Below are 56,227 nucleotides of genomic sequence, written 5' to 3' on the forward strand. Positions count from 1 at the left end.
CGGGAACAACAGAGCAGGAAACAGCTTGTGGCGCTCGCAACCTTGCGCAAGGCAAGCGTGTGTTAACTACGCCACTGCTTGAGGAAAAGTAAGGATTGATTAAGCGCGTCCTTTAAGCCGATTGCAACAGCTTCAGGTTAGTTTCCACTCATCCGATCGACACAGCAGAAACGTTGACGGACTTGCTGTAACCGCGTTGAGTAGGAGCTCAAAACATGTCCAAGCTTTTTGCACGTTTTGCCAAGAATGAATCCGGCGCTACCGCTATCGAGTACGGCCTGATCGCCGCTTTGATCGCCCTCGCTATCGTTGCCGGCGCTACCACGCTGGGTGAAGGCCTGAGCGAGCAGTTCAACTTCGTTGCCAGCGAACTGGCAAACTCCCAGTAAGCCAGACCAGCGGCTTCATCAAAAGGCCGTCTCCCCGGAGGCGGCCTTTTCTTTTTCCTGAACTATCGAAATAGATCTTAAAGGCCGCTCTCGACCGTAAGTGGCGGTCACACCCGACGGAGTCTCGCCATGCTCAGCGCAGCCATCTTCGTGATCTTTCCGTTCTGCATGGTGTATGCCGCTGTGTCCGACATGGTCACGATGACGATTGCCAATCGTGTGTCGATCCTTCTCGTTGTGACATTTGCTGCTCTTGCACCGCTCACTGGCATGGACTGGCAAACCTACGGCATGCACTTCGCAGCAGGCGGGCTTGTTCTTGCCGTGACCTTCGGACTGTTTGCGATCGGTGCGATGGGTGGTGGCGATGCCAAACTGCTCGCTGCCACCTCCGTGTGGATGGGGCTGGGTCTTCCGCTGGCGCAATATGTCGTCTGGAGCGGGATGGTTGGCGGATTGCTGACGATCGGCATCCTTGCTTTCCGCTATTCCCCATTTGCCATTTACGCGAGCAACAACCTGTTTTTGCGCCACCTGGCTGATAGCAAAGCCGGCATCCCCTATGGAATCGCCCTCGGCATCGCAGGTCTTCTGGCGTTCCCAAACTCTGCACTGGCGCTTTGGGTACTAGGTACAAGGTGAACAGCTCGACCCCAGAGATCGGGCCTAATTGACTAAAGATTAAATTAAGCACGTTTCTAAGCTGCCCGTTAACCGTAATTTGACCATTCGACGGGCAGTATCCGGACCAGCGCAGAGATTGCGTCCTGTTTGAAGGTCCGTAAGATGAACGCATCCCGTGTCATTATTCTTGGGGTCGCCGTGGCTGCCGCGGCGGGCGCAGGCTATGTGGCCAAACGCATGGCAGCCCAGCCGCCGCAGGTGGTCGCGGTCCAGCAGCAGCCCGATGCGCCGCAGATCCAACTCGAAGATGTGCTGGTGCTGAACGCCAACCTGCCGATGGGTGCGGCCATCGAGGACCAGCTGAAATGGCAGCCCTGGCCGGCGGACGCCGTGAGCGAGGGGTTCATCACCCGCTCGGCAGAACCGGATGCGATGGAAACCTTGAAAGGGTCGATCGCACGCGATGCCATTTACACGGGTGAGCCACTGCGCCGGTCCAAGCTGATCGGCCAAGGGCAAAGCTTCATGTCGTCGATCCTGCCTAGCGGAAAGCGCGCGGTTGCAACTCAAATCGCTGCCGATACCTCCGCAGGCGGCTTCATCCTTCCGAACGACACCGTCGACGTGATCATGACGCGCCGCGCCACGGAGCAGGGTGCGGGCGCCGGTGAAGGTTTCGTTACGGAAACGATCCTGCAGAATATCCGCGTGCTGGCGATCGACCAGGCAATTCAGGAAGACGAGGAAGGCAAGCGCGTGCGGGTGGGCCAGACGGCCACCCTGGAGCTGACGCCGCAGCAGGCGGAAATCATAACGGTCGCCCAGCAGATGGCAGACCGGCTCACTTTATCGCTGCGCTCCATCACAGATACGCAGGATCAGGATCTCGCCGAAGCAGACTACCTCGTCAACGGGCAAGGCAAGCGCGGCACGATCCGCCTGATCAAGTCGGGCGAATTTTCGGAACAGGGGGCGCGCTGATGCCGGCGTCGAAGGCGAAGATCATGAATCGCAAGAGTGCCATGCGTCGTTTCGGCTTGAACACCACCGTGGCGCTCCTCGCCGCGACGATGGCGATGCCGGTGGGACCGGGTGCCGCGCTCGCACAATCCGGTAAATTCGTCGGCACCGGCTATGCAAGTCGCGGGGACGTGATCAAGCTTGGGCTGAACAAGTCCTTTGTGCTTGAACTCCCTTCAGATGCCTATGATATCTTGGTCGCGAACCCGGCCGTTGCCGATGCCGTGACCCGCACCGCACGACGCATCTACCTGTTCGGCAAGTCGGTCGGCCAAACCAACGTGATCGTGTTCGGCCCGAATGGCGAGCAGATCGGCAATTACGACATTGCGGTGGAGCGCGACGTTGCCGGCCTCGAGGGCTATCTCGAGCGCTTCATTCCGGGCTCGGACATCACGGTCGAACTTCTCAACGACAACGTGGTGCTGACCGGCACTGTGGATACGCCGCTGGATGCCGCACGGGCAGCGCAATTGGCGCAGATCTTCGTCACGGGCGGTGAAGCCACCACCGGCCAATACGCGCAAACCGCAGCGGCTGCGAGCGACGGTGGTGGGGTGGATATCAACAATCCGGACTCGGAGCGCCAGCAGAGCCGGATCGTCAACCTGATCCAGATTGTCGGCGAAGATCAGGTTACGCTGAAGGTGACGGTGGCTGAGGTCAGCCGGTCAGTCATGAAGCAGCTTGGTGTGAACCTGCTGGCTGGAGATAACTCAAACGGCTTCACCTGGGGCGCACTTTCGGAGTCCAGCTATGGACTGGGTAAACAGCTTTCGCCCAGCGGCGTGGGCTTCGGAACCTCTCTGATCGATGGCTATATACAGGCCATGGAACAAGCGGGCGTTATGAAGACGCTGGCGGAGCCCACGCTTACGGCTGTTTCCGGTGAGCAGGCGACGTTCCGCGTGGGTGGCGAGTTCAACATCGTCAATGGTCGCGACAGCACGGTCTCCCTCGACAACCAAACAGGTCAAACGACATACGAAATAGAAAAGATCGAGTATGGAATCGGGTTAGAGTTCAAGCCGACCGTCCTTTCTCCAGGTCGCATCAGCTTGAAGGTGCGCACGTCGGTTTCCGAGCCGACAAGCGAAGGATCGGTCAATCTCGAGGCGGGGCCTTCCCGGCGCCCCGGCAGGTTCGAGTCCTACCTCGATCCGCGGGTGAATATGATGGGGACAAACATGATCTCCATTCGCAAGCGTCTCGCAGACACGACGATCGAGTTGCCGTCTGGCGGTTCCATGATGATCGCAGGACTCGTTCGCGATGATGTCCGGCAGGTTGCCGCTGGGTTGCCGGGCCTCTCCAAGATCCCGGTTCTCGGCGCTCTGTTCCGAAGCAAGGACTTTGTGCGCAACGAAACCGAGCTCGTGATTATCGTCACGCCTTATCTGTCCCGCCCGGTTGCGCGCAACGAACTCGCAAAGCCGGACGACAACTTCAACCCGGCGTCTGACGGCGGAAGCTTCATTTTGAACAAGGTCAACCGTGTCTACGGCACGATGAAGACCGATCTCCCGAACGGCCGTTATCACGGCGTCGTCGGCTACATCTACAAGTGAGCGGGGGCGCCACCATGCAGAACAAGATCTCCCGAATGCCCGGCAAGCTTCTGGCGGCGGTTGCTCTTGCAACCATTGCTTTTGCTGCAGGCTGCTCAACCAACAAGCCCGACTCGGTGATCGTCGGTTCGGTGCCGGATGACTACCGCACGAACCATCCAATCATGATCGGCGAAAAGGAACGCAAGATCGACCTGCCGGTCGGCATGGCAGATCGCGGCATGACGCCGACTCAGAAGATTGCGCTTGAAGGCTTCCTCGCAGACTACGACACAGCCGCGCAGCCGCCGGTGACCATCATTGTTCCAGTCGGTTCGGCCAACGAACTCGCCGCCTCCAATGCTGCCCACGAGTTGATGACCGTGATGACCCGCAATGGTGTGCCACCGCACCGCATCGCCACGGCGGCTTACCGTGCCCGCCCTGGCGAAACAGCGGCGCCGATCCGCGTGTCTACGATGGCGATGAAGGCCTATACCAAGCCTTGCGGCCGCTGGCCGGAAGACATCGGCGACACCACCGACAACAAGCATTGGGCGAATTTCGGCTGTTCCTACCAAAACAACCTTGCAGCCCAGATCGCCAACCCTGCGGACCTTCTCGGACCCCGCAAGCAAGGGCCGATCGATGCAGAAAATCGCGGCGTAGCGATCGGTGACTACAAGGCCAAGGACATCGGCTTCGAACCCACCATCGACTACGACGCGAACTGATCAGCGTCCACGGGATACGTCACCAATGACAAATCTTGCTTACGAGAGCAGCCAAGGCGATCTGGATCACGAACTCGTGGCGCTCCAGAACCTGCGGCCGATCCCGCGCATTTCCATCCAAGCTTTCTGCGAAACGGACTCCGTCGCTGGCCCAATCGACCGGGCGGCAGACGATCGCCGGATGGCTCGGGCCCACGTCAAAGTCCACATGGGCGGGATCGCCAGCGCGCTCGACCTTTACCAGAGCGCGCCGACGCCGAACCTGATCATCCTGGAGTCGCGCCACGAGCCCAAAGAACTGCTCGCATCCCTGCATCAGCTTTCCGAGGTTTGCGACCCGAGCACCAAAGTTATCGTCGTCGGCCACTACAACGACGTCTGGCTATACCGCGAACTGATCCGCTCCGGCATCTCCGAATATGTCGTGGCGCCGATCTCCATGGCCGACATTCTGGCCGTGATCGCCTCGATCTTTGTGGATCCGGAAGCCGAGCCGCTCGGCAAATCCATCGCCTTCCTTGGCGCCAAGGGTGGCGTCGGGTCGTCGACGCTGGCGCACAATTTTGCCTGGACGCAATCCAAGCTGTTCGGCTCCGAGACCGTGATTGCCGACATGGACCTGGCATTCGGCACGGCGAACATCAATTTCGACCAGGACCCGGCCCAAGGCATTGCCGAAGCGGTGTTTGCGCCGGAGCGGATCGACGAGGTTTATCTTGATCGCCTGCTGGCACAATGCGCCGAAAAGCTGTCGCTCCTCGCAGCACCCTCGACCCTCGATCGCACCTATGACTTCGAGCCCGACGCCTTCCAGCAGATCATCGAAACGGCGCAGCGCAGCGCACCCATGCTGGTGCTCGACCTGCCGCATGTTTGGAACGGCTGGACAAAAACCACGCTGATGCAGGCGGATGACGTGGTGATCACGGCGACTCCGGAGCTCGCCAATCTCCGCAACACCAAGAACATTGTGGACACGCTGAAGAAGCTGCGCCCCAACGACGCGCCGCCCAAGCTGATCATCAACCAGGCAGGCATGCCCAAGCGCCCGGAAATCAGCGCGGCCGATTTCGCCGATCCGCTCGGTTTGACGCCGATGGCGGTGATCCCGTTCGATCCGCACTTCTTCGGAACGGCCGCCAACAACGGTCGCATGCTGGGCGAAATGGATCCCAAGCACGTGATTGTGCAGACGATCAACGAGATCGCCCATGTTCTGACGGGGCGCAGCGAAGTGAAAGCGCGGAAGCGCTCCGGCCTCGGCGACCTGTTCGGGCGCCTGAAATCGTCCAAGAGTTCCAAGAAATAGGCGTGCAGGAGTAGCAGCCGATGTTCGGTAGAAGAGGCAGCGACAGCGGAACGAAAGAGCTCCCAGCTTTTCGGCCACCCGCAAGCACGCCGGTTCCGGCAGCCCCGCGCGAGCCGGAAGGGGACGGCGCTGCCGCCACCGCTGCGCCAGCCGCGCCGGCCGCCGCCGCCGCGCCACGACGGGTGGTGGAAGCCCCGCCGATGGTGCCGGAAGCGCCGCGCCGCGGCAATCGCGAACGTTCGGAAAGCTACTACGACACCAAGAGCCAGGTGTTTTCTGCGCTGATCGACACCATCGATCTGTCGCAACTCGCCAAGCTCGACCCGGATTCGGCCCGCGAAGAAATCCGCGACATCGTCAACGACATTATCGCGATCAAGAACTTCGCGATGTCGATCGCCGAGCAGGAAGAACTGCTCGAAGACATTTGCAACGACGTGCTTGGTTACGGCCCGCTCGAGCCGCTTCTGGCGCGCGACGACATCGCCGACATCATGGTCAACGGCGCCAAGCAGGTCTTCATCGAAGTCAACGGCAAGGTCGAGCAGACCGGCATCCGCTTCCGCGACAACCAGCAGCTGCTCAACATCTGCCAGCGCATCGTGAGCCAAGTCGGCCGCCGCGTGGACGAAAGCTCCCCGATCTGCGATGCGCGCCTGCCGGACGGCTCGCGTGTTAACGTGATTGCTCCGCCGCTTGCCATCGACGGCACTGCGCTCACCATCCGCAAGTTCAAGAAGGACAAGCTGACACTCGACCAGCTCGTCCGCTTCGGCGCCATTTCGCCGGAAGGCGCGGAGGTCCTGAAGATCATCGGCCGCGTCCGCTGCAATGTGGTGATTTCCGGCGGTACCGGTTCAGGCAAGACGACGCTGCTCAACTGCCTCACCAACTACATCGACCGCGACGAGCGCATCATCACCTGCGAAGACTCCGCCGAATTGCAGCTGCAACAGCCGCATACGGTGCGTCTCGAAACCCGTCCGCCGAACCTGGAAGGCGAGGGCGAGATCACCATGCGCGACCTCGTGAAGAACTGCCTGCGCATGCGGCCTGAACGCATCATCGTCGGCGAAGTGCGCGGACCGGAGGTATTCGACCTCCTGCAGGCGATGAACACGGGCCATGACGGCTCCATGGGCACAATCCACTCCAACTCGCCGCGCGAATGCCTGAACCGTATCGAGTCCATGATCGCGATGGGCGGTTACTCGCTGCCGCAAAAGACGGTGCGCGAAATCGTGGTCGGCTCGGTGGACGTGATCATCCAGGCCGCGCGCCTGCGCGACGGGTCCCGCCGCATCACCCATGTCACCGAGGTGGTGGGCATGGAAGGCGACGTCGTGATCACCCAGGATCTGATCCTCTACAACATCAAGGGCGAAGACCAGAACGGCCGCTTGATCGGCGAGCACGTGTCGACGGGCATCGGGCGTCCCGCCTTCTGGGATCGTGCGCGATATTACGGCGAGGAAGCGCGGCTTGCCGCTGCGCTGGAAGCCATGGAGAAGCGGGCCGCTTGAGGCCGCAGATAGGCCGCGACGATGGATGCTCCAATCCTGCTCTTCATTTTGCTGGCTGGCCTGAGCGCCGGCCTGCTGGCGTATGTTTTCCTGTTCAACCGCATCGCGGATGAACGAAACGCAGGCAAGCGACTGGAAACGGTCAAGGCGGCCGAAACCACGCGTGCCGCGATCAAGGCGACGCGCGACCGCCAGCAGGAGGTCGCCAAGCGGCGTAAGTCCGTGCAGGACTCGCTGAAGGACCTCGACGAGAAGCAGAAAATCCGCGACGCCAACACCAAGAAGCCGCCGCTGAAGATCCAGATCCGTCAGGCGGGCATGACGGTTTCCATGCAGCAGTTCTATCTGTATTCCGCGCTGACCGGTGTCGTTCTCGCCGTCGCCGCCTTTGTGCTCGGTGCGCCGCTTTATGTTGTCCCAGGCGCGCTTCTTGTGGGCGGGCTTGGCATCCCGCGCTGGTACGTGTCCTTCAAGCGCAAGCGCCGCGTGAAGGCCTTCCTCAACGAGTTCCCCAATGCCCTCGACGTGATCGTGCGCGCGGTGAAATCCGGCTTGCCGCTCAACGACGGCATTCGCCTGATTGCCCATGAAGCGCGCGAGCCGGTGAAAGGCGAGTTCCGCCGGATTGTGGAAGCGCAGCAGCTCGGCATGTCGATCCCGGAAGCCTCCATGCGCATGGGCGAAACCATGCCGTGCCCGGAAGCCAACTTCTTCGGCATCGTGATCCAGATCCAAAGCCAGGCGGGCGGCAACCTGTCGGAAGCGCTCGGCAACCTGTCCCGCGTCATTCGTGACCGCAAGCGCATGAAAGCCAAGGTGCAGGCTTTGTCGATGGAAGCAAAGGCATCAGCGGCCATCATCGGCGCGCTGCCCTTTATCGTTGCCTTTCTCGTTTATATCTCGAGCCCGGCCTACATCATGCCGCTCTTTACAACGAGCACAGGCAATCTCATCCTGCTTGTTTCCGGGGTCTGGATGTCCATCGGGCTTCTGGTGATGCGCAACATGATCAACTTCGAAGTGTGAGGCGTACGCCATGCTGGATGCGATCTATTCCATTGTCGAAGATCCCGCGGTTGCCATTGCGCTGCTCGTATCGCTGGCGGTTTTCGCCACCATTTACACAGCCCTGCCGGCGTTCAGCGGCTCCCCGCTGAAGCAGCGCATGAAGTCGGTTGCCCTGGAGCGTGACGAGTTGCGCGCCCGGCAGCGTGCCCGCCTTGCCGCAGAATCGGATCGTCGCCGCCGCACAGGCGCGGCCGCCGGGTCGCTGCGCGAAGAACAATCGGTCGGCATGCGCGCGGTGGTGGACCGGCTCGACCTGCGCCGCGCCTTGGCCGACGAAGGCACCATGAACTCGCTGCGCATGGCGGGTTTTCGCGGTCAGAACCCGATGACGCGGTTCCTGTTTTTCCGCCTTGTGCTGCCGTTTGTCGGACTTGCCTTGGCGCTGTTCTACATCTTCGTCATGGGCGGGCTCGCCGAAAAGCCCTTCTTCATCAAGCTGTTTGTTTGCATCCTGTCCGCCTATGCCGGCTTTTACCTGCCGGTGCTTTACGTCACCAACCGCGCGTCCAAGCGCAAGACGTCGATCCAGACAGCGTGGCCGGACGCGCTCGACCTGATGCTGATCTGTGTGGAATCCGGCATGTCGATCGAAGCCGCGTTCCGCAAGGTCGCCGACGAGATCGGCGTGCAGTCGCACGAGCTCGCGGAAGAATTCGTGCTGACCAACGCCGAGTTGTCCTTCCTGCAGGAACGGCGCCAGGCCTATGAAAACCTGGCGAACCGCACGGGATTGGAGTCGGTGAAGAGCGTCAGCCAGGCGTTGATCCAGGCGGAACGCTACGGAACGCCCGTGTCACACGCGCTGCGCGTGCTGGCGCAGGAAAGCCGCGAGTTGCGCATGAACGCGGCCGAAAAAAAGGCCGCCGCGCTGCCGCCGAAGCTTACCGTTCCGATGATCCTGTTCTTCCTGCCGGTTCTGTTCGGCGTGATCCTTGGGCCTGCCGGGATCCAGGTATCCGAGCGGTTCGGCTCAGGCGAAGCAGCGCGCCCGGCTAACTAAAGGATTGGGGAAGCTGTGTGCGCGGCTAGCCAGGCCGCCGGAATGCAGTCGGCGCACCGTAAAGGTAGCCGATACGCTGTACCGCACCAGCGAGGGATTCGCGGGTCACGCACATTGTGTGCCCGCTTGCATGCACAATCTCGTCCGGACCGGCAACGATCGCCACATGGCCTTTCCAGAACACGAGGTCTCCGCGCTTGAGGAGCGAGTAGTCGGGTCCGGGTCCAATCGGCTCCCCGATCGTGCTGGCCTGCATGTCGGTGTCGCGCAATGCAAACATGCCGGCCATCCGCATGGCGAGCTGGACGAGGCCTGAGCAGTCGATGCCGAACGCCGATGCGCCGCCCCAGAGATAAGGAGTGTTCAGAAGGCTTTCGGCCACATCCACATAATCGAGCACGGCGTAGGGAAGCGGTTGCAAGTGCTTTGTGATGAGAGCTTCGCCGGTTTCAAGCAGCGAATATTCCGTTCCGCGGGTTTCGGCTTCCTCCGTCACCTGGACGACGCTGCCGAGCGACAAGGCGCGCCGGCGGGGAAACCGCAAGTCCGGTCCCGCATAAACGAAGGTGCGCGGTGCAGCGACGACATGGGTGGGCGTTCCCAGCACCGGCGCCAGTGCCTCCGCCTCTAGGTAGCCGACATAGCCGTCCTGCGCCTGCACCCAGGCAAAGCCGTCGCGCTGTTCAAATACCCGCACGTCTTCGCCATGCAGGACCTGCGTGTCCAGCCCTGCTTCCAACTGGGGTTCGCGCAAAAGATCGGCAACGGGAACAACGATGCGCGCCGGCTGCCCTTCCACGAAAGCGTCGGCCTCCACCTGCCCCTGCAGGCGGGTATCCGCCAGATCGGGTCGAAAAGCGTGGAGGCGGCGGTCCAAGGCGGTCATGTCGGCAATTCCCGTGCTTTGGCGATGATGGTGTCGCCAATCTTTTCAACGAACAGTGAACCCTCAACGGTACGACGCACGAGAACGTTGCGCTTGTCGGCTTCGTCGCGGTGGCGTGCCACGAGCTTCATGGCGCCCATCGTATCCAGCGCCCGGGTGATCACCGGTTTTGTGACCTGCAGCCGCGCGGCCAGACCGCGGATCGTGTGCGGCGGCGGCTCAAGGTAGACGGTGAGCAGGATCGCCAACTGCCGGATGGTCAGATCCGGTGCATCGTCCACGACCTGCGCCAGCGTGACTTCACGCCAAAGGCCGAGCGCCTGACCTGGACGGAGCGTGACCGGCATGCAGAACAATCTCGGTCGTTACGGTTCCGTATCAAGTAGCGAAGGTGAGCGGTGTCGGCAAGCGGTCACGCGGAGCCGAAGCGACGTGTCAGGTAATGTTCCAGGGCGCGGATGCCCTGCGCTTCACCGCCCGTCGGGCAATGGGGCTTGTCGCTCGGGCACCAGCCATAGATGTCGAAATGAGCCCAGCAATGGGCCTTTTCGACGAACTTTTTCAGGAACAAAGCCGCCGTGACCGCACCGGCCATGCCATCGGCATTGACGTTGTTTGTGTCGGCGATTTTGGAAGAAAGCCGCGAAGCGTAGGGCTTGTAGAGCGGCAGGCGCCACAACGGATCTGCGACGGCTTCCGCGGCGGAGGCGAGGTTGAAAGCAAGCGTCGTGTCGTCGGTGAAGAACGGCGGCACCTCGGGCCCAAGCGCCACGCGCGCCGCACCGGTGAGCGTTGCCATGTCGATCAGGAGGTCGGGACTTTCTTCATCCGCCAAGGCCAATGCATCCGCCAGAACGAGGCGACCTTCCGCGTCCGTGTTTCCGACTTCCACGCTGATGCCTTTGCGGCTTTGCAGCACGTCGCTCGGGCGGAAGGCATTGGCTGAAACTGCATTTTCCACGGCGGGGATCAGGACGCGCAGGCGAATGTTCAACTTGGCGGCCATCAGCATGGACGCGAGGCCGAGCACATTGGCCGCGCCCCCCATGTCCTTTTTCATCAGGAGCATGTTGCTGGCGGGCTTGAGGTCGAGGCCGCCAGTATCGAAGCATACGCCCTTCCCCACCAAAGTGACCTTCGGCGCGGTTCTCTTGCCCCAGCTGAGGTCGATCAAGCGGGGCGCCTGTGCAGAAGCGCGCCCGACGGCATGGATCATCGGGAAGTTCGCCTTCAGGAGTGCATCCCCCTTGGTGACCTCCACCTTGGCCCGGAAGCGCTTCGCAAGCGCTTGTGCTGCGTCTTCGAGCTCGGCCGGCCCCATGTCGTTGGCTGGCGTGTTGATCAGGTCACGCGCCAGAAACACCCCGTCGGCAATGCGGTTGAGCTGGACGCGGTCCGCGCCTCCGGCAAAAAGGTTGATCGTGCGGCCCGGTTTCTTGCCGTAGCGCGTGAAGGCATAGCCGCCAAGCAGAACGCCGAGCGTGGCAAGGCCGATATCGGCCGTGTCGTTGGGTGCAAGATACCAGTCCCCTTCGGGAAGAGCGCGGGAAAGGGCACCGGTCGACAGCGCGGTCAAACCGCCGTCCTCCAAGCTGCCAACGCCGCACAAGGCGCCAACAAGCCGCCCGTGATCACCGGGGATCAGCAACACCCGCCCCGCTTCGCCGGTGAAATCGTTCAACCGAGCCCAGTCGCGCGTCAGTTCGGGCACATCCTGATCCGATCCCCGGCCCACGAGGTAGACGGGCAGGGCGGCTCTAGAACGCTTGCTGGCGAGTTCGACGGGCATGGGTGGGATGATCCTCTCCTGAACGCGGCGGGCTTGTTCGCCCCGCTCTCGTTTAACGATCCGTTAGGGTTAACGGATTACTGCTGGCAGGTGACGGGAGCCGGCGGGGGCCGGACCATCGAAACGGGGCCGCTGCCGATGTTCATGAATCGCCGCGCAATTTCAATCCGCAATCGCTGGAGCAGGGTCGGTCTGGCGCTGGCGCTGGCAGCCGGCGTGGCGTCGTGCTCGTCGGTCAGCCGCGAAACAACCGGCTCGGTGGATCGCAATGCGAAGCCGATCGCCCAGATGTCCAGCAGCGAGCTGGAGCGCGTCGCGCTTAAGCTCGGCCAGGCCTACAGCAAGAAGCCCTCGGACAAGGCAACCGCGTTGCGCTATGCTGCCGTGTTGCAGATGAATGGCAGCTCCGATCAAGCGCTTGCTGTGATGCGCAAGTCCGCGATTGATCATCCCAAGGACCGGGACGTGCTTGCGGCCTATGGCAAGGCCCTGGCCGCCGATGGGCAGTTCGAACCCGCCTTGCAGGCTGTGCGCCGCGCCCAAACGCCGGAATATCCGGATTGGCGGCTGTTGAGTGCCGAAGCGGCCATCCTCGACCAGCTCGGTCAACGCAAGGAAGCACGCAGCCTTTACCGCCGCGCCCTGGAGCTGAAGCCCAACGAGGCGTCCGTGCTTTCCAACCTCGGCATGTCCTATGTGCTGGACGGTGATCTGAAGAGCGCTGAAACCCACATGCGCGAAGCGGCCGCGGCGCCCGGCGCCGATAGCCGCGTGCGCCAGAACCTGGCGCTGGTGGTGGGTTTGCAGGGGCGTTTCCAGGAAGCCGAAGCCCTGGCGCAGCAGGAGCTTTCCGCTGACCAGGCACAAGCCAACGTGGCTTACCTGCGCCAGATGCTGGCGCAGCAGAATGCCTGGAACGATCTCAAGAAGGAAGACAAGGAGCGCAGCAACACAAACTGAGACTGCTTGCGCTCAAAGCGCGCCTAGCGGGCGCGGCGACGCTCGGCAACGGGCTGGAAGGCGACGCGTGCGTGATAGGCGCAGTATGGGCTGCTGTCCTTCGCGTCATTGCCGCAGAAATTGAACTCTTCGGAAAGAGGGTCGCCGTTTGGCCATTTGCAGGTGCGCTCGCTGAGCTCCACCAGATGCAAACGGCGCGAAATCGGCACCACCACATCGCTTGTCGGGCGCATCACCTGCTGCGCAGCCGGCTCCATGTCGAACTGAACCTGAAGGGCGGTGGCGCCGACCGAAGCGGTGACGATCCGCTGCGGCTGGGCAACCGAGCGCATCGTTGTAACCGACTTCTGGACCGGTGCGGTCGCAACCGTCTTCTTCTTGGCCGCTGGTGCAGCAGCCGTTGCCCGGCCGCGGCTCGACAATTTCAGCCGGTGAACCTTGCCGATCACGGCGTTACGGCTGACGCTTCCCAGCTGAGCCGCGATCTGGCTTGCGCTCAAACCTTCAGTCCAAAGCTTCTTGAGGAGTTCAACTCGCTCGTCTGTCCACATGTTTCCACGCTCCGTTCCGACGGTGCGGCAAGCCGAATCCATCATCCATCCAGTCGATCTGACCGGTTGAATGTACTACATCTATTCGGGTGACTAGGTTCGCCGCACGAAATCTAGTTGTCTCGTAAGCACAAACTAATGACCGCGTGACTCGGTGACAAGAGTCCCCGGCGGCGAGCGAATCGCTTTTCGAAGTTTTCCCCAACTTGCCCGACGCGGCTGCAAGCTTCGCGCAATCCTCGTTGCGCACTCGTTCGCGCGAGCATGCGAGTCGCTTTCCTTGAGGCGCCGTCGCGTTGACATCATTTTGGAAAGACCCAATATAGCCGCAAACAAGCCGCCCTGGGGCGGCTTTTTGATTTTGCAGCAAGCCACCTTGAGCAGTCCCGACAGTCGGGCAGGGGATGGGGATTATGACCGGATCGGCGCTTTACCAGACCTTTTCACGGGCGCCTCTCGCTTTTGACCGCGGCGAGGGCACCTGGCTGATCACGGTGGATGGCGAGCGCTACCTGGATTTCGCCGGCGGCATCGCCGTGAATTCGCTCGGGCACGCCCATCCGCATCTCGTTCAGGCGCTGAACGAGCAGGCGGGCAAGCTTTGGCATACGTCCAATCTTTACCAGATACCGGGGCAGGAGCGTCTGGCCGAGCGGCTCGTGGCGGCAACGTTCGCGGACAAGGTTTTCTTCACCAACTCAGGCGCCGAAGCGCTGGAATGCGCCATCAAAACGGCTCGCCGCTACCACTTCGTCAAAGGACAGCCGGACCGGTTCCGCATCCTGACCTTCCAGGGCGCGTTCCACGGCCGGACGTTGGCAACCATTGCCGCCGGCGGCCAGGAAAAATATCTGGAAGGCTTCGGACCCAAGGTTGAGGGCTTCGACCAGGTGGGGTGGGACGACATCGAGGCTGTTCGGGCAGCCATCACGCCGGAAACGGCAGCGATCCTGATCGAGCCCGTTCAGGGGGAAGGCGGCTTGCGGCCGGCAAGCGCGCAATATCTCAGCCAGTTGCGCGCGCTGTGCGACGAGCACGGCCTGCTGCTGATCTTCGACGAGGTCCAGTGCGGCATTGGGCGCACCGGCAAGCTGTTCGCTTATGAATGGTCCGGTGTCGCGCCGGACCTGATGGCCATCGCCAAAGGCATCGGCGGCGGCTTCCCTGTGGGTGCCTGCCTCGCGACCGAAGACGCCGCATCGGGCATGACGCCGGGCGTGCATGGAACCACCTTCGGCGGCAACCCGCTGGCCATGGCTGTGGGCAACGCGGTGCTGGACGTGGTTCTCGAAGACGGTTTCCTCGATGAGGTCACGCGCAAGGCCAACCTCATGAAGCAGGGTCTGGCCGAGATTGCCGACACCTTTCCCGAGGTCGTGGAAGGGATCCGCGGCTCCGGCCTCATGCTCGGCTTGAAGTGTCGCATGCCGAACGGCACAGTGAATGCGGCATTGCGCGACCACAAGTTCCTGGCCGTTCCGGCCGGCGACAACGTGGTGCGCCTGCTGCCGCCCTTGACGGTGAGCGATGAGGAAATTCGCGACGGGCTGGGACGCATCCGCGCTGCGGCCGAAGAGCTGCACGCCACGCATGGAACCGCAGCATGAGCGTCAGGCACTTTACCGACCTGGCCACAATGGCACCGGCAACGCTGCGCGCCATTCTCCAGGATGCGGAAACACGCAAACGGCAGCTGAAGGCGGGCGAGCGGTCTCGTCCGCTCGAGGGCAAGGCGCTGGCCATGATCTTCGACAAGCCGTCGACGCGTACGCGCGTTTCGTTTGATGTTGGCATGCGCCAGCTCGGCGGTGAAACCATCATGCTGACGGGCACGGAGATGCAGCTTGGCCGCTCCGAAACGATTGCCGATACCGCAAAGGTCCTGTCGCGCTACGTGGATGCCATCATGATCCGCACCACCGATCATGCCCGCCTCGTGGAACTGACGGAAAACGCGACGATCCCGGTGATCAACGGTTTGACGGATGAAACGCATCCATGCCAGCTGATGGCGGATGTGATGACCTATGAGGAACATCGCGGGTCCGTGAAGGACAAGCTGTTTGCCTGGACGGGCGACGGCAACAATGTGCTGCATTCCCTGATCGAGGCTTCGGCGCGCTTCGAGTTCCGCCTCAACGTGGCGGTGCCCGCAGGCAGCGAGCCCGTAGATCGCTTTACGCAATGGGCGAATGCGAATGGCGGGCGGGTCACCTTCACCAAAACGGCGGAAGAAGCCGTCGACGGCGCGGATTGCGTGCTGACCGACACCTGGGTGTCGATGGGCTTCGAAGACAAGGCGCGGGGGCACAACGTGTTTCTGCCCTATCAGGTCAACAAGGCCTTGATGGACCGCGCGCGTCCTGAAGCCTTGTTCATGCACTGCTTGCCGGCCCATCGCGGCGAAGAAGTCACGGACGAGGTGATCGACGGTCCGCATTCCGTGGTTTTTGACGAAGCCGAAAACCGGCTCCATGCGCAAAAGGCTGTTCTGGCTTGGTGCTTTGGCCTCGATGCTGCTGCGGAAGGAAAGCCAGTTGGCTGACAGGATTCCGCGATTGGGTGAGTTCGACGTCGCAGGGGACGATCATGTCGTGCCCTTCGAGGTAGCGCCGCTCGACGTGCGCGGCCGTACCGTTCAGCTCGGCCCCATGATCGATAGCATCCTGGCGCGGCATGATTATCCCGAGGTCGTGTCGCGGCTGCTGGCGGAAGCCATCGTCCTGACCGTTCTAATCGGCACCTCACTGAAGTTCGAAGGCAAGTTCATCCTGCAAACCCGTACGGATGGCCCCGTCGACCTGATTGTCGCGGATTTCGCCTCCCCATCATCCGTGCGAGGCTATGCCCGCTTCGATGACGAGCGGCTGGCCGCGGCAACCGCCGAAAACACCACGAGCACGGCCGAGCTCCTAGGCAGCGGCGTTCTTGCCCTGACAATCGACCAGGGCATGCACATGCAGCGCTACCAGGGCATCGTGCAGTTGGAAAACACCTCGTTCGAGGATGTCGCCCGCATCTATTTCCGGCAATCCGAACAAATCCCCACCGAGGTGCGGCTGGCCGTGGCCAAGCAGATCATCCCGGGGGATGGCGGCGCGGAGGAGCGCTGGCGCGCCGGCGGCATGCTGGCGCAGTTCCTGCCGCAGGCACCGGAGCGGCTGAGGGTTCGCGACCTGCCGGGTGGCGACGGCGATACGGAAACGGAGATTGCCGAAGGGCCGGAAGACAATGCCTGGCTTGAACTCGTGGCGCTGATGGAAACAATCGAGCCCGACGAATTGTTTGACCCGACCGTCGGCGCGGAGCGCCTTTTATTCCGCCTGTTCAATGAACATGGCGTGCGCGTGTTCGAAAGCGTCGAAGTGCGCGACGATTGTTCCTGTTCGTCAGACAAGATCCGCGGCATCCTCGAAGGCTTTTCTGCGGAAGAGATCCTGGAAAGCACGGAGCCGGACGGCCGCATCCATGTGAGCTGCGAGTTCTGCTCCACGCGCTACGATTTCGACCCGGCGGAGTTCGTCGCCAAGAACTAGTTCACCGTCCGGCCTGCTGGCGTTGGCATGTCGAGCGAGAAGGCGGGGATGTCGACGCTGAACAGCGTGCCGTCGGCCGTGCGCATGTCATAGCGCCCGACCATGAAGCCGGATGGCGTCGTCAACGGGCATCCCGACGTATACTGGAAGCTGTCGCCGGGCTCGAGTTCCGGTTGCTCGCCCATCACGCCAGGCCCGTCGACGGTGTTCACCTTGCCGCGCGCATCGGTGATCTCCCAATGCCGCGCCAAAAGCTTGACCCACCGATCGGACTGGTTGTCGATCGTGACTCGGTAGGCCCATACATACTGGCTCGCCGCCGGATCAGAGCGATCGGCGAGGAAAAAAGGCTCTACGGTGACTTCGATGTCGAAGGTGATGGCGCGGTACATGGTAAGGGAGCTAGGCCTCGGGTGCTGCGGCTTCAACCTCGACAGGCGTGGCAAAGGTCTGATGCCGGAAATCGGTGGCGCGCGACATGCTTGATGGCTGGGCGCGCAGGAAGATCGACCCGGCTCTGGATGCAATGGCAGCCCGGCTGGTAAGGGCTGGCGTCAGCGCGAACGCTGTGACCTGGGGCGCTTTTGCGGTCGGTGCGGCTGCGGCGCTCGCGGTTGCGCATGGATGGTTCCTGGCTGGTGCAGTTTTCCTGCTGATCAGCCGGCTGGGCGACGGGCTCGATGGCGCCGTGGCGAAGCGGCGCGGCCGGACCGACCTTGGCGGCTTTCTTGATATCACGCTGGATTTCGCCTTTTACGGGCTGATCCCGCTCGGCTTCGTTGTTGCAGACCAACAGGCGAATGGTGTGGCCGGTGCCGTTCTGCTCGCGGCCTTCTATGCGAATGGGGCCAGTTTCCTGGCCTATGCGATCATGGATGAAAAGCGCGGGCTCGCGAGCGACGCCCGCGGACCAAAATCGCTGTTCTTCACCACCGGCCTTGCTGAAGCCACCGAAACCATCGCGATTTTCCTGGCAATGTGCCTTTTTCCGCGCTGGTTCCCGGTGCTGGCGTACGGCTTTGCGGCCGTCACGGTTTATACCACGGTGGCGCGGATCGTTCTGGCGACCCGCGCCTTTCGCTGAACGGGATCAGGCTTGCGCGAGCGCCTGGTCGAGATCGGCGACGAGGTCGACTGGATCTTCCAAGCCCACTGACAAGCGCAGCGTTCCATCGGTGATGCCGACTTGCGCCCGCGCTTCCGCTGTCATGTTCTTGTGCGTGGTCGTTGCCGGATGGGTGATCAGGCTCTTCGCGTCGCCGAGATTGTTGGAAATCAGGATGATGTCCAGGGCGTTGGACAGGTTAAAGGCCGATCCCTTGCCGCCCTTCAGCTCCAGACAAACCAGCGTTGAGCCGCCCTTCATCTGGCGCGCAATGATGTCGGCCTGCGGGTGATCCTTGCGGCCGGGGTAAAGCACCTTCGCAACTTTCGGATGGTCGGCCAGGAAGTCTGCGATCTTGGCCGCGCTTTCCGTTTGCTGCTTGACCCGCAACGGCAGCGTTTCAAGCCCCTTCAGAAGCGTCCAGGCGTTGAACGGCGACAGGCTGGGCCCGGTGTGCCGGAAATAGTCATGCAGGTTTTCGTCGATCCACTTCTTGTCCGACAACACGATGCCACCAAGACAGCGCCCCTGGCCGTCTATGTGCTTGGTTGCGGAATAGACCACCACATGGGCGCCGAGCTCCAGCGGCTTTTGCTGCAGCGGGGTGGCAAAAACATTGTCCACCACCACGCGGGCACCGGCGCCATTGGCAATCTTGGCAACAGCCGCGATGTCCACGACTTCCAGCGTTGGATTGGTCGGGCTTTCAAGGAAGAACAGCTTCGTGTTGGGGCGCACGGCCTGTTCCCACGCCTGAAGGTCTCGGCCATCCACCAGCGTTGTTTCAATCCCGTAGCGCGGCATCAGTGTTTCCACGATCCAACGGCAGGAGCCGAACAAGGCTTGAGCCGCAACAACATGGTCGCCCGCTTTCACGCTGCACAGGAGTGCGGCCGCGACGGCCGCCATGCCCGATGCGGTCGCCCGGGCGTCCTCTGCCCCTTCCAGCGCGCACATGCGCTTTTCGAACGTGTCGTTGGTGGGATTTGCGTAGCGCGAATAAACGAAGCCCGCGTCCTCGCCCTTGAAACGGGCTTCCGCTTGTTCCGCGCTGTCATAAACAAAGCCCTGCGTCAGGTAGATCGCTTCGGAGGTTTCGCCGAACTGCGATCGGTTGGTGCCGCCATGCACGAGCGTGGTTGCGGGCTTCCAGTTTCTGTTCGTCATCGTCGTTCCCAAACACAAAAAAACCGGCCGCATGATCGCAACCGGTCCCAAAGGCTGAACGCCCCCACGGCCCTTTAGCGACTTGTTTAACGTGGCTGCAAGCCGACCGGCCAAATCACCACGGGATGTGTTCCTTTAGACCCAGCTTGCAGTTTGCGTCAACCACATGCAATGACCTGTCGCGCGCGCGGTGCGCGGGAGTAGGGACGTTGCGGCCAGGTATCCTTCCAGACCGGCAGATCGCTGCCTTGTTTCAGTCTGGCGCGCTGGTGAGCGGTCGTGCGCTGGACGCCGACCAGATCCAGCCGGCAAGCCTGGACCTGCGCCTCGGCGCGAGGGCCTATCGCGTGCGGGCGAGCTTCCTTCCAGGCCGCGACCATACGGTTGCAGCCAAGCTCGAGCGGCTGAAACTGCACGAGATCGACCTCGGATCGGGCGCGGTGCTGGAAACCGGCTGCGTCTACATCGTGCCGCTCCTGGAAGTGCTGGCGCTGCCAAACGACGTCGCCGCATCCGCAAACCCGAAAAGTTCAACCGGCCGGCTCGACATCTTCACGCGCGTGATGACCGATCACGGCCAGGAATTCGACAAGATCCCGGCTGGCTACAACGGACCGCTTTATCTCGAAGTCAGCCCGCGCACCTTTCCGATCGTGGTACGCACGGGGTCACGTTTGTCGCAGATCCGCTTCCGCACCGGCGCCGCGCTTCTGGATGGCGCCGCGCTTCTCGACCTCCATGCGCGCGAAACGCTGGTGGCGTCCGACGTGCCCAACGTGACGGGTGGCGGCATCGCGCTGTCGATCGATCTTCGAGGCAGCGGCGGCGGTGTGATCGGCTATCGCGGCAAGCACCACACGGGGGTCGTGGACGTCGACAAGCGCGGGGCACAGGACGCCGCCGACTTCTGGGAACCGCTCAATGATCGCGGTCACGGCGAACTCATCCTGGATCCCGACGAGTTCTATATTCTGGTATCCCGCGAAGCGGTGCATGTGCCGCCTGAGTTCGCCGCCGAAATGACGCCCTTCGACCCGCTGGTGGGCGAATTTCGCGTCCACTACGCGGGCTTCTTCGATCCGGGCTTCGGCCATTCGGCGGCGGGCGGAACCGGCAGTCGCGCGGTGCTGGAAGTGCGCAGCCACGAAGTGCCCTTTATCCTCGAACATGGCCAGATCGTCGGGAGGCTCGTTTACGAGCACATGCAATCGCGTCCCGATGCGCTTTACGGCGCCGACCTGAAGTCGAACTACCAGGCGCAAGGCTTGAAGCTTTCTAAGCACTTCCGGTGATGAGGGGGGGCAAGCTCAGGCATCCCACGCTGAACCCTGCCGGGAGAAGTGGCTGACGGACAAAAGAAAAGCGGGCCGAAGCCCGCTTTTTCCTTTCAGCAGAGGCCGATTAGTAGCGGCGGATGACCTCGTCGCGATCGCGGCGGTCCCGACGGTCCTCGAAACGGTCGCCGCGTTCGGCGTCACGCCGATCTTGGCGCCATTCGCGGCGGTCTTCTCGACGATCCTGACGGGCCTCGCGACGGTCTTCCCGGCGCTCCTGGCGCCATTCGCGGCGATCATCGCGGTCCCACCGGGCACGATCACGATAAAAGGAGCGGCCGCGGTAATGGTTGTCCCAATAGTTGCCCACCGAAAAGCTGATGGTGGGGGCGCCAATTCGGGTCACCACGCGCGGACCGGTGTAACGACGACCGGCTTCCACGTAGGCAAGATAGTTGGACGACATCCAGCCGCGCTGGCGGCCATAAGCCACGTCGCACCAGGAGCGGTTGCTGAGGCAGCCGAACACGCGCACATCATCGCCGGCCGCTACGACATTCACGGCCGGGTAAGCGGTGGACGGACCAGCGCGCAGGTTGACGTTTGTTGTGGCGATCGCCGTTGAAGCGGCGGAAGCGATGCCGGGCAAGCCAGCCGCGGCCAGAACAACAGCCGCACCCAAGATTGTCTTCTTCATAAGAACCTCTTCTCTAATAGCCCGCAAAACCGAATGGCAGCGTCATGGGTTCCATTTACGCGCCGTGAGCTAAGCCAACGCTGAATGGGCCTGTCAGTTTCAGTTCATGTGGGAGAAGGGGATGGAGCGAGACAGTGGGACCCAAAAAAACGCCCGCGTGTACTCGTCCCGCTACGCCGCCTCAGGCGAAGTTGATTTCCTGACCGAGGCCCATGCGCGCCGCTTTCTTCAGCAGGGCATCGCCGAGCGCGATGTCGCTGAGGCTCAGGCCGCGATGCCAGAACAGGATGGTTTCTTCGTCGTTTTCACGGCCCGGCCTCTTGCCGGCAACGATCTGGCCGAGTTCGGCATGGAGGTTGTCTTCCGTGAGCTGGTCGGATTCCACATGCGGGCGCAGGGCGCCGTAGGGCAGGCCCTTGCGGCACTGGCCCCAGTCATCCACCACCATCTTGTCCATGATGTCGGTGAGCGACAGTTCCACGGCACTCATCGTCCCGTAAGGCACGACAAAAGCGGCGGGCTTGATCCATTCGGTCTTGAGCAGCGGCGTCGGTTCCGGCAGGCGCGACGCTTCCACCACGATATCGGCGTCGCGCACGCAGCTTTCCCAATCGTCGGTCACGACGATGCGCTTGCCAAGATCGGCTTCGAGCTTGCGGGCAAAGGCTTCACGGCTTTCTGGGCGCCGCGAATGAACACGGATCTCGTCGAAGTCGTAGAGGTGGTTGAGAAGGCGCACGTTCCAGTACGCCGTGCCGCGCGCACCGATATGGCCAAGCACCTTGCTGTTCTTGCGGGCAAGATAGCGCGCGCCGAGGGCCGTCATCGCGCCGGTCCGCATGTCCGTGATGGAGGTCGCGTCAAGCATGGCGCGCAGAACGCCAGTTTCGGGATCAAACAGATTGAGCACCGCAAGTTCGGAAGGCAGGCCGCGCTTGTAGTTGTCCACGAAGTCCCCGACGATCTTCACGCCGGCATAGCCGAGCGGCTTCACATAGCCGCGCAGGACGTTGAAGTGGCCCTTGGCAGAGTCTTCGGGGACGAGGTGCATCCGCGGCTCAATGACCGTTTCTCCCTCGCCCTGCGCCTTCAGGCCGGCTTCCACGGCCGCAAGAATCTCATCGTCGCTCAAGGCCGCCTGTTCGACGGTGGAACGATTGAGGAAGGTGAAGTTGATCGCGTCCATGTCGTCTCCGGCGGCATTGAAGTTGAGAAAGGGTATTTGTCTATACAAGATAGAGCACTGTTCCGCTGAAGACGAGACAGGGGTGAAGGTGCGCGAAGCATCGGAACACGCCGCCTAATTTATGCATGCGCAGGCAGGCGTTGATGCGTTCGACCTGGAGTCTGGGAGGGGCTTTGGAGCGGGTAGCGGGAATCGAACCCGCGCGTTCAGCTTGGGAAGCTGACAGGCTACCATTACATCATACCCGCGCAGGTAAAACTGCTAGCATGGCGGCGGGTGCGTCGCAACGTGGAAGGCTGCCTGAGCGCTTGAGAAGTGGCGCCTTGATGCTGCCGGACTGCATGTTTATCTGCTCTGCCGAAGGGCCGCAAACCGGCGGCACGGGCCGAAGAAGGGCAAACCATCCATGTCGGGAACTCTGACGCGTTTTCTGGGCGACAGCCCGCTGCGGATCCTGATCAAGCTCGTCGTGGTCTCCTTTCTGGTCGGCATCCTCATGGCTGCGTTCGACTGGACCCCGATGGACATCATCGGGCAGATCACCGACGTCTTCTACGCCATCTGGAACATGGGCTTCTTCGCCGTGGATCGCTTTGTGGGTTATCTCCTGCTCGGCGCCGCTATCGTGGTCCCGGTTTTCCTGCTTTTGCGCTTGCTGAACTGGCGCCGCTAGCCCGTCAAACCAGACTGGCGGCGGTTTCAAACAGAATCGCGTGACGCGTTGCTACAGCGTCGATGTCCCGGGAATAGCCGCCGCCGATGACGCCGCAAACCGGGACGGAACGGTCGCGGCAGGTTTGCAGAACGGCAAGGTCGCGGCGGCGCAGACCATCGCTGCTCAAGGAAAGGCGTCCAAGGCGGTCGTCATGGTGAGGGTCGACACCCGCGTTAAAGAAAACGAGATCGGGGCGGAGTTCCGTGATCAGCTCGGGAAGGTGCCGTGAGAGCACGTCCAGATAAGCGTCATCTCCGGTGCCGTCCGGCAAGGGAACGTCACGATCCGACCGAGCCTTTTGAATTGGGTAGTTGCGCTCGCCATGCATGGAAAAGGTAAAGGCGCGCGGTTCATCGGCCAGGATGTCGGCCGTGCCGTCACCCTGGTGGACATCGAGATCAACAATCAAAATTCGGTCGACCTCCCTGTGCGCAAGGAGAACGAGGCTGGCGACCGCCACGTCATTGAGGGTGCAGAAGCCGGCGCCTTGCGCGTGGCGGGCATGGTGACTGCCACCGGCCGTGTTGCACGCCAGGCCGGTTTGGAGCGCCAGCCGGGCGGCAAGCAGCGTGCCGGCCGTGGCGAGCTGCGCGCGACGCGACACGCGCGCGCTCACGGGAAAGCCGATGTCCCGCTCGATGGCAGGCGGCACGGCACAGGCGACGACCTGATCCACGTAAAGCGGGCTGTGGGCGAGCTTGAGCAGCGAGGGATGCAGCAGATCGGGCTGGTACAGATTGTCGGAACCGACTAGCCCCCGCGCGTCCAGTTCACGCATCAGGGCGCTGTACTTGCCCATGGGAAAGCGGTGGCCGGGCTCGAAGCGGGCGTCGTAATCGGGATGATGAACAATCGGCAGGCGCATTGCTTCGGGAGATAGGCCGCGCCGAGCGGAGCGGCCAGCGGTCAGATGCCGCCGCTTGCCCAGAATTCGGTGCGGCTGTCGCGAAGATGGCGCAGGTTCGGAGCGCCGCTCCGCTGCAACTCGAACTGCAGACCGCGCAGGATCTGTTCAGCGATGCCGGCGCCGCGGTAGATCATGCCGGTGTAAAGCTGCACGAGGTCGGCACCGGCCTGGATCTTGTCCAGGGCGGTTTCTGCCGTGTCGACGCCACCCACGCCGATCAAAGTGAGCTCAGGCCCCACAAGGCGACGCATCTTGGCCAGCACCACGGTGGACGGGTGAAACAGAGGCTTGCCCGACAGGCCACCGGTTTCGCTCGCCTGCCTGTTCTTCAATGGCGGCCGCGCAATGGTGGTGTTGGAAATGATCATTCCCTCGATCCCGCTTTGCAGAACCGAAGCGGCAATCGCTTCGAGCGCGCTATCGTCGAGATCGGGCGCAATCTTCAGGAAGATTGGCGGTTGCTTCGCCTGTCTTGAGCGCTCTTCGGTGACGGCTGTGAGAAGACGGTGCAGCGCGTCAGGGTCCTGAAGCCCCCGAAGGCCGGGCGTGTTGGGTGACGAGATGTTGACGGTGATGTAGCTCGCAAGCGCTGCAAACCGCCCAACTCCCAGCCGGTAATCGGCAATGCGGTCCGGGCTTTCTTTGTTGGCTCCGATGTTGACCCCGACGATCCCAGGAGATCGGCGAGCTACCAGACGCTGGAAAACGACATCATGGCCGGCATTGTTGAAGCCGAGCCGGTTGATCACGGCGGCATCGTCTTCCAGGCGGAAGATGCGCGGCTTCTGGTTGCCGGGCTGGCGCAGGGGGGTGACGGTTCCGACTTCGGCGAACCCGAAGCCAAGCCGCAGAAGCGCGTCCGGGACTTCGGCGTTCTTGTCATAACCGGCGGCCATGCCGAGCGGATTGGGAAAGGTGAGGCCGGCTGCGGTGACCGCAAGGCGATCGTCGCGAAAGGAAAAAGGCGGCACCAGGCCCGACCGGAGCGCCGTGATCGACACGCCGTGGGCGGTTTCCGGCGGCAAGCCGAACAGGAGTTTCTGGGCGATTGTGCCTGCGCGCATGGATCAGCCCGCGACGAGGTCGGAGAAGTCGTGCCGTCCATCCGCGCCGAGCGGCAGCGGGTGCACCCATTGGACGGCTGACAACGGCAGCGGCCCGTAAAGATGCGGGAACAGGTCGCCGCCGCGCGATGGTTCGAACTTCAACGTGGGCCCGAGCGTGGTTTCATCCACGGAAACCAGCAGAAGATCGTCGCGATGGGCGAAATGTTTCGCCGCGGTTTCCCGCACCTGCTCGGCCGTGGAAAAGTGGATAAACCCATCCGCGGTGTCGACGGGTGCCCCGGTGAAAGCCCCCTGTTCTTCAGCGGCCTGCCACAGCGCGGTGGGAACGATCTTAAAAATGGTCATGACGCCCCTATAAACCACCGCAAGGGGCCTGCAACGCAATTCCGGCGCAAAGCGCGCGTTTGCTGCACCAAAGGAGACGATCCATGTTCAACAGAGTGATACCGGCTTTTGCTTTCTGCCTCCTCGCATCCGGCGCGACGGCACAGGACACGCAGCGCTATCAGCTTGAGAAAACTGATCGCGGCTATGTGCGGCTGGATCTCGAAACGGGCGCGATGTCCATTTGCGAAGATCGGCAAAGCCAGCTCGTGTGCCGGTCTGCCGTGGAAGAAAGCGCAGGTGAGGGATCAGGTCGCGCGGCCTATCGCCTGCGCCAGCTCGAGCGCCGCGTGGAAGCTCTGGAACAGGCAAGCGCCGGCAAAACCCTCAACAGCTCGGAAGAAGAGTTCGAGGAAGGACTTGATCGGATGGAAGGCTTTTTCCGCCGCTTCATGGGAATTGCGCGCGAGTTCGAACGCGAAAACCCCGAGCCGATGCCCAATCGCACCTGACTTGGCCGGCCGCTCCTAAAGGACTCGCCGGGCTCGTTGCGTCCGGGTTCGCGACCGGGAAACTCGGGCGGCGCCTGGTCCGGACCGGGCGGCGGCGCCCGCTCAATGTCAGGCGAGGGCGGCTCTTTCTGCGGAATTGGCTCCGGATCGGGCGGCAGGGGATCGGGAAGCGGACGCTTGGGATCGCTCATGACTGCCGCCGTATGATGGGAATTGGCCGCGGCTCCGGCCGCGGCGTTGGGTCTGGCGCAGGATCAGGCGCCGGGCGAGGGATCGGCACTGGCCCAGGCAAGGGCTCCGGCATTGGCTGAGGCGGATGGTTCATCGGATCCTCCTGCTGTTTAAATAACGTGGAGCGGTAGCGCAGGTTCCGGGCCGCCCAAGTGCAGAACGCTGCACGAGGCGGCAGCAAACAGTATCGCCAGGGACGTTACTGGCGCAAATGTGCGCTTGCTTCACAGAAAGGCGCACTTCTGCCTAGCGACAACCTGTTTTTACGCCCTATCTTGGCAGACGCGGCCGCAGGCAGCAGCGTAAGGCCCAATGGGTTCCTGAGAGATGGGAAGGCAGAGATCATGAGCGACAAGGAAGAACGCATCCGCCAGCGCGCCTACGAGAAGTGGCAGAAGGAGGGCGAAGCCCACGGCTGGCACGATCGCCATTGGGCCGAAGCTGAACGCGAAATCTCCGACGAGGAGGGCAGTCACGCGTCGCCCAAAAAAGCCACCACGCGAAAGACCTCGTCAACGGCCGCCAAGAAGTCGACAGGTGCAGCCAAGACGTCGGATGCGACGCCGATGATGGACGACGCGGGCATGCCGAACGACACCATGATCAAGAGCGACGCCGGAGCGTCGGCGGGGAAAACCGCCGCTGGTGGCAATGTGAAGTCCGGCGCCGGCGCTGCAAAGGCGAAATCTACCACCACGAAATCCGCGAAAGCCGAAGCAGCCAAGCCTGCCGCGGCCCGCAAATCGACGCCGAAAACCGCCTGAGCCGTCAGCCCCTCAACAGGGCGACGGGGCAATGTTTCAGCACGTCGGCGAGGCGGATCGTCTCGCCGACCTGGATCTCTGCGCCTGTCAGACACTGCGTCAGCGTGCGGCCGTGGAGTTCGGCTGGAAGCTCGATCCGAGTATCGCCCCACGCCATCAGCCAATCGCGCTGCTCCAAATCTCCAGTGAAGCTGAGCGGGAGACGGGGAGCAATCGCAATCGCCCACTGGTCCTTCCACATCCGGGCGAACGCCACCGCATGGTCGCCTTTCGAGCCGCGGACCGTGAGAGGCTGGTAATCGCCGGATGCAAAAAGCTGCGGTTCTGACTGCCGTAGCGCCAAAGTTTCCTTGATGAGCCTTTGCTTGGCACTGCCTCGCCTGATCGCGTCCGACCAGCTGGAGGCCGGCGCTTCCAGCCAGGCCTGGCGCCGCTCGAAATCGATCGGCAGGCGGTTGTCCGGATCAACAAGGCTGAGGTCGTCGCCTTCCGAGCCCTGGTAGATGTCGGGAATGCCCGGTGCCGTCAGCTTGATCAGTGTCTGCGTCAGGCTGTTGATCCGGCCTGCCGCCATCAACGGCTTCACAGCGGTGGCGAAATCCTGATGAAAGGCGCGGTTGTCGGGAGCAAACAAACGCTCCGCATAGGCTTTCACCGCCGCTTCATAGGCCTCGTTGCTGTCTGTCCAGTCCGTGCGGCGCTTTGCTTCGCGCAGCGATTTCTCGACATATGGCAGGAAACGCTCCTTGAGGCCGCTCAAGGCTTCAGCGCTGGTTTCACCGGTCCAGATGCCGGCGAGCGCCTGATAAAGCAGCCATTCCGTGTCCGGTTCGGGCGCGGGGCCGTCATCCAACTGCTGCACACGATCCGCATGCATTTCGCGCCACCGCCCGACCGCGGCAGCCCAGGCTTCCGGCTCTTCCGAAATGGCGTAGAGCCGCGCACGGGCATCTTCGCCGCGCTTGGTGTCATGCGTCGAGGTTCCGAGAAGACCGTGCGGTTGTTCGGAAACGCGCGCCTGCATCTTTTCGTGGAAGCGCTCCACCGAGCCAACTGGCTCTGCGGGATCGCAGCCAACTTCGTTGAGCGCGATCAGCTTGTTGAAGCGGTAGAAGAGCGTGTCCTCAACGGATTTCGCCGTGACAGGCCCGGTGAGTTGCTGAAAGCGAGTGCGGAACTCGGCTGTCCAATCGCTCGGCTTATCGGCAAGCATCAGCTCCAGCACATGATCGATTGCCGCGGGATCGGCAGAACCGGCGGACTTGGCGCTTGTGCCGACGTCCCGAAGCAGGGAGCGGTCTTCCGCGCGGACCCCGTTCGCGTCGACATAGGTGCGGTATACCGGGAACTGTACGACGATGGCTGCCAGCGCGTCGCGGACTGCGTCATCCGAGAAGCTGCCGGTTGCGGCTTGCTGCACCAGCCGCACGAGCCCGGTGAGCTCAGTTTCGAAGTTTTCCGTGACCATGACGCGCTTGGCTTTGTGGCGCTCGGCTTCGAGATCGACTTCTGCGCCAAGGACGTCGTGATACGCCTGGTCAAGTGCGGCCGCTTCGCGGTTGTCGGTGAGCAGATCGGCCATTGACGCAATAAACTCGTAACCCGTGGTGCCCTCCACGGCCCAGTCCTGCGGCAGGATCTCCTCGCCGTTCAGGATCTTTTCCACCACGAGGTAAGTGTCCGGCCCGATGGCCTCGCGCAGCTGGTTGAGATAGGCCTTGGGATCGGCGAGGCCATCGACATGGTCGACGCGCAGGCCATCCACCTGACCGGAGCGGACGAGGTCGAGGATCAGGCGGTGGACGTCGTCGAACACGGCGGGGTCTTCAACCCGCACGCCAACCAGACCGGTGACCTCGAAGAAGCGGCGGTAGCTCAAGTGACGCCGGGCTTCCTTCCAGAAAGTGAGCCGGTAAGGCTGCTTGTCGTGCAGCGCCTCGAGCAGGGACGCGTCACTCGCCGTGTTTGCGATTGTTTCTTCCGCCATACCTGCAACCGTGTCGGGCTTGAGCGGAAAGAGATTGTCGAAATAGGCGAGTACAGGTTTGCCGTTGTTGACCTTGAGCGTAATTTCACCGTCCGCAACAGCTTGCTCGAAAGGCTTGCCAAGCGTGGGAAGCGTCAACCGTTCGCGCCAGTCGATATCGAAATGCCTGGCATAGGGGCTGTCCTGCCCGTGTTCGGTGACGCTGTGCCACCACGGATTTTCGAGCGACGCCGCCATATGGTTCGGCACGATGTCGAGGATCAGACCGAGATTTGCTTCCTTGAGAGAAGCGCTGAGCCGGTCGAAGCCGTCGCGGCCGCCGATCGCTGGATCGATCTCGTTGTGGTCCGTGACGTCATAGCCATGCGTGGAGCCGGAAGTCGCCGTGAAGATCGGCGACGCGTAAACATGGCTGATGCCGAGCGTCTTCAGATACGGCACGATGGCAACGGCATCGTCGAAAGTGAAGCCGTTGCGGAATTGCAGGCGGTAAGTGGCGATCGGCAGCATCAGGATTTCGGGCGCTCCGTGCGCATGGCAGCGCAGATGGACTTGAAAAATGGCGCTTCGGTCAGGCCGTCGACTGGGGTCGAGTTCTTCAGCCGCCAGTTCGGGTAATCATCGACCGTGCCGGGCAGGTTGGTTGGTTTTTCCTCGCCGGTGAGGTCGGCCAGCCGGACGCCCGCCAGCAGCGAGGGCGTTCGCGCGACCATCCGGTGGGTGGCAACCATCACGGCATCCGGCAGCTGCGATGCAGAGATTTCAGCCGCCTGACGGGCGCCTTCGCGGTCCTCCGCAGCAAGCAGATCGAGCTGCACCAGGCTTTCCACCAGTTGCTTGCGGGACCGGGCTCGTTCTTCCCGCTGCTGCTCGGCAGCCGTTTCGTCGATCAGGCCATGCTTGAGACGCAAGTCAACATCGTCGCCGTCCCACCAACCGCGCAAGGTCGGCAGATCGTGCGTGGACAAACATGCGAGCGCCAGGCGCGGGTAATCCGCAGGCGTAACGAAACCCTTCTCGTTCTGCTCGAAATACAGGATCCTGTAGGACAGGATCTGGCTCGCCTGCATCACGTCGCGGAAGCCATCAGGAACATAGCCGAGATCTTCACCGATGATCACGGTGCCGTTCTTTTGCGACACGTCCGTCAGAATGCGCAGCATATCCTCGATGGGATAGTGCAGGTAAGCGCCGTCGGACGCCTTGCCGCCGCCCGGCACGAGAAACAGCTGCCACAGCGCCATGGCGTGGTCGATGCGCAGGGCACCGGCATGGCGGGTCAGCGCCTGCATTGTGTTGCGATATTGCTCAAAGCCGGTGCGCCGCATGGTGGTGGGCGAGGGCGGGGCGAGGCCCCATTCCTGACCCTCGGCGGTGAAGAAATCCGGCGGCGCGCCGATCGTCATGCCAGGCAGCACAAGATCGGGCGTACTCCACGTCGCGGAGCCATCCGGCGACTCGCCAACGGCAAAGTCGAGATAAAGGCCGATCCGCATGCCGGCGTCCCGTGCCGCCTTTGCGGCTTCTGCAAGCTGCAAGTCCGCCAGCCACTGCAGCCAGATGTGGAAGGCCACGCGCTCGTGCTCTTCCTGCTCGAAAGCGGCAACCGCCTGCGAGCCGACGTCCTGAAACGATCCCGGCCAGCTTTTCCAGCCAGCGCCGTGGCCGGCCGCCACCATGGAAGCCGACAAGGCTTCAAACAACGCATGGCCGCGTAGCGCGTCGCCGCCTTCGTGACGAAAGGCTTCGAACGCCTCGTTGGCGTAGCCCCCCTGGTTGGGCCACTCGCCTTGCCAGCGCTCCCAGATCCGGCGAAGCGCATGGAGCTTGGCCGCCGTGACGCCCGCATAATCCACGGTATCGGTGGCGCGCAGTTGCTCGATGGCGGCGGGATCGCTGTCACCTTGTTCGAAGCCCGGCACACGGTCCACCGCGATGTAAAGCGGGTTCAGGAACAAGCGGTTGGACGGCGAGAACGGACTGCAGCGCGCCGGATCGGAAAGGAACTGGGCGTGCAGCGGATTGACGCCGACGAACTCGGCGCCGGCCAGCGCAGCGATTTGGGCGACAGCTGCCAGATCGGCAAAATCGCCGATGCCCCAGTTGCGGCCAGACCGCAGCTCGTAGAGCATCAACGAAATGCCCCAGGTCGGACGCTCCTGCAGCCAATCCGGCAGGGCGCATGCACGCCCCGGCACAGCGTGCATCACCGGCGGCTCGATCGAACGGGAAGCGGCAAGGCTTTCCTCGACCTGACTTTCGTCGGCGCAGGCAAGCCCCAGCGCCGTCAGGATGGCACGCTTCGTGTCATCGGAGATGTCGAGCACTTTGCCGTCGGGCGCATTGTGTTGCAGCCCGATGCCCTGCAGGCGCGCGAGCTCATCCAGACTTGTGGTTTTGGTCAAAACTTGTTCCCGCCTATCCGTCCACTGCGTAGAACATGGAAGAGGGCGGCAGTGTTCCGTCCGCTGTCGCAGCGTCAGCTGCGGTCTTGGGCTCGGCGAAGATCACTGTGCCGGAAGCGGCAGGGACTTTGGCGGACGCCGATCCAAGGTTGGCGCGCAGCGACAACTGCTTGGCGCCAAAGGTCCAGTCGACTGCAAGGATCCCGTTCTCATCGCTCACGATCTTGCCGGAATTGCCTTTTGCTTCCCGAAGAAGTGGCACGATTGCTTCCTGCCGCAGCTTCAGCAGCTCTTTGTAGAACGGCAGCCAACTGGCGTCACCCGCCTTGTTCCAGTCGATTTTGGAGCGAGTGAAGGTTGCCTCCGCATTGGGATCCGGGATCTGCTTCTGCTTTTCCTCATCCCTGAAATGCGCGAACTTCGCGAACTCCTTGCGCCGTCCGTTGCGAACGGCATCTGCCAGTTCGCCGTGGAAATCGGTGAAAAAGAAGAAGGGGTTCGTTTCACCCCATTCCTCGCCCATGAACAAGAGCGGAATGTGGGGCGACAGAAGGTGCACGGCTGCCAGCGCCCTCAGCGTCTTCTCGTCGGACAGGCTGACCAGGCGTTCGCCAAGCGCACGGTTTCCAACCTGATCGTGGTTCTGAAGAAAGTCCACGAAAGCCGTGGGCGGCAGATGGGTGCTTGGCTTTCCGCGTGGCTTGTTGTCGTTGTGCGGGGCTGGTTCGCCCTGATAAGCGAAACCTTCCGCAAGGATGCGCGCGACGTGCTTCAGCGGCTTGTCTGCGAAGTCCTCGTAATAGCCTTCCGTTTCGCCGGACGCGATCACATGGGCGGCATTATGGAAATCGTCGTTCCATTCGCCGCTGTGCAGCACGATCTCGCCACGGGGCCCGCGCTCATGAAGCGCTGTGATGTTGCGATTGTCTTCTGTGGTGGTGTGGATGTGGCGCTGGGGGAAGACCTGACGGATGCGCTGCGCGATCTCGATCAGGATCTCGGGATCGGACTGCTCGTCATGCACATGATCGACCGCGTCAAGCCGTAAGCCGTCGAACTTGAACTCGTCGAGCCAGTAAAGCGCATTGTCGATAAAGAAGGAGCGCACCTCCGGCTTTTCGTAGGCGATCGCGCCACCCCAGGGCGTATGCCGCTCGGGATGAAAGAAGTCAGGCGCGAGCTTCGGGAGGTAGTTTCCGTCCGGTCCGAAGTGGTTGTAAACGACGTCGAGCACCACCATCAGGCCGTGACCATGGGCGGCGTCGATCAGCGCCTTGAGGTCGTCCGGCGTGCCATACGCGTTGTGCGGAGCATAAAGCAGAACACCGTCATAGCCCCAGCCGCGATTCCCGGCGAACTGCGCGACGGGCAGCAGTTCGATCGCCGTGATGCCGAGCGAAACCAGATGAGGCAGGCGGTCTATGACGGCCCTGAACGTCCCTTCAGGGGTGAAGGTGCCGACATGGAGTTCGTAATAAACGACCTCTTCCCACGGCCGACCGTTCCAGTTGGGCTGCTGCCAACGATAAGTGCCGGGCTTCGCGAGAAGTGAGGAGCCATGCACTTCGCCTTCCTGCGCGCGTGACGCGGGATCCGGCACGGAAAAGCCGTCGGGAAACACGAAACTGTAGGGCGTTCCGGGGGCAGCATCTTGGACGGTGGAGGTGAACCAGCCGTCGCTTGAACGACGCATTGGCTGGTCGTTGCCGGCAAGGCGCAAGGAAAGGATTTCCGTACCCGGCGCCCAAACGCGGAACTCCACGGTGCCGTCATCGTGCCAAACGGGGCCCCAAGGCTTTCCGCTGTTTGTCGTCATTTGAGGCTCTCCAGGAGCACCAAAGCGCGTCCTTCAACGGCGTAGTTGCCTTCGGCCGACTTGCCGCGCCGTGGCGCTGCAACGCCGGTGGCCGTGTCCACAAGAACCGTCCAGCCATCCTCGAAGCCGGCAGGCAGGGTGAACTCGATCGGCTCGTAGTGCGCGTTGATGAAGATTGCGAGGCGCTCTTCCGCGTTCGCCAGCATCATGGTCATGGAGCGCGTCAGTCCGTTATCCCAATCGCCGTGCTCCATCGGCTCGCCGTTCGGCCGGAACCATTGCACGTCGCGCGTACCCGTCTCGTCCACTTCCTCGGCATGGAGGAACTTGCGCTGGCCAAGCAGCGAGCGTGTCTTTCGGATACGGATAAGGTTGCTGACGAAGGTCTGAAACGCCTGGTCCCGCTCGCCGACATTGTCCCACTTCAGCCAGTTCATCTCGTCATCCTGGCAGTAGGAATTGTTGTTGCCGCCTTGCGTGCGCCCGTTCTCGTCGCCCATCAGAACCATAGGCGTGCCCTGCGACAGCAGCATGGTGGCAATCAGATTGCGGCGCATGCGGTCGCGCAGGTCGAGGATTTCGGGGTCGTCGGTTTCGCCTTCAGCGCCGCAGTTCCAGCTCAGGTTGTGCGAATGGCCGTCATTGTTGTTTTCACCGTTCGCCTCGTTGTGCTTGTCGTTGTAGGAAACGACGTCCATCAGCGTGAAGCCGTCATGGGCCGTCACAAAGGACACGCAGGCCCAGGGCTTGCGACCACGCTTCTCGAAGAGATTGGCGGCGCCCAACAGGTTGCTGGCAAGATCACCCGCTAAGCCATCGTCACCTTTCCAGAAGCCACGCACCGTGTCGCGGTACTTGTCGTTCCATTCCGCCCAAAGCGGCGGATAGTTGCCGACCTGATAACCGCCCGGACCCGTATCCCACGGCTCGGCGATCATCTTCACAGCGGAAAGAACAGGGTCCTGGCGGATCGTGTCGAAGAACACGGCGCTGGGATCGAACGTATCGCGGTCGCGCCCGAGGGTTGAGGCAAGGTCGAAGCGGAAGCCGTCGACATGGCATTCCTGCACCCAGTAGCGCAGAGAATCCATGACCATCTGCAACACGCGCTCGTTCTTGAGGTTCACGTTGTTGCCGGTGCCAGTGGTGTCGTAATAATAGCGCGGGTCGTCAGCCAAGACATAGTAGCTGGCGTTGTCGATGCCGCGGAATGACAGCGTCGGCCCCATCTGGTTGCCTTCCGCCGTGTGGTTGTAGACCACATCGAGGATGACCTCGATGCCTGCCTGGTGCAACCGGCGTACCATCAGCTTGAATTCGTGGATGCCGGCGCCAGGCGAGATGTAGCGGGTCGCGGGCGAAAAGAAGTTGACGGTGTTGTAGCCCCAGTAGTTGGTGAGGCCGCGTTCCACCAGATGGCGATCGTTGAAGAACGACTGCGCCGGCAGGAGCTCAATGGCGGTGACGCCGAGCTTAACCAGGTGATCGATCACATTGGGGTCGGCCAGGCCGGCGAAGGTGCCTCGCAACTGCGGCGGCAGGTCTTCGCGCAGCGCCGTCATGCCCTTCACATGCGCCTCATAAACGATCGTGTCCTGCCAGGCAGTGTTGGGGCGGATGTCGTCGCCCCAGGTCACTGCAGGATCCACCACGACGCATTTCGGCATGATCGACGCGGAGTCGCGACGATCAAAGGAAAGATCCGCGCGGTTGCTGCCGATGCGATACCCGAAGGCCGCATCATGCCAGCGCATTTCGCCGCGCAGTTCCAGCGCGTAAGGGTCAATCAGGAGCTTGTTGGGATTGAAGCGATGGCCCGCTTCCGGAGCATACGGGCCATGGACGCGATAACCGTAAAGCTGCCCCGGCCGGACTTCCGGCAGATAGCCGTGAAACACTTCATGCGTGTATTCGGGAAGCTCGACGCGTTCGATCTCGCGCCGTCCGTTGCTGTCGAACAGGCACAGTTCCACCTTCGTCGCATGTGCGGAAAACAGGGCGAAGTTGGTTCCTGTACCATCCCATCGCGCGCCAAGGTGAGTAGGGGATCCGTGGGTAACGCGGCGGTGGGCCTTCGGCATGGGAGCTCGCTATTCGGAAGTTAGGAATATGGTCGCCAGAGGCGGAACGGTGAGGGTGATCGAGGCCGGCCGACCATGCCAGCTCACCTCTTCTGCCATCAAATTCCCGCCGCTACTTACGCCGGAGCCGCCAAAGTGTTCCGAGTCCGAATTAAAGATTTCCGTCCAGCTGCCGATCAGCGGCACGCCCACGCGGAAGTCCTGACGCACCACCGGCGTCATGTTGGAGATCACAAGCACCGGTTTTGTGCCTTCTTCGCCTTTCCGCAGGAAGGAAAACACGCTGTTTTCGCCATCATTGGCATCGATCCATTCGAAGCCGCGCGGATCGCAATCCAGCTCGTGCAGAGCCGGAGTGTCCCGATAAAGATGGTTCAAGGTGCGCACGAGGTCCTGCATGCCGCGATGCGAGGGATCATCGAGGAGGTGCCAGTCGATGGAGTAGTCGTGGTTCCATTCCCGCTCCTGGGCGATTTCACCGCCCATGAAGAGCAGCTTCTTGCCGGGATGCCCCCACATGAAGGCGAGATACGCGCGCAGGTTCGCAAACCGCTGCCAGCGGTCGCCCGGCATCTTGTTCAGGAGCGAACCTTTCCCGTGCACCACTTCGTCGTGGCTGAGCGGCAGCACGAAATTTTCGGAATAGGCATACACCATGCCGAAGGTCATCAGATGGTGATGGTAGCGCCGATTGATCGGGTCCTCGTGCATGTAACGCAGGGTGTCGTTCATCCACCCCATGTTCCACTTGAAGGAGAAGCCCAGCCCGCCATCCTCTACGGGGCGGCTGACATTCGGCCACGCCGTTGATTCCTCGGCGATCGTGATGGCGCCCGGAAAGCGCTCGTCGATGCGCTGGTTGGTCTGCTGCAGGAAGGCCACGGCATCCAGGTTCTCGCGCCCACCATAGCGGTTGGGGATCCATTCGCCGGGGTTGCGGCTGTAGTCGAGGTAAAGCATGGAAGCTACCGCATCCACGCGCAGCGCGTCGATGTGAAAGCGATCAACCCAGTAGAGCGCGCTCGCCTGAAGGAAGTTCGCAACTTCCAGGCGGCCGAAATTGTAGATCAGGGTGTTCCAGTCACGATGGAAGCCGAGCCGCGGGTCCTCGTGCTCGTAAAGCGCGGTGCCGTCGAACCGCATCAGCCCGTGGGCGTCGGACGGGAAATGCGCCGGAACCCAATCCGTGATGACGCCGATGCCCGCCTGATGCAGGCGATCAACCAGACGCGCGAACCCTTCCGGCGTGCCGAACCGGCTCGTTGGCGCAAAAAGTCCGATCGGCTGGTAACCCCATGACCCGGAAAACGGATGCTCCGTCACCGGCATGAGCTCCACATGCGTGAAGCCCATATCCGTGACGTATGGCACTAGCTGCTCGGCGAGCTCGTCATAATCGAGCATTTCGTTGTCGCCGCCGCGGCGCCAGGAGCCGAGGTGCAGTTCGTAAACCGAGATCGGCTTGGACTTGTCCTGCGCCTCCTTGCGCCGGGTCATCCAGCTCGCGTCGGCCCAGTCGTGCTCCACCGCACCGGAAACGATGGATGCCGTGGCAGGCGGATTCTCGGCGTAGAAGCCCACCGGGTCTGCCTTCAACGGCAGCACCTCTCCGGAAACGCCGACGATCTCGTATTTGTAGATTTCGCCCTTGCCGATGCCCGGCACGAACAGTTCCCAAATGCCGATGCCCCAGCGCTTGCGCATCGGCATGCGCCGGCCGTCCCAGGCGTTGAAGTGGCCGACCACACTGACGCGGCGGGCATTGGGAGCCCAAACGCAGAAGTTGGTTCCTTCCACCCCGTCCAGCGTCATCGGATGGGCGCCAAGGCGTGAGTAAAGGTCGAGGTGACGGCCTTCACCAAGAAGATACTCGTCCAGCTCGCCCAGCACCGGCGGGAATCGGTAGGGATCTTCGGCAATCCATTCGTGCTCGCCAGCCGTCATCTTCAGCCAATAGCGGAAACGCTCCGTCCGACCCTTGATGTAGCTGGAAAAGAAGCCTTCGCGATGCACCCTTTCCAGCTCGGCGATTTCTTTCCCATCCTCGCCAACCAGCGTCACCGTGGCGGCTTGCGGCGCAAAGACATTGACCGCGACGGGTTCGCCATTGCCGCCGAGCATGCCCAGCACAACAAAGGGATTTCCGTGGCGGCCACGGATGATGGCCTCGATGTCCGAGGGGTAGGCTGCCGGTTTGTCGCTCACGCGTCCTCCGATCCGAAGAGTTCAAGCAGGCCGAGCAGTGGAACACTGATCCAGCCCGGGCGGTTGGCGAGCTCATAGCCGACTTCGTAGACCGCCTTCTGGATCAAGAAGAGGTCGAGCATCGCCTGCGCGAACGCCTCGTCCTTGATGGCGGTTTGGCAGTCGGCCACGCCTGCGAAGTAAGCGCCAAGAAATTCGGCACTTGTGGTGTCGCGCCAGCGCCGCGCATTGCGCAACGCCTGGTCGCGTCGCTCGGGAGCGCTTTCGCGAGCAACGCTGAACGCGGCGTAGTCTAGTGAACGCAGCATGCCGGCCACATCACGCAACGGCGAGAACTTGCCTCTGCGCTCTTCCACCGAGCGGCGAGGCTCACCCTCGAAGTCGATGATGATGAGGTCGTTCTTCGCAACAAGCAGTTGCCCCAGATGGTAATCGCCATGAATGCGCGACCGAGCGCCGGACGGCTCGTAGCTGGCAGCCTTGGCGATGCGGGCAAACAACGCATCACGCTTGTCGAGCAAAGCGTGAGCGGCAGATGCTGCCTCACCTTCCAGGTCGCGAACGGCGTTTTGCAGCCGCCCGAGAACTACCTCGGCTTCTTCCTGTGCTTCACGCACCCAGCCTTCGAGGTCGTCCTTCTTGATCGGCTCGACAGCAAAGGCCGGGTCATCGGTTTGCGTGGCCAGCGCACAGTGCAACTCAGCCGTGCGCTGGCCCAGCACCTCGCCGATTGCCAGCGGGAAGATGTAAGGAGCAGCTTCCAGTGGCGCGCCTTGCTGGTGCTCGTAGTTGGAGCCGTCCTCTACCTCGCGCCGCAGCGCTTCCGTGACCACAGCCCAGGCATCGCCCTGGTTGCGCACGAAGGCAAAGGCGGAGGCAAGGGTCGTCGCTTCACCGTCTGCCGGCTGGAACTCCACCGCGCCAAGATAGGCCGGCGTGTTCTCGAAATGGGCGACATCGGTCAGGAAGCGCGCCACTTCCACATCCGGCTGCAGGCCGGACCGGAGGCGACGGTAGATCTTCAAAACCGCTGCGTCGCCGAAGGCGATGGAGAAGTTGCTTTGCTCCACCGCCAGCGGACGGATGTCACCGGCTGTCTCGGTTTGCGCAAGGAGCGAGCCGGACGAGAACACCACCCGGCCACCATCGCTGTTTTCCAGCGTGGAGCCATCGCGCAGCCCCTGCATCAGGCGGCTGGCCAGATCCTCATCCACGGCTCCATCGATCAGAGCACCGACCTTGTTGGTTCGGCGCAGCTTGGCGATGGTGTAGGACAGTTTCGCCGCGCCATGCGTGATGTTCTCCTCGCCCCAGCGCGCCGACATCGGAAGGAAATAGCGCTGCGGCTCACCTTCGCCGAGATCCACATCGATGATTGCGAGCAGGTGCTGCCCGTCTCCCAACTGCCCGACAGGCTGCACATTGGCTTGCCGCACCTTGCGATCCTTTGCCCCGAACCACCGCTGCAAGGTCAGGAAATGCGGCAGGACATCGCCGTCAAAGACGCGCTTGTCGCGGCCAGCAATGGCGGTGTCTACCCGGCCGTCGCGCGTCGTCAGCGTAATGAACTCCGGCAGGATCTCCGGCAGTGCCTGGTGCCAATGCGGCGCCTGCGCTTCGCTCGCCAGAACGAACCAGTAGAATCCGTAAGCCGGCAGCGTCACGAGATAAGGAAGGTCGCCCACCGGCGGAAACGCGGTGCGGCCCATCATCTCGACGGGAACGGTCCCCTTCCAGCGGGAAAGATCGAGCTCAACCGCCTGCGCCGCGCGGGACAGGTTCGCCACGCACAGAATGGCCTCGCCCTCGTGCTCGCGGACATAGGCCAGGATCTTGCGATTGCCGGGATAAAGCAGAACCATGGCGCCGCGCCCAAAGGCGGCATGCTCCTTGCGCACCGCCACGATGCGACGCATCCAGTTCAGCAGCGAGGACGAATCCCGATCCTGGCTTTCAACGTTGATTGTCTGGTAGCCGTAGTTCGGATCCTGGATCAGCGGCAGGTAAAGCTGCTGCGGATTGGCGCGGGAAAAGCCGCTGTTGCGGTCGAGCGACCACTGCATGGGCGTGCGTACGCCATCGCGATCGCCCAGATAATAGTTGTCGCCCATGCCGATTTCATCGCCGTAATACAAGATGGGCGTTCCAGGCATCGACAAAAGCAGCGAGTTCATCAGCTCGATCTTGCGCCGGTCGTTCTGCATCAAAGGCGCCAAGCGGCGGCGGATGCCGAGGTTGATGCGCGCGCGGCTGTCTTCGGCATAGGTGCGCCAGAGGTAATCGCGTTCCTGGTCGGTCACCATTTCGAGCGTCAGCTCGTCATGGTTGCGCAGGAAGATGCCCCACTGGCAGTTCTCGGGAATGTCAGGTGTTTGCCGGATGATGTCGGTGAGCGGGTGCCGGTCTTCCTGCGCAACCGCCATGTACATGCGCGGCATCAGCGGGAAGTGGAAGCCCATGTGGCATTCGTCACCATCGCCGAAATAGGGGCGGGTGTCTTCCGGCCACTGATTGGCTTCGGCAAGCAGCATGCGATCGGAATAGTTCTTGTCGAGTTCCGCCCGGATCTTCTTCAAAACGACATGCGTCTCGGGCAGGTTCTCGTTGTTCGTGCCCTCGCGCTCGATGAGATAGGGGATGGCGTCGAGACGAAGCCCGTCCACGCCCATCTCGAGCCAGTAGTTCATCACGCGAATGACTTCTTCCAGCACGCGCGGATTGTCGAAGTTCAGGTCCGGCTGGTGGGAGTAAAAACGGTGCCAGAAGTAAGCGCCGGCAACCGAATCCCACGTCCAGTTCGACTTCTCCGTATCGGTGAAGATGATCCGCGTTTCAGGGAATTTGGTGTCCGTGTCGCTCCAAACATACATGTCGCGCGCTGGCGAACCCGCGGGCGAATGGCGGGCTTCCTGGAACCACGGATGCTGGTCGGAGGTGTGGTTGATCACCAGTTCCGTGATGACCCGCAGCCCACGTCGGTGCGCTTCGTCGACGAAGCCGCGGAAGTCCGTCATGGTGCCATAGGAGGGATTGATCGACGTGTAGTCGGCGATGTCATAGCCGTCGTCGCGAAGGGGCGACGGGTAGAACGGCAGGAGCCAGATCGCCGTGGCGCCGAGCTGCTGCACATGGTCCAGCCGCCGCATCAAGCCGGCGAAATCGCCCATGCCGTCGTCGTTGGAGTCCTGGAAGGCCTTCACATGCAGCTGGTAGATGATCGCGTCCTTGTACCATTCGGTTTGGGATCGATCGATCAGGCCATCGAGCTTTGCTTCAGCCTGTGTTTCCTGGGCAGTGTCATTCATGGGCATGTCATTCATGGGCGAGGGGCCCCCGGCGGATAAAGGCGCCAGATTGCATATGGCCTCGTTTGGGGATCGAGTTCGAGATTGTGGGTCTTGCCGTGCCAGGTGAAGCGGTTGCCCTGCAAAAGGTCTTCCACTTCCACGGACGCGTGGTCTGAAAGGCCGAACTCCCAGAGCGGCACCTCGAACTGGCACGACTGAACGTTGTGCGGATCGAGATTGACGTGGAACAGGAGGTAGTTCGACGTAGCCGGGTCGAACTTCCCGTAATAAAGGATGTTCGCGTTGCTGGCGTAGAAGAACTTCAGCGACAGGAACCGCTGCAGGGCAGGGTTCTCTCGCCGCAGGCGGTTCACCAGCCGGATGTCGTCCTTGATGTGGCCGGGCTGGTCCATGTCCCAGATCCGGATCTGGTACTTCTCGGAGTCGAGATATTCCTCCTTGCCCGGCACCGGCGCGGCGTCGCAGATCTCATAGCCGTTATACAGGCCGTAATTGCCAGCCAAAGTTGCGGCGAGAACCAGCCGCGTCCGAAAGCCCGGACGTCCCGATGTTTGCAGGTAAACCGGGTTGATGTCCGGCGTGTTGGCAAAGAAGTTCACCCGCATGTAATGCCGGCATTCTTCCGTGGTGAGCTCCGTGAGGTACTGCTCCAGCTCCCATTTCAGGTTGCGCCAGGTGAAATAGGAATAGGACTGGCTGTAGCCGACCTTTGCCAGGCGCTTCATAACCTTGGGCCGGGTGAAGGCTTCCGCAAGGAAGATCACGTCCGGGTGCTCGCGATGCACCTCGTCGATCATCCATTCCCAGAAGGGAAACGGTTTGGTGTGCGGGTTGTCTACGCGGAAGATCTTGACGCCGTGATCCACCCAATAAAGCACCACGTCGCGCAGCGCATACCAGAGGTCGGGGATTGCTCCGCGGTAGAAGTGGACGTTGACGATGTCCTCATACTTCTTCGGCGGGTTTTCGGCGAACTTGATTGTGCCGTCCGGCCGCCAGTCGAACCATTCCGGGTGTTCCTTGATCCAGGGATGGTCGGGTGAACACTGGATGGCGAAATCGAGCGCGATCTCCAGCCCGTGCTGGTGCGCGGCGGCCACCAGCGCATCGAAATCCTCGATCGTGCCGAGTTCGGGATGAACGGCATCATGCCCGCCATCGGCCGAGCCGATCGCGTAGGGGCTGCCGACATCGTCCGGACCGGGCGTGAGCGTGTTGTTGCGGCCCTTGCGGTTGGTTTTGCCGATCGGGTGGATCGGCGTGAAGTAAAGCACGTCAAAGCCGAGATCCTGCACATAAGGCAGGCGCTCGATGACATCGCGAAACGTACCGTGACGGTTCTCGTCATTGGTGATGGAGCGCGGCATCAACTCGTACCACGCGCTGAAGGCCGCAGCCTTGCGGTCAACCCAGACGGGGAGATCCTTGTCGTAACGGGTAAGATTGGTGCGTGGTGCCGCACGTTTCATCCAACCCGCCGTATCTTCCGAAAGAAGAAGAGCAAGCAGCGCCTCTTCGTCGGCGGCATTGCTCAACGCATCGGCCATAGTGCGCGACAACGCCCCATCACGCGGATCGTCAAGGGCGGCCTGAACGAGGTTCTTGCCTTCGGTGATTTCAAGCGAAACATTCTGGCCGGCGGCGATCTTCTTGCGGATTTCCTTCGCCCATTGGGCGAAAAGATCGCGCCACGCGATGAGGGTGAACTGGGCGGGGCCGTTGACCGAGAATAGGATCTCCCCGCGCCAACGATCGTTGATCACATACTCCATGGGCGCTTCGAGCCATTCGCCGTCGTGACCATCGCGGTAAAGGATGGCGGCGTCGAAGGTTTCGTGGCCATCGCCGAAGATGTCGGCTTCAACAATCAGCGTTTCGCCAACCACCGTCTTTGCCGGAAAGCGCCCGCCATCAATCTCCGGATCGATGGCTTCAATTGCGATCCGCTGCGCAGCCAGTGCATTCAGACGTTCAAGTGAGGACGGGCTGCCTTGAAGACTAGGCTTCCCGCTGGCCTCCACGGACCTGCTGGCTTCGCTCATGATCGGTCCCCTTGCAATCGCGCGCACAAAGAAACATGGGCGCAATTGCCGGTCCGGCAATGCCGAAACAAGAACTGCTGCGTCTGAAACATCAGGCGAAACCTCGGCTCGGGTTTGGTTGGGATCCAAACTCGAAACTGGTGTCCGGCCCGATGGTTCCCCTTCTTTTCAGGCGCTGGCAGGAAGAATGGTGAGAAGGTGCAGCTCGCCCGCCCCACCCGCTAGAGCGGGCGGGTGAGCCAAAGCGGCTAAGCGGCGGCGCGCTTCTTTGCGACGCGGGCGCGGATGCTTTCAACATCGGCGCGCGGCGTAGCGGCAAACAGCGTTTGCGTGTAGCTGTGCTTCGGGTTCGCGAACACCTCGTCGCGCGTCCCATATTCCACGGCTTCGCCGAAATACATCACCATCACCTCGTCGGCGATGTAGCGCACAACTGACAGATCATGGCTGATAAAGACGTAGGTCAGCTGAAACTCGTCCTGCAGGTCGGCGAGCAGGTTGAGGACCTGCGCCTGCACCGAAAGATCCAGGGCTGAAACGGGTTCGTCGAGCACCAGAAGCTTCGGGTTGAGCATCAGCGCGCGGGCAATCGCGATGCGCTGCCGCTGGCCGCCGGAAAACATGTGCGGGTAGCGGTTGAAGTGTTCTTCGCTGAGCCCGACCTTCTTCAACATGGCCATGGCCCGGTCCCGCCGTTCGGAAGCCGGCGTATCCGTGTTGATCTTCAAAGGTTCGCCCAACACGTCGCCGATCTTTTGTCGCGGGTTAAGCGAACCATACGGGTTCTGGAACACGATCTGCACCTTGCGGCGAAGATCCGACGTCAAGCCATTCTGGGCAATGTCGACGGTTTGTCCATCGATCTGCAGCGAACCGGATGTCGGCGCATCGATCAGGGTGATGATGCGTGCGAGCGTGGACTTGCCGCAGCCACTTTCTCCAACAATCGCGAGCGTCTTTCCCTTCTCCACGGAGAAGCTGACGCCCTTCACCGCATGAACCGTGCGCGCCTTGGAAAAAAGCCCGCCGCTCACGTGGTAATCGCGCTTGATGTTTTGGACGGAAAGAACAGTCTCGCTCATAGCGGCGCCTCCAGGGGCGGCGTCTTCACCGCGGTGCTGTCTTCAACTTCCATCTGGTAGTCGCCGACCGTCGGCAGCCGATCACCGGTGGCGTTCTCCGGCAACGCGGCAAGCAGCGCCTTCGTGTAGTTGCTTTGCGGGTTTTCGAAGAGGCTGAGCACGTCGGCTTCCTCCATCTTGCGGCCCTTGTATTGCACCACCACGCGATCGGCCGTTTCCGCCACGACGCCCATGTTGTGGGTGATCATGATCATGCCCATTCCATGTTCCTGTTGCAGCCCCACGAGAAGATCGAGGATCTGCTTCTGGATGGTCACGTCGAGTGCCGTGGTCGGCTCGTCGGCGATCAGGAGCTTGGGATTGCAGGCGATGGCGATGGCGATCATCACGCGCTGGCACTGCCCGCCCGACATCTGATGTGGATAGGACTTCAGCCGATCAGCGGGATCGGGGATGCCAACGGCCGTCAACAGCTCGATCGCCCGCTTGCGGCGCTGGCTGCGATCCATGTTCATGTGGACGCGCAGAACTTCCTCGATCTGGAAGCCGACGGTAAAGCACGGATTGAGGCTCGCCATCGGCTCCTGAAAGATCATGGCCACGTCGCGTCCTATGATGCGGCGGCGTTCCTTCGGCTCCAAACGGAGAAGGTCGATGCCGTCAAACACCATGCTGTCGGCCTTGACTGTTGCGCTGTCGGGCAGAAGGCCCATCACGGCAAGCATCGAGACCGATTTTCCGGATCCGCTTTCACCCACAATGGCGAGCACTTCGCGGGCATCAACGGTGATGTCGATGCCGTTCACCGCCATGAACGGTCCCGTGCTGGTTAGAAACGACACCGAAAGGTTCTTGATTGCGAGAAGGGGCATGGCTCAGCTCCGCTTCAGCTTCGGATCAAGCGCATCGCGCAGCCCGTCGCCAACCAGATTGATCGCAAGTACGGTGACGAGGATCGCAAGGCCAGGGAAGGTGACGACCCACCATGCGCGGAGGATGAACTCGCGCGCTTCGGCCAGCATCGTGCCCCATTCCGGCGTGGGCGGTTGAGCGCCCATGCCAAGGAAGCCCAGGGCTGCCGCGTCGAGGATTGCATTGGAGAAGGAAAGGGTCGCTTGCACGATCAGGGGTGCCATGCAGTTCGGGAGGATGGTCACGAACATCAGGCGGAAATGTCCGGCGCCGGCGACCTTGGCCGCGGTGACATAGTCGCGCGTCTTTTCCGCCATCACTGCTGCGCGCGTGAGACGCACGAAGTGCGGCTGCAGCACCAGCGCGATGGCGATCATGGCGTTGGTCAGGCCGGGTCCAAGCACCGCCACCAGCACAAGTGCCAGCAGCAGCGAAGGAAAAGCGAGGATGATGTCCATCACGCGCATGATGACGGTATCGACCCAACCACGCGCATAACCGGCAATCACGCCGATGACGATGCCGCCAACGAGTGCGAGCAGAGTGACGATGACACCGATGAACAACGAATATTGTGCGCCATAGATGAGGCGAGAAAGGATGTCGCGCCCGACCTGGTCGCTGCCCAGAAGGAAGCTCGCGCTGCCACCTTCCTGCCAGAACGGCGGCACGAGAATGGAGTCTCGATATTGCTGGGTGGGATCGTGTGGGGCAATCAGCGGCGCCAGCAGGGCCACCACAACGAGCAGCAGGAAAACAAAGAGGCCGATAACGGCGCCCTTGTTTTCGGAGAAATAGAACCAGAACTCGGCAGCACGGCGCGAACGGGTGCTTGGCTCGGCGCTGGTGGTGGCGTTGACGGCGTTGTTGGCCATGGCGCGTTCCTCAGTGCCGAATGCGCGGATTGATCAGACCATACAGCAGGTCAACGATCAGGTTCACGATCATGATAATGGCCGCAATCAGCAGCAGCCCGCCCTGGATCACGGGGTAATCGCGGCGGAACACTGAATCCACCATCCATTTGCCGATCCCTGGCCAGGAAAAGATCGTCTCGGTCAGGATGGCGCCGGCCAGCATCACGCCAACCTGCAGACCGATGGTGGTGATCACCGGGATCATGGCGTTGCGCAGGGCATGGATGCCGACCACGCGGAACGGCGACAGGCCCTTGGCGCGTGCGGTGCGGACATAGTCCTCCGACAAGACTTCCAGCATCGCGGAGCGGGTCTGCCTGGCGATCACCGCGAGCGGGATTGTGCCCAGGACAATGGTGGGCAGGATCAGGTGGCTGGCTGCCGACTTGAAGGCGCCGGCCTGGCCGGAAAGCAGGCTGTCGATCAGCATGAAGCCGGTGACGGGCGGGAAAAAGTACAGCAGCGAGATGCGCCCGGAAACCGGCGTCCATTGCAGCGTGCCTGAAAAGAAGATGATCAGCAGCAGGCCCCACCAGAAGATCGGCATGGAATAACCGACGAGTGCGGTTCCCATGATCGTCTGGTCGAAAAACGAGCCGCGCTTGATGGCTGCGAAGATGCCGGCCGGAATGCCCAATACCACCGCAAAGATGATCGCGCAGGTCGCCAGCTCGAGCGTTGCGGGGAACAGCGCGGAAAACTGGTCCAGGATCGGCCGCTTGGTGACGATTGAGGTTCCGAAGTCGCCCTGCAGAATGCCCCAAATGTAGTCGAGATACTGCACCACGATTGGGCGGTCGAAGCCAAGCTGCGCGGAGATCTGGGCATGCCGTTCCGGCGACATGACACGCTCGCCCGAAAGCAGCGCAACCGGATCGCCCGGCAGCAGCCGGATGAAAGAGAAGGCGATGATGGAAACGCCAATAAAGGTCGGGATGAGCACCGCGAGGCGCCCAAGAAGGAAGCGGACCATGTCGGCTCCGAAAGAAGTGGCCGCCGGCGAGGCCGACGGAAGCAACAAAAAACGGGAGCGGCCGAGTTCCGGACGCTCCCGTTCGCTAGGATGAGGAGCGCTTACTCGGCCAAATCGACGCCGTCAAATGCGAAGTCACCCAGAGGGCTCTGCACGAAGCCGGTCACTTCCTTGCGCATCGGCACGACGGACAGCGAGTGGTCGATCGTGACCCACGGTGCCTCACGCTTGAAGATGACCTGCGCCTCTTCGTAGAGCTTGGTGCGCTCGGCCTGGTCCGTTGTTTCCTTCGCCTTGGTGACCAGGTCATCATATTCCTGGTTGCACCATTGGGCGCGGTTGTTGCCGCCGACCGCATCACAGCCGAGCAGCGTGTCCAGGAAGTTGTCCGGATCGCCGTTGTCGCCGGTCCAGCCAAGCATCACCGCGCCGTCGCGATCCTTTGCCTTGGACCGGTCGAGATATTCGGCCCATTCATAGGACACGATCTCGACATCCACGCCGATCTTGGCGAAGTCTTCCTGCATCAACTCCGCGGCGCGGCGGGCGTTGAGCATGTACGGGCGAGCAACCGGCATAGCCCAGATCTTCATGGAAAGATCGGTGACGCCGGCATCTTCCAGCATCTTCTTCGCTGCTTCCGGATCGTACGGATCGTCCTGGATGGACTCGTTGTAGGACCACATCGTCGGCGGGATCGGGTTCTTTGCCGGCGTTGCGGCGCCTTGGAACACGGCATCCACGATGGCCTGCTTGTTTACGGCCATCGACAGCGCCTTGCGCACCTCGACCTTGTCGAACGGAGCCTGCGTCGTGTTGAAGGCGAGGTAGGCAACGTTGAGGCCCGGCTGTTCCATGACCTTGAGGTCGTCATTGGCCTTCATGGCTTCCACGTCGGCAGCGTTCGGGTAAGGCATCAGGTGGCATTCGCCGGCCTGCAGCTTCTGGTAACGAACGGCCGCATCGGTGGTAATGGCGAAAACGAGATCATCGATCGGCTGCTTGCCGTTCCAATAGTCCGGATGCGCCTTGTAGCGGATCGCGGCGTCCTGCTGGTAGGCCACGAACTGGAAGGGGCCGGTGCCCAGCGGCTTCTGGTTCAACTGCGCCATATTGCCGTCAGCTTCCAGCTTGTCGGCGTATTCCTTCGACATAACGGAAGCGAAAGGCATTGCCACATTGGCGAGGAACGGCGCTTCCTTGCGCTTCAGCTTGAACTTCACGGTCATGTCGTCGACCTTTTCGATCGACTCGATCAGTTCCGGGAAGCCCATGCCTGCGAAATACTCCCAGGAGCCGCCCGCGACATACTGGTTCCAGGGGTTTTCTGAATTCATCTGCCGATCGAACGAGAAGATCACGTCGTCGGCATTGAGTTCACGGGTTGGCGTAAAGAAGTCGGTGGTCTGGAACTTGACGCCAGGACGCAGCTTGAACGTATATTCGAGCCCGTCGTCGGAAACTTCATAGCTTTCCGCCAAGCCCGGTTCGGTTTCGGTGGTGCCCTTCTTGAACTCGAGCAGCCGGTTGTAAACCGTGTGCGCGGCGGCATCGAAGGTGGTTCCAGCGGTGTAAAGGCCGGGATCGAAGCCTTCCGGAGATCCTTCGGAGCAATACACAAACGTTTTCGCGTTTGCAGCGCCGCTCAGGATCGTTGCAGCTGCCAGCGCGGCCGCGAAGGTCATTTTCTTTAACATCGAGCACTCCCCTTGATGTCGGTTCGGGCCTGCGTCAGGTGCGCGGCCCTGTGGAACCGCATATAAACTACGCGCCACACGTTTTGAAAAGCCCTGCTGAAGTGCGCCCGGGGAACTATACGCAACATGTTTGTGACTGCCGCACCGCCGGAGCATGCACGCAAATCGTGATCGAACGGAATGCCGCTGCTTCCGTTGGTCCCCGAAGCGATCTCTTCATGAAAGGATGCAGGATGCCTTACAAGCGCACAGTCGCCGTTGCTGCCGTAGCGGCAATGTTGGCGGGTTCAGCCGCCGCACAAGTGGGTGGTGGCTCGATCAGCGGCAGTGGAACCATTGGTGGGAGCGGGTCTGTTGGCGGCACTACGCTGGGCGGCAGCGGCACGGTATCACCCGGCAACCAATCGCCGGCGCCCGGCAATCCCGTTTTGCCGAACACAACGCGTTCGAATCCGGGCGCGTCGGGCCAGCCCGTTCGCACCCCCGGAAACACCAGCCTGACCGAAACCCAACAAGGGCTGTCAAACAATACGATCGGCGTGGACAGCGGGATTACTGCCTCCACACCAACGCCGCCGCAAAGCATCATCGACCAGCCCAATCCTCCCCCCATCCCGTTGCCGGGCGAGGCGGGCGCTGATCCGGCAACCATCGATCTTCAGCAGGATCAGTTGCCGACCCGCTAAAGCTTGGGATGTCGAGGCAAACAAAAAGCGGGCGTGCGCCCGCTTTTTTCGTGGGGAAATGCAGTCGTCTTACTCGGCAGCCTTTGCAGCTTTCGGCTTGCGGCCGCGCTTGGCAGGCGCCGGTGCAGGAGCAGGCTCTGGCTCGGCAACGACATCGCTCTTGCGACCAAGGCCCAGGCTCTTCGCGAGTTCGGAGCGTTGCGCGGCGTAGTTGGGCGCAACCATCGGATAATCGGCAGGCAGGCCCCACTTCGCCCGGTAATCGTCGGGCGTCATGCCATAGCTGGTCATGAGGTGCCGCTTCAAAGAGCGGAACTTCTGCCCGTTCTCCAGGCTGATCAGGTAATCCGGCGTGATCGACTTCTTGATCGGAACGGCCGGCTTGAGCGGTTCCACCGGTTCCGGGGCTTTCGGCTCCTGACGAAGACCAACAAGTGCCTGATGCACTTCACTGATCAGAGTCGGTAAATCGTTGGATCTAACCGCATTTTTCGAAACATAGGCGGACACGATGTCCGCGGTCAATTCTGCCAAATCGTTGTTATCTAGTTGCTCTACGCCATTGCTCATTGATAAACCTCCTTAAAACACTGGATAGTCGAATAATGGATTTGCCTACTATCCACAAGTAGAGGATCATTCGCGTAGAGGCAGTGTCCACAGGCTCTACTTCTTTAGCGTTATCAAATAGAAACAGCGCATGGTCCCACTCTCAGCCTTCGTAGCGCAGTCGAAAAGAATGCAGGAGAGCTGATCGGGCAAAAAAACGGCGGGCCAAAAGACCCGCCGCCTTCATGGGGTATTAAGCCCTTTTAGTTGTTGACGCGATCAAACAAGCCGAGGCCGCGCTCGTTGCGAGCGTTGTCGGCCGGCACGCTCGATGCTTCCTGAGCCTGAGTACGAGTAGCACCGGACTGCGAGATGGAAGCCGTCGTGGAACGATCAACCGGCACATAATCACGTGACGTGCCGGGCGCGCTCGAGGTCGCAGCATGCGTTTGATCGAAGAAGATGCCGCCCTGGTCAAAAGCGCCGGCACCAGCTTCAGTCTTCACAGCCTGGGCGGAAGCAGCAGAAGCGGTTACAGCGAGAGCGAGGAGTGCGGCAGAAACTGTCTTGTTAAACATAGCTATATTCCTTGAACTATCAAAAATGCGGACCGTAATCGCGGCCGCACAGTGCAGGTAGGAACCTAGCCGGCGAAGCGCCAGAGGATTGGCGTTCTGTTTTGTTGACATTGCGTTTCAGCTTTTTCATCGCTCCTGAAAGGCGAAGGCGCGCTGAGGATCTTGTAAATGGAACCGCGCCCACCTAGGCGCGCCGCCCCGAGCGCAGAGCCGGCGATCGGCCACGACCGCAGCCGGCATCACTGACGCGCAGAAGGGCAGGGTGGTCGACCTATTTCTCCCACTGGCTGAAATAAAGCGCCAGCAAGGTCACCGCCGCGCCCGACAGAAGATACCCTCCCGCCGAGATCAGGCCGAAATTTGCTGCCAGCAACAAGGCGGCCAGGGGCGCGAAGCCGGCACCAAACAACCACGCAAAGTCGCTGGTGAGGGCTGAAGCCGTGTAGCGGTAGGACTTCTCGAAATGGCCCGCCAGAGCGCCAGAGGATTGGCCGAACGACAAGCCCAGCAAGATGAAGCCGAGGATCATGAAAACGGTTTCACCGGCCGGTCCGCCGTCCAGGAGTTGCGGCGCAAAACCGCTGAAGGCCGCAATCGCCACGGCGGTGGCTGCCAGAAGCGTTCGCCGTCCGAAGCGATCTGCCAGGTAACCGGAGATCACGATGGCAACGAGCCCAAAGGCGGCGCTGACGGCTTCAATGAGAAGGAACCGGGCCGGACCCTCGTCCGTGTAAAGAAAGACCCACGACAGCGGAAACACTGTGACCATGTGGAACAGCGCAAAGCTTGCCAGGGGCGCAAAGGCGCCAAGTGCAATCGCTGCCCCTTGCGTCCGCAGCGTTGGCAGCACCGCCGAAGGCTGGAGCTCGCGGCTTTGAAAAAGGTTCGTGTATTCCGGCGTTGACACGATTCGTAGTCGGGCAAACAGCGCCACCACATTGATCGCAAAGGCCACGTAGAACGGATATCGCCAACCCCATGCATAGAAGTCGGTGGCGTTGAGATTGCCGACAAAGAACGCGAACAGAGCGCTGGCGACGATCAGGCCCAGCGGTGCACCCAACTGCGGGATCATCGCATACCAGCCGCGGTGGTGCTTCGGCGCATTCAGCGCCAGCAGGGAAGCCAGGCCGTCCCAGGTCCCGGCAAGCGCAAGGCCCTGGCCGATGCGAAACAAGCAAAGAACCCAGATGGAAGCCGCGCCGATGGTCTCGTAGCTGGGGATGAACGCCACCGCGACGGTGGATGTGCCCAGCAAAAACAAGGCCGATGTCAGTTTGACGCTCTTGCCGTAGCTGCGGTCGATGGCGGTGAAGATCACGGTGCCGAAGGGCCGGGCAACAAAGGCAAGCGCAAAGATCACAAAGGAAAAGAAGGTGCCGGTGAGCGGATCCACAAAGGGAAAGAACAGGCGCGGGAAAACAATGACTGAAGCAATGGCGTAGACAAAGAAGTCGAAGGCTTCCGAGGTCCGGCCGATGATCACCCCGATGGCGATGTCGTTCGGATTGACGTCCTCGTGCCGCGTGTTGACAAGGCGTGCGTCGCGTTCGGCGTCTGCTGTTGTCTCAGACATGGGTTCTTCCGCTGGCTTTTTGTCTTCTGCGCGGATGGCCTTGTTAATGCGATCCCGCCGGCTGCCCTTCTGACGCGCTCCCAGCGAATCCGGCATTGGGCAAATTGTCCAATGGGGCTCCGTCCGCGATCAGCTTAGGTGACGGACAGAAAAGCAAGTGTCATGCCGATGTTCCGATCCTTACGCCGCTTTACCCCCTTCCTGCTGCTGCCGCTGTTCCTTCTCCTGAGTGGCTGCAATTGGGTGGTCATGTCTCCGTCGGGAGATATCGCTGCACAGCAGCGCGACCTGATCATCATCTCAACGGTCCTGATGCTCATCATCATTCTTCCGGTGATGGCGCTCACGGTATTGTTTGCGTGGCGATACAGGCAGTCCAACAAGGATGCGCCCTATGATCCCGATTGGGATCATTCCACGCAGCTCGAGCTGGTCATCTGGGCCGTTCCGCTTCTGATCATCATCTGCCTGGGTGCGGTGACGTGGATGGGAACGCATCTGCTCGACCCCTACCGTCCGCTCGACCGGCTGGCGGAAGGCAGGCCCGTGGAAGCGAACACGCAGCCGCTCGACATCAACGTGGTGGCGCTCGATTGGAAGTGGCTCTTCATCTACCCGGAATACGCCATTGCATCCGTCAACGAAGTCGCAGCACCGGTTGACCGGCCGATCCGCTTCAACATCACCTCGTCCTCGGTAATGAACTCCTTCTATGTGCCCGCCCTGGCGGGCATGATCTACGCCATGCCCGGCATGGAAACGAAGCTGCATGCCGTGATCAACAATCCCGGCGTTTATGAAGGCTTTTCCGCCAATTACTCGGGCCATGGCTTCTCGAACATGCGCTTCCGCTTCCATGGCGTCGATGAAGCGGGCTTCGACGAGTGGATCGAAAACGCACGGGCCGAGGGCGGTGCCTTGCAGCGGCAGGACTATCTCGAACTCGAGCGCCCGAGCGAAAAGGAACCGGTGCAGTATTTCGCGACCGTGGACCCGCTCCTGTTCCGCGCGATCCTCAACATGTGCGTTGATCCCGGCAAGATGTGCATGAGCGAAATGGCCATGATCGACCGCGGCGGTGGCGCTGGGCTCGCGGGTTTGAGCAACCTGCTGCCGCTGACCTATGACAAGAACATCCGCCGCGGCGCGGTTTTCGGGCCAAAGCCCACCTTTGTCGCCAGCATCTGCACGGTCGAGGAAGCCTTGGCGGCCGGCCAGCCTGATCCGGCGCAGGATCGTCGCGTGACGGGCGGTGCGCCCTTGACTGGCGCCGGCTTGCCGCGCCCGACCCGGATCAGCTTCCCCTCGTTTTCATCACCTTTCGGCGCGCTCCAGCCGTCCAACATCTGAAACCATCATGCCTGAAACATCACCCCTCATCCAAGCCATCTTCGGGCGGTTGACCTTCGAGTCGATCCCACTCCATGAGCCGATCCTCATAGGGACTTTCGCCGTCGTTGCTCTCGGCGGAATGGCCCTGCTTTACCTTCTTTATCGATACCGGCTGTGGGGCTACCTGTGGCGTGAGTGGTTCACCACGGTCGATCACAAGAAGATTGGCATCATGTATATGGTGCTGGGCATCATCATGCTCCTGCGCGGCTTTGCCGACGCGATCATGATGCGCATCCAGCAGTCCATCGCCTTCAATGGTTCGGAAGGCTACCTCAACGCCCATCACTACGATCAGATCTTCACCGCGCATGGCGTGATCATGATCTTCTTCGTCGCCATGCCACTGGTGACGGGCCTGATGAACTACATCGTGCCGCTGCAGATCGGCGCGCGCGATGTGTCGTTCCCGTTCCTGAACAACTTTTCGTTCTGGATGACAGCCGGTGGCGCCGTCGTCGTCATGATGTCGTTGTTCATTGGCGAATTCGCGCAAACCGGCTGGCTGGCTTATCCGCCGCTGTCCGGCATTTCCTACAGTCCAGGCGTGGGTGTCGATTATTATATCTGGGCGCTGCAGGTCGCAGGCGTGGGCACAACCCTGTCAGGCATCAACCTGCTCGTCACCATCGTGAAGATGCGCGCGCCCGGCATGACCATGATGAAGATGCCGGTCTTCACCTGGACCTCGCTGTGCACCAACGTCTTGATTGTCGCGACGTTCCCGGTCCTGACCGCCGTGCTCGTGCTTCTGTCGCTCGACCGCTATGTCGGCACCAACTTCTTCACGAACGATCTCGGCGGCAATCCGATGATGTACGTGAACCTGATCTGGATCTGGGGCCATCCCGAGGTCTACATCCTGATCCTGCCCGCCTTCGGGATCTTCTCCGAAGTCGTGTCGACCTTCTCCGGCAAGCGACTGTTTGGTTACACGTCGATGGTTTACGCCACGGTGGTCATCACCATCCTGTCTTACCTGGTCTGGCTGCACCACTTCTTCACGATGGGGTCGGGCGCCAGCGTGAATTCCTTCTTCGGCATCACGACCATGATCATTTCGATCCCCACGGGCGCGAAGATCTTCAACTGGCTGTTCACGATGTATCGGGGCCGCATCCGCTTCGAGCTGCCGATGATGTGGACCGTGGCCTTCATGCTGACCTTCGTGATCGGCGGCATGACGGGTGTGCTTCTGGCTGTTCCGCCGGCTGACTTCGTGCTCCACAACTCGCTGTTCCTGGTGGCGCACTTCCACAACGTCATCATCGGCGGCGTGCTGTTCGGTCTTTTTGCCGGCATCAACTACTGGTGGCCGAAAGCGTTCGGCTTCAAGCTCGACACCTTCTGGGGCACCTTGTCCTTCTGGTTCTGGGTTGTCGGCTTCTGGGTCGCCTTTACCCCACTTTACGTGCTTGGCCTGATGGGCGTGACGCGGCGGTTGCGGACCTTCGAGGATCCGTCGCTGCAGATCTGGTTCATCATCGCAGGCATCGGCGCCTTCATCATCGCGCTCGGCATTGCAACCTTCATCATCCAGATGGCTGTCAGCATTTGGCGGCGCGAAGCCTTGCGTGAACACACGGGCGATCCCTGGAACGGCCGCACGTTGGAATGGGCGACCTCGTCTCCGCCGCCGGTTTACAACTTCGCTTTCACGCCCGTGATCCATGACAACGACGCCTGGTCGGACATGAAGAAGCGTGGCTACAAGCGGCCGCTGGAGGGCTTTCGTGCCATTCACATGCCCAGCAACACCGGCACGGGCGTTTTCCTCAGTGCGCTTAGCGTTGCCTGTGCCTTCGGTCTGATCTGGTACATGTGGTGGCTGGCTGCCCTGAGCTTCCTTGGCATCATCACCGTCGCGATCGCCCACACCTTCAACTACCAACGGGATTTCTACATCCCGGCGAACGAGGTGGTGAGAACGGAAGATGCCCGGTCGCAACTCATGAATGGGGGGCGCTGATCATGACGGCTGCCATCCAGCAGGCGCAAAACACCGAGGACCTCGTCTTCTACGTCAGGGACGAGGAGCATCACGCCGAAGGCTCGAGCACGGCGTTGGGCTTCTGGATCTACCTGATGAGCGATTGCCTCATCTTCGCGATCCTCTTTGCGATCTATGGCGTGCTCGGCGGCAACTATGCCGCCGGGCCGGGGCCGCAGGACCTGTTCGACCTGGAACTGGTCGCCATCAACACGGCGATGCTCCTCTTTTCGTCTATCACCTATGGCTTTGCCATGCTGGCGGCGGAAAAGAACCGGCAAGGCGCGACGCTGGCCTGGCTTGCGGTGACCGGCCTGTTCGGTCTGGCGTTTCTTGGCATCGAGCTCTTCGAATTCCACCATCTGATCGAGATGGGCGCGACGCCGCAGCGCAGTGCTTTCCTGTCATCGTTCTTTGTGCTGGTGGGCACCCACGGCCTCCATGTCACTTTCGGCATTATCTGGCTGGTGACGCTCATGGCGCAGGTCAAGATGCGCGGCCTGATCCCCGCGAACCGCCGCCGGCTGATGTGCCTATCCATGTTCTGGCACTTCCTCGACGTGATCTGGATCGGGGTTTTCACCTTCGTTTACCTGATGGGGATGCTCCGTTGAGTACGCACGCAGACGCCGCCCACAACAACCCCGTGACGTCGGCCGAGCAGCATGTCGAGGGCCACGCGGAAGCTGTTCACGAAGAAGGCCAGGCGCATGGCAGCATGCGCAGCTATCTCACCGGGTTCCTTCTTTCGGTTGTGCTGACGGCAATCCCGTTTTGGCTCGTGATGACCGGTACGCTGAGCACGCAGCTGACGGCCGTCATCGTCGTTGGGATGGCTGTGGTCCAGATCGTCGTCCACATGGTGTTCTTCCTCCATATGGATCCGCGTTCGGAAGAAGGCTGGAACATCATGGCGCTCGGCTTCACCTTGATTGTCGTGGTGATCGTGCTCAGCGGATCGCTTTGGGTCATGTACCACCTCAACAGCAACATGATGCCCGACATGGAAATGAGCCAACTGCTGCAATAAGCGCCGGCATCGGCGAACAGAGGGATTGGTGGAACACGGTTCCAAAGAGCTTGAAGGGCAGCGCACCCCGCGCCGGATCTGGGTGCTGCTTCTGCTGCTTGGATGTGCCGCAATCC

50 protein-coding genes, 1 tRNA gene and 1 riboswitch (1 of these 52 only partly in view) are annotated in these 56,227 nt (G+C 61.6%); of the genes, 24 read left to right on the forward strand and 27 right to left on the reverse strand.

All coding sequences use genetic code 11. The features are described from left to right. Window positions 1-215: 215 nt before the first annotated feature. The 9 genes from J5Y06_RS18075 (at window position 216) to J5Y06_RS18115 (ending at window position 9,214) form a co-directional block, all read left to right on the forward strand. Window positions 216-389: a Flp family type IVb pilin gene (locus J5Y06_RS18075; protein WP_209336593.1), complete on the forward strand. Its 174-nt coding sequence runs from the start codon at window positions 216-218 to the stop codon at window positions 387-389. 129 nt (window positions 390-518) lie between these two features. Beyond that, window positions 519-1,031 carry an A24 family peptidase gene (locus J5Y06_RS18080; RefSeq protein WP_209336594.1) on the forward strand — a complete coding sequence of 171 codons (513 nt, stop codon included), beginning with the start codon at window positions 519-521 and terminating at the stop codon, window positions 1,029-1,031. Window positions 1,032-1,175: 144 nt separating this feature from the next. Beyond that, a complete protein-coding gene (gene cpaB / locus J5Y06_RS18085) occupies window positions 1,176-1,994 on the forward strand; it encodes a Flp pilus assembly protein CpaB (RefSeq protein ID WP_209336595.1) in 819 nt (272 codons plus the stop codon). A 23-nt stretch (window positions 1,995-2,017) separates the two neighbouring features. After that, window positions 2,018-3,601: a type II and III secretion system protein family protein gene (locus tag J5Y06_RS18090; RefSeq protein WP_385932563.1), complete on the forward strand. Its 1,584-nt coding sequence runs from the start codon at window positions 2,018-2,020 to the stop codon at window positions 3,599-3,601. A 14-nt stretch (window positions 3,602-3,615) separates the two neighbouring features. After that, the gene (locus J5Y06_RS18095) at window positions 3,616-4,314 is read left to right on the forward strand and encodes a CpaD family pilus assembly protein (protein ID WP_209336596.1); all 699 of its coding nucleotides are present in this window, start codon (window positions 3,616-3,618) and stop codon (window positions 4,312-4,314) included. Between the two features lie 25 nt (window positions 4,315-4,339). Then, window positions 4,340-5,623: a CpaE/TadZ family protein gene (locus J5Y06_RS18100; protein WP_209336597.1), complete on the forward strand. Its 1,284-nt coding sequence runs from the start codon at window positions 4,340-4,342 to the stop codon at window positions 5,621-5,623. Window positions 5,624-5,643: 20 nt separating this feature from the next. After that, window positions 5,644-7,146: a TadA family conjugal transfer-associated ATPase gene (locus tag J5Y06_RS18105; RefSeq protein WP_209336598.1), complete on the forward strand. Its 1,503-nt coding sequence runs from the start codon at window positions 5,644-5,646 to the stop codon at window positions 7,144-7,146. A gap of 21 nt (window positions 7,147-7,167) precedes the next feature. Next, window positions 7,168-8,172, forward strand: coding sequence for a type II secretion system F family protein (locus tag J5Y06_RS18110; RefSeq protein ID WP_209336599.1), 1,005 nt, complete (start codon window positions 7,168-7,170; stop codon window positions 8,170-8,172). Window positions 8,173-8,182: 10 nt separating this feature from the next. Then, window positions 8,183-9,214, forward strand: a complete 1,032-nt coding sequence (locus J5Y06_RS18115; RefSeq protein WP_209336600.1) for a type II secretion system F family protein — start codon at window positions 8,183-8,185, stop codon at window positions 9,212-9,214. Window positions 9,215-9,239: 25 nt separating this feature from the next. Here J5Y06_RS18115 and J5Y06_RS18120 read toward each other — a convergent pair whose 3' ends face one another. The 3 genes from J5Y06_RS18120 to J5Y06_RS18130 form a co-directional block, all read right to left on the reverse strand. Beyond that, complete coding sequence (locus tag J5Y06_RS18120) at window positions 9,240-10,100, reverse strand: C40 family peptidase (RefSeq protein WP_209336601.1); 861 nt, start codon at window positions 10,098-10,100, stop codon at window positions 9,240-9,242. Further along, window positions 10,097-10,447, reverse strand: coding sequence for a MarR family winged helix-turn-helix transcriptional regulator (locus tag J5Y06_RS18125; RefSeq protein ID WP_209336602.1), 351 nt, complete (start codon window positions 10,445-10,447; stop codon window positions 10,097-10,099). Before J5Y06_RS18125 ends, J5Y06_RS18120 begins: the two co-directional genes overlap by 4 nt. Before the next feature lie 65 nt (window positions 10,448-10,512). After that, a complete protein-coding gene (locus tag J5Y06_RS18130) occupies window positions 10,513-11,889 on the reverse strand; it encodes a leucyl aminopeptidase family protein (protein WP_209336603.1) in 1,377 nt (458 codons plus the stop codon). Window positions 11,890-12,027: 138 nt separating this feature from the next. Between J5Y06_RS18130 and J5Y06_RS18135 the strand changes: the two genes are divergently transcribed. Next, on the forward strand, window positions 12,028-12,849 hold the full coding sequence (locus J5Y06_RS18135; protein WP_209336604.1) for a tetratricopeptide repeat protein: 822 nt from the start codon (window positions 12,028-12,030) through the stop codon (window positions 12,847-12,849). A 23-nt stretch (window positions 12,850-12,872) separates the two neighbouring features. On the opposite strand, the gene J5Y06_RS18140 is transcribed toward J5Y06_RS18135, so the two are convergent. Continuing rightward, window positions 12,873-13,400: a GcrA family cell cycle regulator gene (locus J5Y06_RS18140; protein ID WP_209336605.1), complete on the reverse strand. Its 528-nt coding sequence runs from the start codon at window positions 13,398-13,400 to the stop codon at window positions 12,873-12,875. 413 nt (window positions 13,401-13,813) lie between these two features. Between J5Y06_RS18140 and J5Y06_RS18145 the strand changes: the two genes are divergently transcribed. From J5Y06_RS18145 to J5Y06_RS18155, 3 genes are read left to right on the forward strand one after another with little or no spacing between them, the layout of a single operon-like run. Beyond that, window positions 13,814-15,007: an aspartate aminotransferase family protein gene (locus J5Y06_RS18145; RefSeq protein ID WP_209336606.1), complete on the forward strand. Its 1,194-nt coding sequence runs from the start codon at window positions 13,814-13,816 to the stop codon at window positions 15,005-15,007. Continuing rightward, the gene (gene argF / locus J5Y06_RS18150) at window positions 15,004-15,945 is read left to right on the forward strand and encodes an ornithine carbamoyltransferase (RefSeq protein ID WP_209336607.1); all 942 of its coding nucleotides are present in this window, start codon (window positions 15,004-15,006) and stop codon (window positions 15,943-15,945) included. Before J5Y06_RS18145 ends, argF begins: the two co-directional genes overlap by 4 nt. Then, window positions 15,914-16,936, forward strand: coding sequence for an Hsp33 family molecular chaperone (locus tag J5Y06_RS18155; protein ID WP_209336721.1), 1,023 nt, complete (start codon window positions 15,914-15,916; stop codon window positions 16,934-16,936). Before argF ends, J5Y06_RS18155 begins: the two co-directional genes overlap by 32 nt. Here the strand turns inward: J5Y06_RS18155 and apaG are convergent. After that, entirely contained in the window at window positions 16,933-17,328 is a 396-nt protein-coding gene (apaG, locus tag J5Y06_RS18160; RefSeq protein WP_209336608.1) for a Co2+/Mg2+ efflux protein ApaG, read from the reverse strand. The genes J5Y06_RS18155 and apaG overlap by 4 nt on opposite strands. Window positions 17,329-17,414: 86 nt before the next feature. Here apaG and J5Y06_RS18165 point away from each other — a divergent pair, with 86 nt between their 5' ends. Then, entirely contained in the window at window positions 17,415-18,020 is a 606-nt protein-coding gene (locus tag J5Y06_RS18165; protein ID WP_209336722.1) for a CDP-alcohol phosphatidyltransferase family protein, read from the forward strand. Window positions 18,021-18,026: 6 nt separating this feature from the next. Here the strand turns inward: J5Y06_RS18165 and J5Y06_RS18170 are convergent, their stop codons facing one another. Next, entirely contained in the window at window positions 18,027-19,208 is a 1,182-nt protein-coding gene (locus tag J5Y06_RS18170) for an O-succinylhomoserine sulfhydrylase (protein WP_209336609.1), read from the reverse strand. A 54-nt stretch (window positions 19,209-19,262) separates the two neighbouring features. Next, a riboswitch (SAM riboswitch) is annotated at window positions 19,263-19,340 on the reverse strand. A gap of 77 nt (window positions 19,341-19,417) precedes the next feature. On the opposite strand from J5Y06_RS18170, the gene J5Y06_RS18175 reads away from it, so the two are divergent. Beyond that, the gene (locus J5Y06_RS18175) at window positions 19,418-20,500 is read left to right on the forward strand and encodes a 2'-deoxycytidine 5'-triphosphate deaminase (RefSeq protein ID WP_245248078.1); all 1,083 of its coding nucleotides are present in this window, start codon (window positions 19,418-19,420) and stop codon (window positions 20,498-20,500) included. Window positions 20,501-20,609: 109 nt separating this feature from the next. Here the strand turns inward: J5Y06_RS18175 and J5Y06_RS18180 are convergent, their stop codons facing one another. From J5Y06_RS18180 to J5Y06_RS18190, 3 genes are all read right to left on the reverse strand, one after another. Then, the gene (locus J5Y06_RS18180) at window positions 20,610-21,179 is read right to left on the reverse strand and encodes an SH3 domain-containing protein (RefSeq protein WP_209336611.1); all 570 of its coding nucleotides are present in this window, start codon (window positions 21,177-21,179) and stop codon (window positions 20,610-20,612) included. Between the two features lie 181 nt (window positions 21,180-21,360). Further along, window positions 21,361-22,365 carry an ornithine cyclodeaminase family protein gene (locus J5Y06_RS18185; protein ID WP_209336612.1) on the reverse strand — a complete coding sequence of 335 codons (1,005 nt, stop codon included), beginning with the start codon at window positions 22,363-22,365 and terminating at the stop codon, window positions 21,361-21,363. A gap of 174 nt (window positions 22,366-22,539) precedes the next feature. Beyond that, window positions 22,540-22,613 (reverse strand) — tRNA-Gly (locus tag J5Y06_RS18190). Between the two features lie 158 nt (window positions 22,614-22,771). Here J5Y06_RS18190 and J5Y06_RS18195 point away from each other — a divergent pair. Next, window positions 22,772-23,038, forward strand: coding sequence for a DUF6460 domain-containing protein (locus J5Y06_RS18195; protein ID WP_209336613.1), 267 nt, complete (start codon window positions 22,772-22,774; stop codon window positions 23,036-23,038). A gap of 4 nt (window positions 23,039-23,042) precedes the next feature. Here J5Y06_RS18195 and J5Y06_RS18200 read toward each other — a convergent pair whose 3' ends face one another. From J5Y06_RS18200 to J5Y06_RS18210, 3 genes are read right to left on the reverse strand one after another with little or no spacing between them, the layout of a single operon-like run. Then, complete coding sequence (locus tag J5Y06_RS18200; RefSeq protein WP_209336614.1) at window positions 23,043-23,945, reverse strand: histone deacetylase family protein; 903 nt, start codon at window positions 23,943-23,945, stop codon at window positions 23,043-23,045. 41 nt (window positions 23,946-23,986) lie between these two features. Then, complete coding sequence (locus J5Y06_RS18205; RefSeq protein ID WP_209336615.1) at window positions 23,987-25,051, reverse strand: quinone-dependent dihydroorotate dehydrogenase; 1,065 nt, start codon at window positions 25,049-25,051, stop codon at window positions 23,987-23,989. Between the two features lie 3 nt (window positions 25,052-25,054). After that, a complete protein-coding gene (locus J5Y06_RS18210; RefSeq protein WP_209336616.1) occupies window positions 25,055-25,399 on the reverse strand; it encodes a DUF952 domain-containing protein in 345 nt (114 codons plus the stop codon). Window positions 25,400-25,482: 83 nt separating this feature from the next. Between J5Y06_RS18210 and J5Y06_RS18215 the strand changes: the two genes are divergently transcribed. Beyond that, a complete protein-coding gene (locus tag J5Y06_RS18215) occupies window positions 25,483-25,890 on the forward strand; it encodes a hypothetical protein (protein WP_209336617.1) in 408 nt (135 codons plus the stop codon). 575 nt (window positions 25,891-26,465) lie between these two features. Then, the gene (locus J5Y06_RS18220) at window positions 26,466-26,885 is read left to right on the forward strand and encodes a DUF2934 domain-containing protein (protein WP_209336618.1); all 420 of its coding nucleotides are present in this window, start codon (window positions 26,466-26,468) and stop codon (window positions 26,883-26,885) included. 4 nt (window positions 26,886-26,889) lie between these two features. On the opposite strand, the gene treY is transcribed toward J5Y06_RS18220, so the two are convergent. The 12 genes from treY to J5Y06_RS18280 form a co-directional block, all read right to left on the reverse strand. Continuing rightward, complete coding sequence (gene treY / locus J5Y06_RS18225; protein WP_209336723.1) at window positions 26,890-29,385, reverse strand: malto-oligosyltrehalose synthase; 2,496 nt, start codon at window positions 29,383-29,385, stop codon at window positions 26,890-26,892. Further along, complete coding sequence (gene malQ, locus J5Y06_RS18230) at window positions 29,382-31,277, reverse strand: 4-alpha-glucanotransferase (RefSeq protein ID WP_209336619.1); 1,896 nt, start codon at window positions 31,275-31,277, stop codon at window positions 29,382-29,384. The genes treY and malQ overlap by 4 nt, the downstream gene beginning before the upstream one ends. 13 nt (window positions 31,278-31,290) lie before the next feature. Next, window positions 31,291-33,093, reverse strand: coding sequence for a malto-oligosyltrehalose trehalohydrolase (treZ, locus tag J5Y06_RS18235; RefSeq protein WP_209336620.1), 1,803 nt, complete (start codon window positions 33,091-33,093; stop codon window positions 31,291-31,293). Next, complete coding sequence (gene glgX / locus J5Y06_RS18240) at window positions 33,090-35,174, reverse strand: glycogen debranching protein GlgX (RefSeq protein WP_209336621.1); 2,085 nt, start codon at window positions 35,172-35,174, stop codon at window positions 33,090-33,092. Before glgX ends, treZ begins: the two co-directional genes overlap by 4 nt. Before the next feature lie 9 nt (window positions 35,175-35,183). Beyond that, window positions 35,184-37,379 (reverse strand): 1,4-alpha-glucan branching protein GlgB, encoded by a 2,196-nt coding sequence (glgB, locus tag J5Y06_RS18245; protein ID WP_342453456.1) that lies wholly within the window; start codon window positions 37,377-37,379, stop codon window positions 35,184-35,186. Further along, window positions 37,376-40,684, reverse strand: coding sequence for a maltose alpha-D-glucosyltransferase (gene treS / locus J5Y06_RS18250; protein WP_417851939.1), 3,309 nt, complete (start codon window positions 40,682-40,684; stop codon window positions 37,376-37,378). Before treS ends, glgB begins: the two co-directional genes overlap by 4 nt. Window positions 40,685-40,695: 11 nt before the next feature. Beyond that, window positions 40,696-42,729: an alpha-1,4-glucan--maltose-1-phosphate maltosyltransferase gene (locus J5Y06_RS18255; protein WP_209336622.1), complete on the reverse strand. Its 2,034-nt coding sequence runs from the start codon at window positions 42,727-42,729 to the stop codon at window positions 40,696-40,698. Window positions 42,730-42,977: 248 nt separating this feature from the next. After that, window positions 42,978-43,811 carry a dipeptide ABC transporter ATP-binding protein gene (locus tag J5Y06_RS18260; RefSeq protein ID WP_209336623.1) on the reverse strand — a complete coding sequence of 278 codons (834 nt, stop codon included), beginning with the start codon at window positions 43,809-43,811 and terminating at the stop codon, window positions 42,978-42,980. Next, entirely contained in the window at window positions 43,808-44,683 is an 876-nt protein-coding gene (locus J5Y06_RS18265) for an ABC transporter ATP-binding protein (protein WP_209336624.1), read from the reverse strand. Before J5Y06_RS18265 ends, J5Y06_RS18260 begins: the two co-directional genes overlap by 4 nt. A 3-nt stretch (window positions 44,684-44,686) precedes the next feature. Next, on the reverse strand, window positions 44,687-45,598 hold the full coding sequence (locus J5Y06_RS18270; protein WP_209336625.1) for an ABC transporter permease subunit: 912 nt from the start codon (window positions 45,596-45,598) through the stop codon (window positions 44,687-44,689). Window positions 45,599-45,608: 10 nt separating this feature from the next. Next, window positions 45,609-46,613: an ABC transporter permease subunit gene (locus tag J5Y06_RS18275; protein ID WP_209336626.1), complete on the reverse strand. Its 1,005-nt coding sequence runs from the start codon at window positions 46,611-46,613 to the stop codon at window positions 45,609-45,611. A 101-nt stretch (window positions 46,614-46,714) separates the two neighbouring features. Next, window positions 46,715-48,310, reverse strand: coding sequence for an ABC transporter substrate-binding protein (locus J5Y06_RS18280; protein WP_209336627.1), 1,596 nt, complete (start codon window positions 48,308-48,310; stop codon window positions 46,715-46,717). Between the two features lie 233 nt (window positions 48,311-48,543). Between J5Y06_RS18280 and J5Y06_RS18285 the strand changes: the two genes are divergently transcribed. Then, window positions 48,544-48,996 carry a hypothetical protein gene (locus tag J5Y06_RS18285; protein WP_209336628.1) on the forward strand — a complete coding sequence of 151 codons (453 nt, stop codon included), beginning with the start codon at window positions 48,544-48,546 and terminating at the stop codon, window positions 48,994-48,996. A gap of 69 nt (window positions 48,997-49,065) precedes the next feature. On the opposite strand, the gene J5Y06_RS18290 is transcribed toward J5Y06_RS18285, so the two are convergent. From J5Y06_RS18290 to J5Y06_RS18300, 3 genes are all read right to left on the reverse strand, one after another. Beyond that, window positions 49,066-49,566 carry a Ros/MucR family transcriptional regulator gene (locus J5Y06_RS18290; RefSeq protein ID WP_209336629.1) on the reverse strand — a complete coding sequence of 167 codons (501 nt, stop codon included), beginning with the start codon at window positions 49,564-49,566 and terminating at the stop codon, window positions 49,066-49,068. A gap of 242 nt (window positions 49,567-49,808) precedes the next feature. Continuing rightward, the gene (locus J5Y06_RS18295; RefSeq protein WP_209336630.1) at window positions 49,809-50,123 is read right to left on the reverse strand and encodes a hypothetical protein; all 315 of its coding nucleotides are present in this window, start codon (window positions 50,121-50,123) and stop codon (window positions 49,809-49,811) included. A 271-nt stretch (window positions 50,124-50,394) separates the two neighbouring features. Next, window positions 50,395-51,699, reverse strand: a complete 1,305-nt coding sequence (locus J5Y06_RS18300; protein WP_209336631.1) for an MFS transporter — start codon at window positions 51,697-51,699, stop codon at window positions 50,395-50,397. A 162-nt stretch (window positions 51,700-51,861) separates the two neighbouring features. Here J5Y06_RS18300 and cyoA point away from each other — a divergent pair, with 162 nt between their 5' ends. The 5 genes in view from cyoA to J5Y06_RS18325 are tightly spaced (at most 28 nt apart) and all read left to right on the forward strand, a layout consistent with a single transcriptional unit that may run on beyond the window. Then, window positions 51,862-53,049, forward strand: coding sequence for a ubiquinol oxidase subunit II (gene cyoA, locus J5Y06_RS18305; protein ID WP_245248079.1), 1,188 nt, complete (start codon window positions 51,862-51,864; stop codon window positions 53,047-53,049). A gap of 7 nt (window positions 53,050-53,056) precedes the next feature. Beyond that, window positions 53,057-55,060, forward strand: coding sequence for a cytochrome o ubiquinol oxidase subunit I (gene cyoB / locus J5Y06_RS18310; RefSeq protein ID WP_209336632.1), 2,004 nt, complete (start codon window positions 53,057-53,059; stop codon window positions 55,058-55,060). A 2-nt stretch (window positions 55,061-55,062) separates the two neighbouring features. Beyond that, window positions 55,063-55,695 carry a cytochrome o ubiquinol oxidase subunit III gene (gene cyoC / locus J5Y06_RS18315; protein ID WP_209336633.1) on the forward strand — a complete coding sequence of 211 codons (633 nt, stop codon included), beginning with the start codon at window positions 55,063-55,065 and terminating at the stop codon, window positions 55,693-55,695. Continuing rightward, a complete protein-coding gene (gene cyoD, locus J5Y06_RS18320; protein WP_245248080.1) occupies window positions 55,692-56,111 on the forward strand; it encodes a cytochrome o ubiquinol oxidase subunit IV in 420 nt (139 codons plus the stop codon). The genes cyoC and cyoD overlap by 4 nt, the downstream gene beginning before the upstream one ends. Before the next feature lie 28 nt (window positions 56,112-56,139). Further along, on the forward strand, window positions 56,140-56,227 hold the 5' end (the start) of the coding sequence (locus tag J5Y06_RS18325; protein ID WP_385932543.1) for an SURF1 family protein. It continues 677 nt past the right edge of the window; the window shows 88 of its 765 coding nt (coding positions 1-88); the start codon lies at window positions 56,140-56,142; its stop codon lies off the right edge, out of view.

Source organism: Tianweitania sediminis (assembly GCF_017813335.1).
GTDB lineage: Bacteria > Pseudomonadota > Alphaproteobacteria > Rhizobiales > Rhizobiaceae > Tianweitania > Tianweitania sediminis.

What these genes read in the sequence shown, in the direction of transcription:
- J5Y06_RS18075 (WP_209336593.1), top strand. Translation starts at nt 216, where the DNA reads ATGTCCAAGCTTTTTGCACGTTTTGCCAAGAATGAATCCGGCGCTACC.
- J5Y06_RS18080 (WP_209336594.1), top strand. Translation starts at nt 519, where the DNA reads ATGCTCAGCGCAGCCATCTTCGTGATCTTTCCGTTCTGCATGGTGTAT.
- cpaB (WP_209336595.1), top strand. Translation starts at nt 1,176, where the DNA reads ATGAACGCATCCCGTGTCATTATTCTTGGGGTCGCCGTGGCTGCCGCG.
- J5Y06_RS18090 (WP_385932563.1), top strand. Translation starts at nt 2,018, where the DNA reads ATGAATCGCAAGAGTGCCATGCGTCGTTTCGGCTTGAACACCACCGTG.
- J5Y06_RS18095 (WP_209336596.1), top strand. Translation starts at nt 3,616, where the DNA reads ATGCAGAACAAGATCTCCCGAATGCCCGGCAAGCTTCTGGCGGCGGTT.
- J5Y06_RS18100 (WP_209336597.1), top strand. Translation starts at nt 4,340, where the DNA reads ATGACAAATCTTGCTTACGAGAGCAGCCAAGGCGATCTGGATCACGAA.
- J5Y06_RS18105 (WP_209336598.1), top strand. Translation starts at nt 5,644, where the DNA reads ATGTTCGGTAGAAGAGGCAGCGACAGCGGAACGAAAGAGCTCCCAGCT.
- J5Y06_RS18110 (WP_209336599.1), top strand. Translation starts at nt 7,168, where the DNA reads ATGGATGCTCCAATCCTGCTCTTCATTTTGCTGGCTGGCCTGAGCGCC.
- J5Y06_RS18115 (WP_209336600.1), top strand. Translation starts at nt 8,183, where the DNA reads ATGCTGGATGCGATCTATTCCATTGTCGAAGATCCCGCGGTTGCCATT.
- J5Y06_RS18120 (WP_209336601.1), bottom strand. Translation starts at nt 10,100, where the DNA reads ATGACCGCCTTGGACCGCCGCCTCCACGCTTTTCGACCCGATCTGGCG.
- J5Y06_RS18125 (WP_209336602.1), bottom strand. Translation starts at nt 10,447, where the DNA reads ATGCCGGTCACGCTCCGTCCAGGTCAGGCGCTCGGCCTTTGGCGTGAA.
- J5Y06_RS18130 (WP_209336603.1), bottom strand. Translation starts at nt 11,889, where the DNA reads ATGCCCGTCGAACTCGCCAGCAAGCGTTCTAGAGCCGCCCTGCCCGTC.
- J5Y06_RS18135 (WP_209336604.1), top strand. Translation starts at nt 12,028, where the DNA reads ATGTTCATGAATCGCCGCGCAATTTCAATCCGCAATCGCTGGAGCAGG.
- J5Y06_RS18140 (WP_209336605.1), bottom strand. Translation starts at nt 13,400, where the DNA reads ATGTGGACAGACGAGCGAGTTGAACTCCTCAAGAAGCTTTGGACTGAA.
- J5Y06_RS18145 (WP_209336606.1), top strand. Translation starts at nt 13,814, where the DNA reads ATGACCGGATCGGCGCTTTACCAGACCTTTTCACGGGCGCCTCTCGCT.
- argF (WP_209336607.1), top strand. Translation starts at nt 15,004, where the DNA reads ATGAGCGTCAGGCACTTTACCGACCTGGCCACAATGGCACCGGCAACG.
- J5Y06_RS18155 (WP_209336721.1), top strand. Translation starts at nt 15,914, where the DNA reads ATGCTGCTGCGGAAGGAAAGCCAGTTGGCTGACAGGATTCCGCGATTG.
- apaG (WP_209336608.1), bottom strand. Translation starts at nt 17,328, where the DNA reads ATGTACCGCGCCATCACCTTCGACATCGAAGTCACCGTAGAGCCTTTT.
- J5Y06_RS18165 (WP_209336722.1), top strand. Translation starts at nt 17,415, where the DNA reads ATGCTTGATGGCTGGGCGCGCAGGAAGATCGACCCGGCTCTGGATGCA.
- J5Y06_RS18170 (WP_209336609.1), bottom strand. Translation starts at nt 19,208, where the DNA reads ATGACGAACAGAAACTGGAAGCCCGCAACCACGCTCGTGCATGGCGGC.
- J5Y06_RS18180 (WP_209336611.1), bottom strand. Translation starts at nt 21,179, where the DNA reads ATGAAGAAGACAATCTTGGGTGCGGCTGTTGTTCTGGCCGCGGCTGGC.
- J5Y06_RS18185 (WP_209336612.1), bottom strand. Translation starts at nt 22,365, where the DNA reads ATGGACGCGATCAACTTCACCTTCCTCAATCGTTCCACCGTCGAACAG.
- J5Y06_RS18195 (WP_209336613.1), top strand. Translation starts at nt 22,772, where the DNA reads ATGTCGGGAACTCTGACGCGTTTTCTGGGCGACAGCCCGCTGCGGATC.
- J5Y06_RS18200 (WP_209336614.1), bottom strand. Translation starts at nt 23,945, where the DNA reads ATGCGCCTGCCGATTGTTCATCATCCCGATTACGACGCCCGCTTCGAG.
- J5Y06_RS18205 (WP_209336615.1), bottom strand. Translation starts at nt 25,051, where the DNA reads ATGCGCGCAGGCACAATCGCCCAGAAACTCCTGTTCGGCTTGCCGCCG.
- J5Y06_RS18210 (WP_209336616.1), bottom strand. Translation starts at nt 25,399, where the DNA reads ATGACCATTTTTAAGATCGTTCCCACCGCGCTGTGGCAGGCCGCTGAA.
- J5Y06_RS18215 (WP_209336617.1), top strand. Translation starts at nt 25,483, where the DNA reads ATGTTCAACAGAGTGATACCGGCTTTTGCTTTCTGCCTCCTCGCATCC.
- J5Y06_RS18220 (WP_209336618.1), top strand. Translation starts at nt 26,466, where the DNA reads ATGAGCGACAAGGAAGAACGCATCCGCCAGCGCGCCTACGAGAAGTGG.
- treZ (WP_209336620.1), bottom strand. Translation starts at nt 33,093, where the DNA reads ATGACGACAAACAGCGGAAAGCCTTGGGGCCCCGTTTGGCACGATGAC.
- glgX (WP_209336621.1), bottom strand. Translation starts at nt 35,174, where the DNA reads ATGCCGAAGGCCCACCGCCGCGTTACCCACGGATCCCCTACTCACCTT.
- treS (WP_417851939.1), bottom strand. Translation starts at nt 40,684, where the DNA reads ATGAATGACACTGCCCAGGAAACACAGGCTGAAGCAAAGCTCGATGGC.
- J5Y06_RS18255 (WP_209336622.1), bottom strand. Translation starts at nt 42,729, where the DNA reads ATGAGCGAAGCCAGCAGGTCCGTGGAGGCCAGCGGGAAGCCTAGTCTT.
- J5Y06_RS18260 (WP_209336623.1), bottom strand. Translation starts at nt 43,811, where the DNA reads ATGAGCGAGACTGTTCTTTCCGTCCAAAACATCAAGCGCGATTACCAC.
- J5Y06_RS18265 (WP_209336624.1), bottom strand. Translation starts at nt 44,683, where the DNA reads ATGCCCCTTCTCGCAATCAAGAACCTTTCGGTGTCGTTTCTAACCAGC.
- J5Y06_RS18270 (WP_209336625.1), bottom strand. Translation starts at nt 45,598, where the DNA reads ATGGCCAACAACGCCGTCAACGCCACCACCAGCGCCGAGCCAAGCACC.
- J5Y06_RS18275 (WP_209336626.1), bottom strand. Translation starts at nt 46,613, where the DNA reads ATGGTCCGCTTCCTTCTTGGGCGCCTCGCGGTGCTCATCCCGACCTTT.
- J5Y06_RS18280 (WP_209336627.1), bottom strand. Translation starts at nt 48,310, where the DNA reads ATGTTAAAGAAAATGACCTTCGCGGCCGCGCTGGCAGCTGCAACGATC.
- J5Y06_RS18285 (WP_209336628.1), top strand. Translation starts at nt 48,544, where the DNA reads ATGCCTTACAAGCGCACAGTCGCCGTTGCTGCCGTAGCGGCAATGTTG.
- J5Y06_RS18290 (WP_209336629.1), bottom strand. Translation starts at nt 49,566, where the DNA reads ATGAGCAATGGCGTAGAGCAACTAGATAACAACGATTTGGCAGAATTG.
- J5Y06_RS18295 (WP_209336630.1), bottom strand. Translation starts at nt 50,123, where the DNA reads ATGTTTAACAAGACAGTTTCTGCCGCACTCCTCGCTCTCGCTGTAACC.
- J5Y06_RS18300 (WP_209336631.1), bottom strand. Translation starts at nt 51,699, where the DNA reads ATGTCTGAGACAACAGCAGACGCCGAACGCGACGCACGCCTTGTCAAC.
- cyoA (WP_245248079.1), top strand. Translation starts at nt 51,862, where the DNA reads ATGCCGATGTTCCGATCCTTACGCCGCTTTACCCCCTTCCTGCTGCTG.
- cyoB (WP_209336632.1), top strand. Translation starts at nt 53,057, where the DNA reads ATGCCTGAAACATCACCCCTCATCCAAGCCATCTTCGGGCGGTTGACC.
- cyoC (WP_209336633.1), top strand. Translation starts at nt 55,063, where the DNA reads ATGACGGCTGCCATCCAGCAGGCGCAAAACACCGAGGACCTCGTCTTC.